The 57671-nt window shown below is 59.5% G+C and carries 51 protein-coding genes (1 of these 51 running past the window's edge); 25 read left to right on the top strand and 26 right to left on the bottom strand.

The window, feature by feature from the left end:
• The 4 genes from EIY72_RS04655 to rpsU form a co-directional block, all read right to left on the bottom strand.
• Positions 1–3685, bottom strand: partial view of a bifunctional diguanylate cyclase/phosphodiesterase gene (locus tag EIY72_RS04655; protein ID WP_093229520.1) — the 5' portion only. The gene continues 62 nt to the left of window position 1, outside the view; 3685 of the gene's 3747 nt are visible here — the first part of the coding sequence; it begins with the start codon at positions 3683–3685; the stop codon falls past the left edge of the window.
• Positions 3686–3808: 123 nt separating this feature from the next.
• Entirely contained in the window at positions 3809–5656 is a 1848-nt protein-coding gene (gene rpoD, locus EIY72_RS04650) for an RNA polymerase sigma factor RpoD (RefSeq protein ID WP_093229523.1), read from the bottom strand.
• Between the two features lie 67 nt (positions 5657–5723).
• Positions 5724–7691 carry a DNA primase gene (dnaG, locus tag EIY72_RS04645; RefSeq protein WP_093229526.1) on the bottom strand — a complete coding sequence of 656 codons (1968 nt, stop codon included), beginning with the start codon at positions 7689–7691 and terminating at the stop codon, positions 5724–5726.
• A 481-nt stretch (positions 7692–8172) separates the two neighbouring features.
• A complete protein-coding gene (gene rpsU / locus EIY72_RS04640; RefSeq protein ID WP_002551877.1) occupies positions 8173–8388 on the bottom strand; it encodes a 30S ribosomal protein S21 in 216 nt (71 codons plus the stop codon).
• Positions 8389–8587: 199 nt separating this feature from the next.
• Here rpsU and tsaD point away from each other — a divergent pair, with 199 nt between their 5' ends.
• Positions 8588–9613 (top strand): tRNA (adenosine(37)-N6)-threonylcarbamoyltransferase complex transferase subunit TsaD, encoded by a 1026-nt coding sequence (tsaD, locus tag EIY72_RS04635; protein WP_093229529.1) that lies wholly within the window; start codon positions 8588–8590, stop codon positions 9611–9613.
• 23 nt (positions 9614–9636) lie between these two features.
• Here the strand turns inward: tsaD and plsY are convergent, their stop codons facing one another.
• Complete coding sequence (gene plsY, locus EIY72_RS04630) at positions 9637–10206, bottom strand: glycerol-3-phosphate 1-O-acyltransferase PlsY (protein WP_093229532.1); 570 nt, start codon at positions 10204–10206, stop codon at positions 9637–9639.
• Positions 10207–10280: 74 nt separating this feature from the next.
• Here plsY and folB point away from each other — a divergent pair, with 74 nt between their 5' ends.
• Together folB and folK are read left to right on the top strand one after the other, a co-directional pair.
• Entirely contained in the window at positions 10281–10637 is a 357-nt protein-coding gene (gene folB, locus EIY72_RS04625; protein WP_093229536.1) for a dihydroneopterin aldolase, read from the top strand.
• Complete coding sequence (gene folK, locus EIY72_RS04620) at positions 10628–11149, top strand: 2-amino-4-hydroxy-6-hydroxymethyldihydropteridine diphosphokinase (RefSeq protein WP_093229540.1); 522 nt, start codon at positions 10628–10630, stop codon at positions 11147–11149. Before folB ends, folK begins: the two co-directional genes overlap by 10 nt.
• Before the next feature lie 78 nt (positions 11150–11227).
• Here folK and EIY72_RS04615 read toward each other — a convergent pair whose 3' ends face one another.
• The 11 genes from EIY72_RS04615 to EIY72_RS04565 all read right to left on the bottom strand — a co-directional run bounded on the left by EIY72_RS04615 (position 11228) and on the right by EIY72_RS04565 (position 25438).
• A complete protein-coding gene (locus tag EIY72_RS04615; protein ID WP_093229544.1) occupies positions 11228–12457 on the bottom strand; it encodes a multifunctional CCA addition/repair protein in 1230 nt (409 codons plus the stop codon).
• 63 nt (positions 12458–12520) lie between these two features.
• Entirely contained in the window at positions 12521–14083 is a 1563-nt protein-coding gene (locus EIY72_RS04610; protein ID WP_093229548.1) for a SpoVR family protein, read from the bottom strand.
• Positions 14080–15351, bottom strand: a complete 1272-nt coding sequence (locus EIY72_RS04605; protein ID WP_093229555.1) for a YeaH/YhbH family protein — start codon at positions 15349–15351, stop codon at positions 14080–14082. The genes EIY72_RS04610 and EIY72_RS04605 overlap by 4 nt, the downstream gene beginning before the upstream one ends.
• Positions 15352–15558: 207 nt before the next feature.
• The gene (locus tag EIY72_RS04600) at positions 15559–17481 is read right to left on the bottom strand and encodes a PrkA family serine protein kinase (protein WP_007980217.1); all 1923 of its coding nucleotides are present in this window, start codon (positions 17479–17481) and stop codon (positions 15559–15561) included.
• A gap of 297 nt (positions 17482–17778) precedes the next feature.
• A complete protein-coding gene (glpE, locus tag EIY72_RS04595) occupies positions 17779–18108 on the bottom strand; it encodes a thiosulfate sulfurtransferase GlpE (protein ID WP_093229558.1) in 330 nt (109 codons plus the stop codon).
• 33 nt (positions 18109–18141) lie between these two features.
• A complete protein-coding gene (locus tag EIY72_RS04590) occupies positions 18142–19023 on the bottom strand; it encodes a symmetrical bis(5'-nucleosyl)-tetraphosphatase (protein WP_093229562.1) in 882 nt (293 codons plus the stop codon).
• Positions 19023–19403, bottom strand: a complete 381-nt coding sequence (gene apaG / locus EIY72_RS04585) for a Co2+/Mg2+ efflux protein ApaG (protein ID WP_093229565.1) — start codon at positions 19401–19403, stop codon at positions 19023–19025. The genes EIY72_RS04590 and apaG overlap by 1 nt, the downstream gene beginning before the upstream one ends.
• A gap of 114 nt (positions 19404–19517) precedes the next feature.
• Positions 19518–20336 (bottom strand): 16S rRNA (adenine(1518)-N(6)/adenine(1519)-N(6))-dimethyltransferase RsmA, encoded by an 819-nt coding sequence (gene rsmA, locus EIY72_RS04580; protein WP_093229567.1) that lies wholly within the window; start codon positions 20334–20336, stop codon positions 19518–19520.
• Complete coding sequence (pdxA, locus tag EIY72_RS04575; RefSeq protein WP_093229570.1) at positions 20333–21322, bottom strand: 4-hydroxythreonine-4-phosphate dehydrogenase PdxA; 990 nt, start codon at positions 21320–21322, stop codon at positions 20333–20335. The genes rsmA and pdxA overlap by 4 nt, the downstream gene beginning before the upstream one ends.
• Positions 21319–22635 carry a peptidylprolyl isomerase SurA gene (surA, locus tag EIY72_RS04570; protein WP_151098658.1) on the bottom strand — a complete coding sequence of 439 codons (1317 nt, stop codon included), beginning with the start codon at positions 22633–22635 and terminating at the stop codon, positions 21319–21321. The genes pdxA and surA overlap by 4 nt, the downstream gene beginning before the upstream one ends.
• Entirely contained in the window at positions 22616–25438 is a 2823-nt protein-coding gene (locus tag EIY72_RS04565) for an LPS-assembly protein LptD (RefSeq protein ID WP_093229573.1), read from the bottom strand. Before EIY72_RS04565 ends, surA begins: the two co-directional genes overlap by 20 nt.
• Positions 25439–25568: 130 nt before the next feature.
• Here EIY72_RS04565 and EIY72_RS04560 point away from each other — a divergent pair, with 130 nt between their 5' ends.
• Genes EIY72_RS04560 through EIY72_RS04550 form a run of 3 tightly spaced genes read left to right on the top strand, consistent with a single transcriptional unit; the run spans position 25569 to position 28025 of the window.
• Positions 25569–26588, top strand: coding sequence for an aminoglycoside phosphotransferase family protein (locus EIY72_RS04560; RefSeq protein ID WP_093229576.1), 1020 nt, complete (start codon positions 25569–25571; stop codon positions 26586–26588).
• Complete coding sequence (gene murU, locus EIY72_RS04555) at positions 26585–27256, top strand: N-acetylmuramate alpha-1-phosphate uridylyltransferase MurU (protein ID WP_093229579.1); 672 nt, start codon at positions 26585–26587, stop codon at positions 27254–27256. The genes EIY72_RS04560 and murU overlap by 4 nt, the downstream gene beginning before the upstream one ends.
• A 1-nt stretch (position 27257) precedes the next feature.
• Entirely contained in the window at positions 27258–28025 is a 768-nt protein-coding gene (locus EIY72_RS04550; protein WP_093229582.1) for a TerB family tellurite resistance protein, read from the top strand.
• A gap of 59 nt (positions 28026–28084) precedes the next feature.
• Here the strand turns inward: EIY72_RS04550 and EIY72_RS04545 are convergent, their stop codons facing one another.
• Positions 28085–29077: an alpha/beta hydrolase family protein gene (locus tag EIY72_RS04545; protein ID WP_093229585.1), complete on the bottom strand. Its 993-nt coding sequence runs from the start codon at positions 29075–29077 to the stop codon at positions 28085–28087.
• Positions 29078–29153: 76 nt separating this feature from the next.
• Here EIY72_RS04545 and EIY72_RS04540 point away from each other — a divergent pair, with 76 nt between their 5' ends.
• From EIY72_RS04540 to EIY72_RS04475, 14 genes are all read left to right on the top strand, one after another.
• Positions 29154–31556 carry a PAS domain-containing sensor histidine kinase gene (locus EIY72_RS04540; RefSeq protein ID WP_093229588.1) on the top strand — a complete coding sequence of 801 codons (2403 nt, stop codon included), beginning with the start codon at positions 29154–29156 and terminating at the stop codon, positions 31554–31556.
• A gap of 17 nt (positions 31557–31573) precedes the next feature.
• A complete protein-coding gene (locus EIY72_RS04535; RefSeq protein WP_093230804.1) occupies positions 31574–32203 on the top strand; it encodes a response regulator in 630 nt (209 codons plus the stop codon).
• A gap of 291 nt (positions 32204–32494) precedes the next feature.
• The gene (locus EIY72_RS04530; RefSeq protein ID WP_093229591.1) at positions 32495–33619 is read left to right on the top strand and encodes an ABC transporter ATP-binding protein; all 1125 of its coding nucleotides are present in this window, start codon (positions 32495–32497) and stop codon (positions 33617–33619) included.
• Positions 33620–33667: 48 nt separating this feature from the next.
• Positions 33668–34711 (top strand): ABC transporter substrate-binding protein, encoded by a 1044-nt coding sequence (locus EIY72_RS04525; RefSeq protein WP_093229594.1) that lies wholly within the window; start codon positions 33668–33670, stop codon positions 34709–34711.
• A 154-nt stretch (positions 34712–34865) separates the two neighbouring features.
• Positions 34866–36113: an ABC transporter permease gene (locus EIY72_RS04520; RefSeq protein WP_093229597.1), complete on the top strand. Its 1248-nt coding sequence runs from the start codon at positions 34866–34868 to the stop codon at positions 36111–36113.
• Between the two features lie 12 nt (positions 36114–36125).
• A complete protein-coding gene (locus EIY72_RS04515) occupies positions 36126–36950 on the top strand; it encodes an ABC transporter permease (RefSeq protein ID WP_093229600.1) in 825 nt (274 codons plus the stop codon).
• 156 nt (positions 36951–37106) lie between these two features.
• Positions 37107–38255 carry an iron-containing alcohol dehydrogenase gene (locus EIY72_RS04510; protein ID WP_093229603.1) on the top strand — a complete coding sequence of 383 codons (1149 nt, stop codon included), beginning with the start codon at positions 37107–37109 and terminating at the stop codon, positions 38253–38255.
• A gap of 115 nt (positions 38256–38370) precedes the next feature.
• A complete protein-coding gene (rpe, locus tag EIY72_RS04505) occupies positions 38371–39045 on the top strand; it encodes a ribulose-phosphate 3-epimerase (RefSeq protein ID WP_077048203.1) in 675 nt (224 codons plus the stop codon).
• A complete protein-coding gene (locus EIY72_RS04500) occupies positions 39042–39860 on the top strand; it encodes a phosphoglycolate phosphatase (protein ID WP_093229606.1) in 819 nt (272 codons plus the stop codon). The genes rpe and EIY72_RS04500 overlap by 4 nt, the downstream gene beginning before the upstream one ends.
• A 70-nt stretch (positions 39861–39930) precedes the next feature.
• Positions 39931–41412 carry an anthranilate synthase component I gene (trpE, locus tag EIY72_RS04495; protein ID WP_093229609.1) on the top strand — a complete coding sequence of 494 codons (1482 nt, stop codon included), beginning with the start codon at positions 39931–39933 and terminating at the stop codon, positions 41410–41412.
• A 113-nt stretch (positions 41413–41525) separates the two neighbouring features.
• Complete coding sequence (locus EIY72_RS04490; RefSeq protein WP_093229612.1) at positions 41526–42119, top strand: aminodeoxychorismate/anthranilate synthase component II; 594 nt, start codon at positions 41526–41528, stop codon at positions 42117–42119.
• Between the two features lie 9 nt (positions 42120–42128).
• A complete protein-coding gene (gene trpD, locus EIY72_RS04485; RefSeq protein ID WP_093229615.1) occupies positions 42129–43178 on the top strand; it encodes an anthranilate phosphoribosyltransferase in 1050 nt (349 codons plus the stop codon).
• Positions 43175–44011: an indole-3-glycerol phosphate synthase TrpC gene (gene trpC / locus EIY72_RS04480; RefSeq protein WP_093229618.1), complete on the top strand. Its 837-nt coding sequence runs from the start codon at positions 43175–43177 to the stop codon at positions 44009–44011. Before trpD ends, trpC begins: the two co-directional genes overlap by 4 nt.
• Before the next feature lie 107 nt (positions 44012–44118).
• Positions 44119–44820, top strand: coding sequence for a lipoate--protein ligase family protein (locus EIY72_RS04475; RefSeq protein ID WP_093229621.1), 702 nt, complete (start codon positions 44119–44121; stop codon positions 44818–44820).
• Here the strand turns inward: EIY72_RS04475 and crp are convergent.
• Positions 44817–45461, bottom strand: a complete 645-nt coding sequence (gene crp, locus EIY72_RS04470) for a cAMP-activated global transcriptional regulator CRP (protein WP_093229624.1) — start codon at positions 45459–45461, stop codon at positions 44817–44819. The two genes, EIY72_RS04475 and crp, sit on opposite strands and share 4 nt — an antisense overlap.
• A 220-nt stretch (positions 45462–45681) precedes the next feature.
• Between crp and EIY72_RS04465 the strand changes: the two genes are divergently transcribed.
• Positions 45682–46104, top strand: a complete 423-nt coding sequence (locus EIY72_RS04465) for an OsmC family protein (RefSeq protein ID WP_008061600.1) — start codon at positions 45682–45684, stop codon at positions 46102–46104.
• A gap of 239 nt (positions 46105–46343) precedes the next feature.
• A complete protein-coding gene (speD, locus tag EIY72_RS04460) occupies positions 46344–47135 on the top strand; it encodes an adenosylmethionine decarboxylase (RefSeq protein ID WP_093229627.1) in 792 nt (263 codons plus the stop codon).
• Positions 47136–47228: 93 nt separating this feature from the next.
• Here the strand turns inward: speD and coq7 are convergent, their stop codons facing one another.
• The 6 genes from coq7 to hemJ all read right to left on the bottom strand — a co-directional run bounded on the left by coq7 (position 47229) and on the right by hemJ (position 51750).
• On the bottom strand, positions 47229–47876 hold the full coding sequence (gene coq7 / locus EIY72_RS04455) for a 2-polyprenyl-3-methyl-6-methoxy-1,4-benzoquinone monooxygenase (RefSeq protein WP_093230807.1): 648 nt from the start codon (positions 47874–47876) through the stop codon (positions 47229–47231).
• 117 nt (positions 47877–47993) lie between these two features.
• Positions 47994–48332 (bottom strand): histidine triad nucleotide-binding protein, encoded by a 339-nt coding sequence (locus tag EIY72_RS04450; RefSeq protein ID WP_008027110.1) that lies wholly within the window; start codon positions 48330–48332, stop codon positions 47994–47996.
• A gap of 79 nt (positions 48333–48411) precedes the next feature.
• Positions 48412–49200, bottom strand: coding sequence for an SDR family NAD(P)-dependent oxidoreductase (locus EIY72_RS04445; protein ID WP_093229630.1), 789 nt, complete (start codon positions 49198–49200; stop codon positions 48412–48414).
• Between the two features lie 61 nt (positions 49201–49261).
• Positions 49262–50221 (bottom strand): DUF805 domain-containing protein, encoded by a 960-nt coding sequence (locus tag EIY72_RS04440; protein WP_093229635.1) that lies wholly within the window; start codon positions 50219–50221, stop codon positions 49262–49264.
• A gap of 94 nt (positions 50222–50315) precedes the next feature.
• Positions 50316–51284: an NAD(P)H-dependent flavin oxidoreductase gene (locus tag EIY72_RS04435; RefSeq protein WP_093229637.1), complete on the bottom strand. Its 969-nt coding sequence runs from the start codon at positions 51282–51284 to the stop codon at positions 50316–50318.
• A 34-nt stretch (positions 51285–51318) separates the two neighbouring features.
• Positions 51319–51750, bottom strand: a complete 432-nt coding sequence (gene hemJ / locus EIY72_RS04430; protein WP_093229640.1) for a protoporphyrinogen oxidase HemJ — start codon at positions 51748–51750, stop codon at positions 51319–51321.
• Between the two features lie 135 nt (positions 51751–51885).
• Between hemJ and argC the strand changes: the two genes are divergently transcribed.
• Together argC and erpA are read left to right on the top strand one after the other, a co-directional pair.
• Positions 51886–52920, top strand: coding sequence for an N-acetyl-gamma-glutamyl-phosphate reductase (gene argC, locus EIY72_RS04425; protein ID WP_093229643.1), 1035 nt, complete (start codon positions 51886–51888; stop codon positions 52918–52920).
• A 167-nt stretch (positions 52921–53087) separates the two neighbouring features.
• Complete coding sequence (gene erpA / locus EIY72_RS04420) at positions 53088–53438, top strand: iron-sulfur cluster insertion protein ErpA (RefSeq protein WP_007906865.1); 351 nt, start codon at positions 53088–53090, stop codon at positions 53436–53438.
• Between the two features lie 66 nt (positions 53439–53504).
• Here the strand turns inward: erpA and EIY72_RS04415 are convergent, their stop codons facing one another.
• Complete coding sequence (locus tag EIY72_RS04415; RefSeq protein ID WP_093229646.1) at positions 53505–54596, bottom strand: anhydro-N-acetylmuramic acid kinase; 1092 nt, start codon at positions 54594–54596, stop codon at positions 53505–53507.
• 3 nt (positions 54597–54599) lie between these two features.
• Positions 54600–56018, bottom strand: coding sequence for a peptidoglycan DD-metalloendopeptidase family protein (locus EIY72_RS04410; RefSeq protein ID WP_093229649.1), 1419 nt, complete (start codon positions 56016–56018; stop codon positions 54600–54602).
• Between the two features lie 212 nt (positions 56019–56230).
• On the opposite strand from EIY72_RS04410, the gene tyrS reads away from it, so the two are divergent.
• Entirely contained in the window at positions 56231–57430 is a 1200-nt protein-coding gene (gene tyrS / locus EIY72_RS04400) for a tyrosine--tRNA ligase (protein WP_093229651.1), read from the top strand.
• The last annotated feature ends 241 nt before the right edge of the window (positions 57431–57671 follow it).

Below are 57671 nucleotides of genomic sequence, written 5' to 3'. Positions count from 1 at the left end.
TCGCGGCGAATTCGTCGGGGGGCAGGGGCAGGCTGACGATGTAGCCCTGGATTTGTTCACAACCCTCGTATGCGAGGAATTGCTGCTGCGCCTGGGTCTCGACGCCTTCGGCAATCACGGTGAATTGCATGCTGCGCCCCAGCGCGATGATGGCGCGCACGATCGCGGCATCGTGAGGGTCGTCGGGCAGGCCGCGGACGAAAGACTGGTCGATCTTGAGGATGTCCAGTGGCAGGCGCTTGAGGTAGCTCAGGGACGAGTAACCGGTGCCGAAGTCGTCGATGGCCAGTTGCACGCCCAGTTGCTTGAGTTGGTGCAGCACTGCCAGCGCTTCTTCGGCCTGGCTCATGATGAAGTTTTCGGTGATTTCCAGTTGCAGGAAGCCGGGGTTGAGGCGGTTGTCCTTGAGCAGTTGTTCGATGCGTCCGAGCAGGTTCGGCTGGCGCAGTTGTGCGCCGGCGAGGTTGACCGACAGCGGGCCGAGGCCTTCGTACAGCTGGTTCCACTCGAACATCTGGCGGCAGGCGGTCTCCAGGACCCAGTCGCCGATTTGCAGGATCATGCCGTTTTCTTCGGCCAGCGGGATGAAGTGTTCCGGCGGCACGTCGCCAAAGGTCGGGTGACGCCAGCGGATCAGGGCTTCGGCGCCGACCAGGCTGTAGTCCTCGAGACTGATTTTCGGCTGGTAATACAAATGCAGTTCGTTGCGCTCGATGGCGCGACGCAGTTCGTGCTCAAGGGCCACGCGTTCGCTGGCCTGGGCGGTGAGGTCGCGGGTGTAGCTTTCCACGCGGTTGCGGCCCTTGGCCTTGGAGCGGTACATCGCGGCGTCGGCGTTCTTGATCAGGGTGGCGACGTCGCTGCCATCCTTGGGATAGAGGCTGGTGCCGATGCTCGCGCTAATGAAGAACTCATGCTCGCCAGCCTGGAACGGCGCGCCGAAACAGTTGAGCAGCTTGCTGGCGATGTGGTCGGCATCACTGGACTGCTGCAGGCCAGGCAGGAGGATGATGAACTCGTCACCACCCAGACGCGCGACGGTGTCGATATCACGCAGTTGCTCCTTGAGACGCACCGCAATGCCTTTGAGCAGCAGGTCGCCGACCGGGTGGCCGAGGCTGTCGTTGATGTGCTTGAAGCGGTCGAGGTCGAGAAACAGCACGGCGCCTTGGCCGCCATGTTCCTGCTGGCTGTTGAGAGCCGTCAGGAGGCGGCTTTCGAACAGGGTGCGGTTCGGCAGGCCGGTCAGTGGATCGTGGTGGGCCTGGTAGTCGAGCTTGGCCTGGGCATGTTTGAGGCTGGAGATGTCGGCAAACACCGCAACAAAGTGGGTGATGAATTTGTCGCGGTTGCGCACGGCGCTGATGGTCAGCCAGCTGGGATAAAGCTCGCCGTTTTTGCGGCGGTTGGAGATCTCGCCCTGCCAGTGCCCCTCGGCTGTCAGTTGATGCCACATGGCGGCGTAGAAGGCGCTGTCGTGCAGGCCGGAAGCGAGCAGGCGCGGCGTGTGACCGAGGGCTTCGCTTTCGCTGTAGCCGGTGATTTCCGTGAACGCGCGGTTGACCGCGCTGATGTGTTGTTGGGTATCGGTGATCAACACGCCTTCGGCGGTGCTTTCGAACACGGTAGCGGCCTGTTGCAGTTTTTCCTGCATCAGGTGGCGTTCGGTGATGTCCCGGGCGATGGTCAGCATGCAGTCTTCGTCGCCGATCGGCAGCGGACGCGTCGATACTTCGCACAGGCGAATCTGCCCGTCACTGCGGCGAATGTGGCAGCTGAAGTCGCGGACGAAGCCGTCGCGGTGCAGCAGGTCGAGCATCTGCTTGCGTTCGTTGAGGTTGACCCAGATCCCCAGGTCCAGCGCCGAACGATCCACCGACATCGCACTGTTGAACCCGGTGATGCGGCTGAAGCCTTCGTTGACTTCGATCAGCAGGCCATCGCTTTGTCGGGACAGCAGCAAGCCGTCAGGCGAGGCGTGGAAGGCCTTGGCGAATTTCTCTTCGGAGGTTTGCAGTTGTTGCTGGGTTTCCTTGAGCTGGGTGATATCACGCACCACGACCACCAGAGCCGGCGTCATGTCCAGGTCGAAGGGCTCGGCGGAAATCAGGCCGGTGAACACCTGGCCGTTGCTGCGGCGAAAGGGCATCTCCAGGTTACGGATGCTGCCGGCCTGCAAGCGCTGCAACAAACCCGGTCCCACCCCCGGGATGCCCCAGATATTGAGGTCGGTGGCGGTTTGGCCAATGACGTCTTCGGCCTTGAGGCCGATCTGCTCTTCGAAGGCTTCGTTCACTTCCAGCAGGCAGCCGTCGGAAAGCCGCGCGATCACCAGGATGTCCGGACATTGCTGGAACACCGAGGCGAATTTCTGCTCGGACAGGCGCAAGGCCTCTTCCGTGCGCTTGGCATCGGTAATGTCGATCATCAGCCCGCGCATGATCGGCTCATGACCGTGTTCGATCAGGCTGACAATGTCACGCACCCACAGGCAGCGGCCGTCGGCGGTAATCACCCGGTAATCGAGGCGATGATCGCGCCCGGCCAGCACTTCGTGATCGCAGTAGGTCTGCGCCCGGGTCAGGTCGGCGGGGTGAATGATGTTGCGCCAGAAGCCCGGGATCAGCCAATGGGACAGGGGATAACCCAGCAGGTCTTCGGCATGGGGCGAGACGTAGCTGTAGGTGAAATCGTTGACCTTGGCTTCCCAGGCGATGGCCGACAGGCTCTCCACCAGACCGCGGTAGTGGTACTCGCTGCTGCGCAGCTCCTGCTCAAGGTCGATGCGCCGGGCGATCTCTGAACTCAGCCGGCGGTTGATGCGGATGACCACACCCAGCACGATGGTCAGCAGCAGCAAGCCTGGCAAGCCATAGATCAGCACGTCGTTCCAGAGCGTACGATGATCAAGGACGTTGCCGACCCAGTGTTCCTGAATGGCACTGATCTCGGCGGGGCTCATGTCTGCCAGCACTTTATCGAGAATGCCGATCAGCACTTTGTCGTCTTTCGGTACGCCCATGGCAAGTTGGTAGCGATAGGGCGTTTCGCCGCTGACATACAGCCCTTCGAGCTTGAGTTGACGCAGACTCCAGACGCTGGAGGCCAGATCGCCGACCACGGCATCCACCTCGTCAGTGGCCAGCGCCTGCAACGCTGAACTGACATTGGGCATCGCCACCAGATTCAGGTCAGGATTGTGAATGCGCAGCAGTTCGTGCGGGGCGTAGTTTTCCACCACTGCGATCTTCAAGCCGTACAGGTCTTCGATCTTGCGTGGCTGTTTGCCGCCCACGTGAGCCAGGATGACGATCGGGAAGTCCAGGTATGGGCGGGTAAATGACAGGAACTGCTGGCGCTCCGGGGTCGACATGACACCGGGCAGCAAATCCAGTTTGCCTTGTTTGGCTTGTTCGAGCACGGCGGTCCAGCTCACCGGCTCAATGGGCGTGAGCTTGATGTTCAGACGCTGGCGTACCAGGTTGATGTAGTCAGCCGCCAGGCCCTGGTAGGTGCCCTCTTCGTCACGAAACTCGAAGGGCGGCCATGAGGCATCCACACCCAGGCGCAAGTCGGGGTGTGCCGTCAGCCAGCTACGTTCATCATCAGTCAGAGTCAGCGCGCCAGCCGTTGCGGTCCAGGTCATCAGCGACAGCAAAAAAAGCACGGTCGGCAGTCTGGGCATAACGGTCTCGTTATGGCTCGGGGGAATGTTTCGAGTGTAGACGGGCTATACGACGGAAGGAGTGATGCGAGGGATTTAATGTTTATGAAACAAAACCCCCGGCCTGGGCCGGGGGTTCTGGTATTACTCGTCGAGGAAGGAGCGCAGATGCTCGCTTCGCGTCGGGTGGCGCAGCTTGCGCAACGCCTTGGCTTCGATCTGACGAATCCGCTCACGGGTTACGTCGAACTGCTTACCCACCTCTTCAAGCGTGTGGTCGGTATTCATGTCGATGCCGAAACGCATGCGCAGGACCTTGGCTTCACGGGCAGTGAGGCCGGACAGTACTTCGCGAGTCGCTTCTTTCAGGCTCTCAACGGTGGCGACATCGATTGGCGACTGCATGGTCGAGTCTTCGATGAAGTCACCCAGATGGGAGTCTTCGTCATCACCGATCGGGGTTTCCATGGAGATCGGCTCTTTAGCGATCTTCAATACCTTGCGGATCTTGTCCTCAGGCATTTCCATGCGTTCGCCCAGCTCTTCGGGGGTCGGTTCGCGACCCATTTCCTGCAACATCTGCCGGGAAATACGGTTGAGCTTGTTGATCGTCTCGATCATGTGCACCGGAATACGGATGGTGCGGGCCTGGTCGGCGATCGAGCGAGTGATCGCCTGACGGATCCACCAGGTGGCATAAGTCGAGAACTTGTAGCCGCGACGGTATTCGAACTTGTCTACCGCTTTCATCAAGCCGATGTTGCCTTCCTGGATCAGGTCGAGGAATTGCAGGCCGCGGTTGGTGTACTTCTTGGCGATCGAGATCACCAGACGCAAGTTCGCTTCAACCATCTCTTTCTTCGCACGGCGGGCCTTGGCCTCACCGATCGACATGCGACGGTTGATGTCCTTGATTTCTGCAATGGTCAAACCGGTTTCGGTTTCCAGTGCGGTCAGCTTTTGCTGGCAACGGATGATGTCCGGCTGCAGGCGACCAATGGCTTCAGCGTATTTGCTTTTGCCTTTGGCCAGGCCTTCGCTCCAGCTTTCGTCGATTTCGTTGCCCGGGAACTGGCGCAGGAAGTCGGCACGCGGCATGCGTGCATCACGAACGCACAGTTGCATGATCGCGCGTTCTTGCTGACGCAGACGGTCCAGGGCACTGCGCACACGCTCAACCAGGGCTTCGAATTGCTTCGGCACCAGTTTGATCGGCATGAACAGGTCAGCCAGGGCCAACAGCTCGGCAACCGCTGCCTTGTTGTGGCGACCGTGCTTTTTCAGGGCCTTGCGGGTGATTTCCATCTGATCAGCCACGGCGCCAAAGCGCTGTGCGGCAATGATCGGGTCCGGACCGCTTTCGGCTTCTTCTTCGTCATCCGAAGCTTCACCGTCTTCGTCGTCGTCGGCGTCATCCGCTTTCACGGTTTTTGCGTCGATCGGCGGCGGCACTTCTGCCGCTGGCGGCGCAATGCCGTCGTCCGGGTCGATATAACCGCTCAGAACGTCGGACAGGCGACCACCTTCGGTGGTGACGCGGGTGTATTCGGAGAGAATATGATCAACCGTGCCAGGGAAGTGCGCGATTGCGCTCATCACTTCACGGATGCCCTCTTCAATACGCTTGGCGATTTCGATTTCGCCTTCACGCGTGAGGAGTTCCACCGTACCCATTTCGCGCATGTACATGCGCACCGGGTCGGTAGTACGACCAATGTCGGTCTCGACCGCAGCCAACGCAGCAGCTGCCTCTTCGGCCGCGGCTTCGTCGGTATCGGCGTCGGCCAGCATAAGGGAATCCTTATCTGGCGCAACCTCGAATACGTTGATCCCCATGTCATTGATCATGCGGATGATGTCTTCCACCTGTTCCGGATCTGAAATATCCTCCGGCAGGTGGTCGTTGACCTCCGCGTAAGTCAGGTAGCCCTGCTCACGACCAAGTGTGATCAACTCTTTGATACGAGACTGCTGTTGCGCTTTTCCGGACATAACACCCTATCCACTGAAGGTCTTGGCGGGCAAAAAACAAGCCGAGGATTATACCTGAGCTATGACCTCACGCGCCAGTTGAGGTCGGGTTTGATGCGGAAACATTGCGACTTAAAAGGTCGCGCAGTTGATTTTTCTCTTCGGCACTCAATTCGCTTTGACGTGCTTTTCTGAGAAGTTGTTCCAGGTTTCGCTCGCGTTGGCGGGCTGACAAGCTAGTAATGGTGTCGAAAAACTGTTGTTCAAGGTTGTCTCCTTCAATCAGCCATTCCTTTTCCGCCAAGGCCTTGAGCAAACGGCCTTGCTCGGTGCCGTGCCAACGCGCGATCAACTGAATTGAGTTTAGCTTGGGATTCTTCTGCACGGCTTCGAGCAGGGCGACCAGCAATTGCGTATTGGTGTGGTCTTCGGCGGCGAAGTGCCCGGCATCCTCGACCTTCTCGGCCAATTGCGGGTGATGCAGCAATGTGCGCAAGGCGGCCAGGGTCGGCGGTTCTACGGCGGCGGGCACGCGTGGGGCGCGGGGTTGATCACGGTCGCCGCCACGCTTGCCGTTCTTGTCCCAAGGCTTCTTGTCCCATTTCTTGCCTCCTGCACCGGGCTTCTTCGGCGTCCATTCCTGCTGCGGCACATACATGTCCTGTGCCTGCGGCTGATGATAGTCGCTGTAATCGGGCATCGCGTCGTAATCGATGCCCGGATCGTAGGCCGGTGGCGCTTCCGGCGGGGCGCTTTGCGCCAGCTGACTGACCGCTTCGCCGCTCAGGCCGGTGATTTCACTCAGGCGCTGACGCATCAGGATGCGCAGGTTGGCACCGGGCACTTTGTCGATCAACGGCGCGGCAAGCGTGGCCATGTGGGCCTTGCCTTCCAGTGAGCGCGGATCGGCTTCTTCGGTCAATTGCTGGAAGAAGTAATCCGCCAGCGGCTGTGCGTGCTGGTTGATGCGGGCGCGGAAGGCGTCTGTGCCTTCGGAGCGGACCAGGGTGTCCGGGTCTTCGCCTTCGGGCAGGAACAGAAAGCGTGCACGGCGGCCATCCTGCAGGCTCGAAAGGGTCGCCTCCAGTGCGCGCCACGCGGCGTTGCGCCCGGCCTGGTCGCCGTCGAAACAGAACAGTACGTTAGGCACCACACGAAACAGACGCTTGAGGTGTTCTTCGCTGGTGGCGGTGCCGAGCGTCGCAACGGCATTGCGCAGGCCTTGCTGGGCGAGGGCAATGACGTCCATGTAGCCCTCGACGACGATGATTTCGTCGAGGTTGCGATTGTTCTTGCGGGCTTCGTAGAGGCCGTAGAGTTCCTGGCCTTTATGGAAGACCGGGGTTTCCGGTGAGTTCAGGTACTTCGGTTTGTCATCGCCCAGCACCCGGCCACCAAAGGCAATGACGCGCCCGCGGCTGTCGCGGATCGGAAACATCACGCGGTCGCGGAAACGGTCGTAACGCTTGCCGGTCTCGGCGTTCTCGATCAGCAGGCCGGCATCGATCATCGCCTTTTGCTGCAAGGTGTCGCTGCTCAAGTGCTTGAACAGGTTGTCCCAGCCGGGCGGGGCGAAGCCAAGACCGAAGTCGCGTGCGATTTCACCGGTCAGCCCGCGGCCTTTCAAATAGTCCACAGCAGCTTTGCGCGACGGATGGCTTTTCAGGGCCTGGCGATAGAAATCGGCGGCGGCAGTGAGCAGCGGGTATAACGGCGAATCGGTCGGCTGGCGTGGTTTGTGCGCCCGGCCGCTTTCTTCCCGGGGGATTTCCATGCCTGCGGCTTTGGCCAGTTCTTCGACGGCCTGGACGAAATCCAGGTTGTCGTGGTCCATGATGAAGCCAAGGGCGTTACCGCCGGCGCCGCAGCCGAAGCAGTAGTAGAACTGCTTGTCCGGGCTGACGCTGAAGGACGGTGTTTTTTCCTTGTGGAACGGGCAGCAGGCGGTGTGGTTCTTGCCGGCTTTTTTCAGTTGCAGGCGCGAGCTGACCACGTCGACGATGTCGGTGCGGTTCAGAAGGTCGTCAATGAAGCTCTGGGGAATCAGCCCGGCCATGGCGTTCTCGTCATCTGCGCTGTGTGGAGCCCGAAACGAAGGGCAATCAAACGCGGGTCGTTGTGTGAGGCACGCAAAATGTGCGGCTCGACCAGTGTTGTCTGCTTGATCATTGTCGGGAAGTGTATCTGCCGAAAATCCACTGACGTTAATGCTTGTCAGTATTCGACCGTTTGAAAGTGTTGCGCTGAATCCGGCTACGACCTGTCAGGGCCTCGGATAGCTCATCATGTGGCACGCATGCAGGTGCCTTGGGCTGATCGTCGTGAGAGGAATCAGTGGGTGTGCTCGTCAGCAGCCTTGAAAGGCTCGTCAGAAAAGACGTGCACCGCTGGCAAAAGAGCCAGGTCTGACGCGGTGAAGCAGATTTGTCTCGGTCGCGTCTGCGGCTTTGACAGTGAAGCATCAAGCGTTTTACGCAAATGCCATAAGCCCGGCTGAGGGCCGGGCTTGGCAGAAGCTTGCTACGATCGTCTGTGTATTAGTACAGACGAACGGCGCGGCGCTGTTCGCGCTGAACTTTCTTGGCGTGACGCTTAACAGCAGCAGCTGCCTTGCGCTTACGCTCAGAAGTTGGCTTCTCGTAAAATTCGCGGCTACGAACTTCAGCCAGTACACCGGCTTTTTCGCAGGAGCGCTTGAAACGACGCAGAGCTACGTCGAAGGGTTCGTTCTCTTTTACTTTGACGGCTGGCATCCAGAGCTACCTTCATTCATTACCGGGGTCAACATCCTCGCGGCAAAAGAGCACTTGAAGACGTCGGTTTTTAAGGGTTGCGGATGTTAACCCCTCAACGCTCGGAATGCAAAGCCTCTGATCGAAAACCGCTGGTCGGGGCATCACGTGGCGACTATTATGCGCGCCTTCGAATTCAGCCTAAACAAGGCGCAAACCCATGCTAGTACTGGGATTAGAAACCTCCTGCGACGAAACCGGCGTCGCACTTTACGACAGTGAACGTGGCCTGCTGGCCGACGCGCTGTTCAGTCAGATCGACCTGCATCGCGCCTATGGCGGTGTGGTGCCGGAGCTGGCCTCGCGCGATCACGTAAAGCGCATGCTGCCCTTGATTCGTCAGGTGTTGGCCGAAGCTGACTGTGTGCCGACAGAGATCGATGCGATCGCCTACACCGCGGGTCCCGGCCTGGTCGGCGCGTTGCTGGTCGGTGCTTCCTGCGCTCAGGCGCTGGCCTTCGCCTGGGGCATTCCGGCCCTCGGTGTGCACCACATGGAAGGTCACTTGCTGGCACCAATGCTGGAGGCTCAGCCGCCGGAATTTCCGTTCGTCGCTTTGTTGGTGTCCGGTGGTCACACACAGCTGGTTCAGGTGGATGGCATCGGTCAATACAGCTTGCTCGGCGAGACACTCGATGACGCCGCCGGCGAAGCGTTCGACAAGACCGCGAAGATGATGGGGCTCAATTATCCGGGCGGACCGGAAATCGCCAAGCTGGCGGAGAAGGGCACTGAAGGACGTTTTACCTTCCCGCGCCCGATGTGCGATCGCCCGGGGCTGGATTTCAGCTTCAGTGGCCTGAAAACCTTCGCGCTGAATACCTGGCAGCAGTGTGTAAGCGCCGGGGACGACAGCGAGCAAGCCCGTTGCGACATCGCGCTGGCGTTCCAGCAGGCCGTGGTGGAGACTTTGACCATCAAGTGCAAGCGTGCCCTGAAAGCGGCCGGCATGAAGCGTCTGGTGATCGCCGGTGGTGTCAGTGCCAACAAGGCATTGCGCACGTCGCTGGAGAAGATGCTCGGCGACATGAAGGGAGACGTGTTTTATGCCCGTCCACAGTTCTGCACCGATAACGGCGCCATGATTGCCTTTGCCGGATGCCAGCGATTGCAGGCGGGCCAGCAGGAAAGCCTGGCGATCAGCGTGCAGGCGCGTTGGCCGATGGAGCAATTGACGGCGTTGTGATGAGTAACGCTCATGTCCGGCATCTAAAAATGCCGTTCGCGCCCGGCAAACAGGTCGCGTAGATTGCCGCGGTGGCGCCAGACGATCAGTCCGGTGAGCGCGCTCATCGGCAACAAGGCGGCCGGTTCCTGCCAGGCCAAAAGCGGTAGGGTCAACGGCGTGGCGATCAGTGCCGCCAGCGAGCTGGTGCGGGTCAGGTAGAACGTCAGCAGCCAGGCGCAGACAGCGAGCAAGGCTGCCGGAGCGTAGAGTCCCAACAGCATGCCGGCAGCGGTGGCGACACCCTTGCCCCCGCGGAAGCGGAAGTACAAGGGGTACAGGTGACCGATCACGGCGCAGACGCCGATCCAGGCCTGTTCCTGCGGTAAAAGGCCGGCAAGACGCGCAATCAAAACCGGTAACAGGCCTTTGCAAAGGTCGCCGAGCAAGGTGAGGATGGCGAGTTTTTTACCGGCAAGGCGCAACATGTTGGTGGCGCCGGCATTACCCGAGCCGCCCATTCGCGGATCGGGGTTACCCGTCAGGCGGCTGAGCAAAATGGCGAAGGACAGCGAGCCGAGCAGGTAGGCGAGAATCGCCAGTAACCAAAACATGCTAACTATTCCGGGCGAGGACGCCCTGATTCTAACGGCGCATTGCGCCCTTGTCGTGCAGCGGAGAGAAGTGCTTGGACAGAGTGTTTATCGAGGGCCTGGAAGTCGACACTGTCATTGGTGCCTACGACTGGGAGCGAGGCATCCGACAGTGCTTGCGTCTTGATCTGAGCTTTGCCTGGGATAATCGCCCGGCTGCTGCCGGTGATGACCTGACCCTGGCGCTTGACTACGCCAGTGTTTCCTCGCGTATCCAGGTCTTTGCCGAGCAGGCCCAGTACCAGCTGGTGGAAACCTTCGCCGAGCGTCTGGTTGAAGTGCTCATGAGCGAATTCAAGATCACCTGGGTACGCCTCAAGCTGACCAAGCCAGGCGCCGTCCCGGCGGCCATTGGCGGTGTGGGTGTGGAGATAGAGCGCGGATGTCGCTGACTCAGGTGTACCTCGGGCTCGGTAGCAATATCGAGCGTGAAACCCATTTGCGTGCAGGCCTCGATGCCTTGGCTGAGTTTCTGGTGGATATCCGCTGCTCGGCGGTATTCGAGAGCCAGCCGGTGGGCATCAAGAGTGGGCCATTCTTCAATTTCGTGGTGTCGGCGTTCACCGATTTGCCGTTGATGGAGTTGGATCGTCGCTTGAAGTTTATCGAGGCGGATAACGGTCGTTATGCACCGGATCGCCGAGGTTTGCCCCTGGATATCGACGTTTTGTTGTTCGGTGATCTGGTGGGGAATTTCGATGGCTTGATCCTGCCTCGGGCGGAGATCCTTAAAAACGCGTTTGTGTTGTGGCCGTTGTCGCTGATTGCACCGGACAGGGTGCATCCGGGTGTGGGCAAAAGCTTTGCCGCGTTGTGGGCCGAGTCGCAGATCGATCAGGTGCTGGCGCCGGTGGGGTTTGAGTGGCGGGGTGAGCAGCTCACTCCTACAGATTTGTTGGGATAGCGAAATAGCTATCGCGAGCAGGCTCGCTCCTACAGGTGCGATGCAAGTCCTGTAGGAGCGAGCTTGCTCGCGATTCTTTCAAGCTGACGCCGCCTCTTTGTAAGCCTTCAGCGCCTTTAGTCGCTCACGTTTGATCGCCTCGCCGAGCTCCGGGCCTTTGAATCCCTGCTCCAACAACGGCTGAACGGCCACGTTACGGGCAGCGGTTGCCGCGCCTCGCAAATAATCGGCCTGTGGATAACTTCGCTGCTCGAACCCTGTACGTCCGCGTGCGTCCATTTCGCACGCGGCGATGAACTCCTCGAAGCGCTGCGGGCGACGGTAGACATCAAAGCTCTGCAGCAGCTCCAACAACGTCGAAGGTTTCAGTTCCAGGGCGCGATGGCCGTGGGTGTGATATTCACCCACCAACAGGGCCAGTTCCGCACAGTCTCGCGGCACCTTGAAACGCTCATTAACGGCTTTGATGAGTTTCAGGCCCTTGAATTCGTGGGCAATGTGCCGTGGCCATTCTGCTTCGGGTGTCAGACCTTTTCCCAGGTCATGCAGCAGGCAGGCCCAGCGCACGGTCAGCGGCTGCTTGTGCAGGGCCGCTTGTTGCAAAACGCTCAGCGTATGTGCGCCGGTATCGATTTCCGGGTGATGGGCCGGCGGTTGCGGCACGCCGAACAGTGCGTCCACTTCCGGCATCAGCACCTTCAGTGCGCCGCACGCGCGCAATACTTCGATGAACACCTGTGGCTGGTCTTCCATAAGGGCGCGGGAAATCTCCTTCCAGCTGCGCTCTGGTGTCAGTGCTTGCAGCTCGCCGGAGTCGCTGAGCTGACGCATCAACTCAAGGGTTTCCGGGGCGACGGTAAATCCCAGCCCGGCATAGCGCGCTGCGAAACGGGCAACACGCAGCACCCGGAGGGGATCTTCGGCAAACGCGGGGGAAACGTGACGCAACAGGCGATCTTTCAGGTCGCGCTGCCCATGGTAAGGGTCGGTCAGGTTTTGCTGGTCATCTTCGGCCATTGCATTAATGGTCAGGTCGCGACGAATCAGATCTTCTTCGAGGGTGACTTCTGGGCTCGCGTGAAAGGTGAATCCGCCGTAGCCGCGGCCGCTTTTGCGTTCAGTGCGGGCAAGGGCGTACTCCTCACCGCTTTTGGGATGCAGAAACACTGGAAAATCCGCCCCTACCGGACGAAAACCCTTGGCGAGCATTTCTTCAGTAGTGGCACCGACCACCACCCAATCGATGTCGGTGACCGGTTTACCCAGCAGGCGGTCACGTACGGCACCACCAACTTTATAAATACGCATAAAAAACCTCCGTTAGCTCGACAGGATACCCCTTGCATCGAGCTTTCGGAGGCGCAAACCGGATCAAAGATGAATGACGGCCAGGTCCAGCCGACCGTAATCGCCTTCGGCGTGTTCGCTTCTGGGTGGCACATGGTGGGTTTTCATCACTTGGTCGCCTTGCAGGGTTTCCAGATGAATGTCGAAGCCCCACAGGCGGTGCAGGTGTTTAAGGACCTCGTCGGTGGAGTCTCCCAGCGGTTTTCTGTCGTGCTGCTGATGACGCAGGGTCAGCGAGCGATCACCGCGTCGGTCGATGCTGTAGATCTGCACGTTGGGCTCGCGATTGCCCAGGTTGTACTGCGCCGCCAGGGTTTCGCGGATGATGCGATAACCGCCTTCGTCGTGAATGGCGGGTACCAGCAGGTCGTCTTTCTGGTCGTCATCGAGAATGCTGAACAACTTCAGGTCGCGAATCACTTTGGGTGACAGATACTGCAGGATGAAACTCTCATCCTTGAAGCTGCTCATGGCGAACTTGATGGTCGACAACCAGTCGGTGCCAGCGATTTCAGGGAACCAGCGGCGGTCTTCTTCCGTCGGCTCTTCGCACATGCGCCGGATGTCGCGATACATGGCAAAACCCAACGCATACGGGTTGATGCCGCTGTAGTAAGGGCTGTCGAAGCCTGGCTGGAACACCACGCTGGTGTGGGACGTGAGGAACTCCATCATGAAGCCGTCGGTGACCAGGCCTTCGTCATACAGGTCATTCATCAGGGTGTAGTGCCAGAATGTGGCCCAGCCCTCGTTCATCACCTGGGTCTGGCGTTGTGGATAAAAGTACTGGGCGATCTTGCGTACGATGCGCACGATCTCCCGCTGCCAGGGTTCGAGCAGTGGCGCATGTTTCTCGATGAAATACAGGATGTTTTCCTGAGGCTCGGCGGGGAAGCGTGCATTGTCCTTGTCGCTGAATTTGTCCGCGCCTTTGGGAATGGTGCGCCACAGATCGTTGATCTGCTTCTGCATGTGCTCTTCACGATCCTTCTGCCGACGGCGTTCTTCTTCCGCGGAAATCGGATAAGGGCGTTTGTAGCGATCGACCCCGTAGTTCATCAGGGCGTGGCAGGAGTCGAGCAGATCCTCGACGGCGTCGATACCGTGGCGCTCTTCGCATTGCATGATGTACTGCTTGGCGAAGACCAGGTAGTCGATGATCGAGCTGGCGTCGGTCCAGGTGCGAAACAGGTAATTACCTTTGAAGAAGCTGTTGTGCCCGTAGCAAGCGTGAGCCACGACCAGCGCCTGCATGCAGATGGTGTTCTCTTCCATCAGGTAGGCGATGCACGGATCGGAGTTGATCACGATTTCATAAGCCAGGCCCATCTGGCCGCGGCTGTAGGATTTTTCAGTGCTGAGGAAATGTTTACCGTAGGACCAGTGGTGATAGCCCAACGGCATGCCGACGGAGGCGTACGCATCCATCATTTGCTCGGCAGTAATGACTTCAATCTGGTTGGGGTAGGTGTCGAGGGCGTAACCGGCCGCAATGCGGCTGATTTCGCGGTCGTAGGCCTGGATCAGCTCGAATGTCCATTCGGAGCCGGTGGAAATGGGTTGGCGCTTCTGCTCTTTGGCGGTCATGTCACTAACCTGCGCTGGAAGAGTTCACGGAAGACCGGATAGATATCCCCGGCCGAGACCAGCTGTTGCTGGGCAAAAGTGTCGGAAAAGGCTTCGGCGATGCGCTCGTACTCGTACCACAGGGCCTGGTGCTCGCGCGGGGTGATCTCAACGTAAGTGTAGTACTGCACAAACGGCATGATCTGGTTGATCAGGATGTCGCGGCAGATGGGCGAGTCGTCGTTCCAGTTGTCACCGTCGGAGGCTTGGGCGGCGTAGATGTTCCACTCATTGCTCGGATAGCGTTCAGCCATGATCTCCTGCATCAGTTTCAAGGCGCTGGAAACGATGGTGCCGCCGGTTTCCCGAGAGTAGAAAAACTCCTCTTCGTCCACTTCGCGGGCGCTGGTGTGGTGGCGAATGAACACGACGTCGATCTTGTCGTAATTCCGCTTGAGAAACAGGTAGAGCAGGATGAAGAAACGCTTGGCGATGTCCTTGGTCGCCTGGGTCATCGAGCCGGAAACATCCATCAGGCAGAACATCACCGCCTTGGAGCTGGGGTTCGGTTGTTTGATGAGCAAGTTGTACTTGAGGTCGAAGGTGTCGAGAAACGGCACGCGATGAATACGTGCGCTTAGCCGTTCGATTTCTGCTTCGATTTCCTGAATATCGCCGAAATTGTCCGGTTCTTCCTGCTTGAGTCGCAGAAGTTCTTCCTTGGCTTCACGCAGCTTCGCCCGACTGCTGCCGGACAGCGCGATACGCCGTGCATGGGCGGAGCGCAGGGTGCGGATGATGTTGATCCGCGAAGGGTTGCCTTCGTTGCTGATGCCGGCGCGCACGGTCTTGAAGGTGTCAGTGCCGGTCAGGTTACGCTTGACCAGGTTCGGCAACTCAAGGTCTTCGAACATGAATTCAAGGAATTCTTCCTGGGTGATCTGGAAGACGAACTCGTCCATGCCTTCGCCGGAGTTACCGGCCTTGCCCGGGCCACGGCCACCACCGCCTCCCGGTGGGCGGGCGATATGCTCGCCGCTGGTGAATTCCTTATTGCCAGGGTGCACGACCGTCTGTTTGCCGCCGCGACCGTGGTGAAGCACCGGCTCGTCGATGTCGCGGCCGGGGATGCTGATTTGCTCGCCGTGTTCCATGTCGGTAATGGAGCGCCGGCTGACCGCCTCTTCGACAGCCTTTTTGATGTGATCACGGTAACGCCGCAGAAACCGCTGACGGTTCACCGTGCTTTTGTTCTTGCCATTGAGGCGTCGGTCGATCACATAGCTCATGACTGCTCCTTAGAAGCTGTCCTGAAAGGGGCGAGCGGTGACGCAGCATCGAACCGGGAGCCGCCGAGGGAATGTCTACGCTCCCCCAAGCGCTGTGGATGCTGCCTGAACTCGCTACCGACTTTCGAACACCTTCCAGAGGCCTGTGTAACAGAAAAAGCGCACACAGGTCTCTGGCTGACGACAACCGGTCTGACCGGCAGCGGGTTATTGTGATTTTCTGACCCGCAGGTACCACTCGGAGAGCAGTCGCACCTGTTTGTCGGTGTAGCCCCGTTCGACCATCCGTGTGACGAAGTCGTTGTGTTTTTGCTGGTCCTCCTTGCTGGCCTTGGCGTTGAAGCTGATGACCGGGAGCAGGTCTTCGGTGTTGGAGAACATTTTCTTCTCGATGACCACGCGCAGTTTTTCGTAACTGAGCCAGGTCGGGTTCTTGCCGTTGTTGTTGGCCCGGGCGCGCAGGACGAAGTTGACGATTTCGTTGCGGAAGTCCTTCGGATTGCTGATGCCCGCCGGTTTCTCGATTTTCTCCAGTTCTTCGTTCAGTGCGACACGATTGAGGATCTCGCCGGTTTCCGGATCGCGGTATTCCTGGTCCTGAATCCAGAAGTCGGCGTACAGCACATAACGATCGAAGATGTTCTGGCCGTATTCGCTGTAGGACTCGAGGTAGGCGGTCTGGATCTCCTTGCCGATGAACTCGATGTAACGTGGTGCCAGGTATTCCTTGAGGAAGCGCAGGTAGCGTTCGCGGGTTTCGGCCTGGAACTGTTCCTGTTCAATCTGCTGTTCCAGCACATACAGCAGGTGTACCGGGTTGGCCGCAATTTCATGCGGGTCGAAGTTGAACACCTTCGACAGGATCTTGAACGCGAAACGAGTGGAAAGACCGTTCATGCCTTCGTCGACGCCGGCATTGTCGCGGTATTCCTGAATCGATTTGGCCTTTGGATCGGTGTCCTTGAGGTTTTCGCCGTCGTACACCCGCATCTTCGAGTAGATGTTGGAGTTTTCCGGCTCCTTGAGGCGCGAGAGCACGGTGAACTGGGCGAGCATCTTCAGGGTGTCAGGCGCGCAGTGAGCCTTGGCCAGCGAACTGTTGAACAGAAGCTTGTCGTAGATCTTCACTTCGTCACTGACCCGCAGGCAGTACGGCACTTTGACAATGTAGATCCGGTCGATGAAGGCTTCGTTGTTCTTGTTGTTGCGGAAGGTATGCCATTCCGATTCGTTGGAGTGGGCGAGCAGGATGCCGGTGAACGGAATCGCGCCGAGGCCTTCGGTACTGTTGTAGTTGCCTTCCTGGGTGGCGGTAAGCAGTGGGTGCAGCACCTTGATCGGTGCCTTGAACATTTCGACGAATTCCATCAGGCCCTGGTTGGCCCGGCACAGTGCGCCCGAGTAGCTGTAGGCGTCGGCGTCGTTCTGTGGGAATTCTTCGAGTTTGCGGATATCGACTTTGCCCACGAGGGCCGAGATGTCCTGGTTGTTCTCATCGCCAGGCTCGGTCTTGGCCACGGCGATCTGGTTGAGAATCGAAGGGTAGAGTTTAACCACGCGGAACTGGCTGATGTCGCCGCCGAATTCGGCCAGGCGCTTGGTCGCCCATGGCGACATGATGGTGTTGAGGTAGCGCCGGGGAATGCCGAAGTCCTCTTCGAGGATCGCTCCATCTTCAGTGGAGTTGAATAGACCCAGAGGGGATTCGAAAACCGGCGAGCCCTTGATCGCATAGAAGGGCACTTTTTCCATCAGTTGTTTCAACTTCTCGGCCAGGGACGATTTACCGCCACCGACGGGGCCGAGCAGGTAAAGGATCTGTTTCTTCTCTTCCAGGCCCTGAGCGGCGTGGCGGAAGTACGAGACGATCTGGTCGATGCATTCTTCCATCCCGTGGAAGTCTTCAAAGGCCGGGTAGCGGCGGATCACCTTGTTGGAGAAGATGCGCGACAGTCTCGAGTTGGTCGAGGTGTCGAGCAGTTCCGGTTCACCGATGGCCAACAGCAGACGCTCGGCGGCAGAAACGTAGGCGCTGCGGTCTTTTTTGCACAGCTCCAGGTACTCTTGCAGAGAGAGTTCTTCCTGGCGTGTGGACTCGAAGCGTTGTTGGAAGTGGCTAAAGATACTCATGACGTCACCTCGCTCGATACGTGGAGCCGACGCCGGATCACTCAGTCGATGCTGGCAGCAACCGAACAGGCGATTGCTGTTTACCCCCCAGAATTCTCCCGGAACGGACCGCTCCGAAAGCTACTCCCGATGACCCGTGCGCCGGTGTACCGGCTCTCCCCTGTTTTGGATGGCCTGGGCTTAAGGATAGTTGGGAATTCGGCAGGTAAAGGCTGGATACGTAATTAGTTGTGGCAGACCGTTCGTCTGCCACGGCGCGAGCCCGCGAGGGCCGGGGCTTGCAAGGTTACAAAAAAATTATTCGGACGTACCTTGCGCCGTTTCCGAAGGATAGGTCGTACGCCACAGCTCGAAACCACCGTCCATGCTGTAGACGTCGGAGAATCCCTGGCTGACCAGATAGGCAGCCGCACCCTGGCTGGAATTGCCGTGGTAGCAGACCACTACGGTCGGTGCATCGAGATCGGCACCCTGGATGAAAGCGTGCAGGGAGTGGTTGTCCAGATGCTTCGACCCCGCAATGTGCAACGCGGAAAAAGTCGCCGGGTCACGCACGTCGACGACCACTGCACCTTGTTCGCGCAGGGCTTGAGCCTGCTCTGGGGGGATACGTTTGAATTCGCTCATGGCGGGCTCCTGTGGCTCGGCAGAATGGGCAGTTTAGCGCGGGGCGCTGGCTGGCGATGGGGTGGGAACAGGGGAGGCGACTGGCGGTGTCGGGTGACCGTGCTCGTCGCACTTGCAGGACAGGCGTTCACCGCTGTCGACGTTCATCAGGGTCATGGCGCCGCCCCACACACAGCCGGTGTCGAGGGCGGAAATGCCTGGCTCGTCGCACTTGCCTTCCAGCGCCGCCCAGTGACCGAAAATGATTTTAAGGTCCTTGGTCTTGCGGTCGTGATACTTGAACCACGGCTTGTAGCCGGGTGGCGCCGAGTCGAGGCCTTCCTTGCTCTTGAGGTCGAGTTTGCCGTCGGCAGTGCAGAAACGCATGCGCGTGAAATAGTTGGTGATGACCCGCAGGCGCGTGACGCCTTTGAGGTCGCTGTCCCATTTCGCCGGATCATTGCCGTACATCCCGTCGAGGTAGAGCGGGAACAGATTGTCGTCGCGTAAGGCTGCTTCGACTTCAGCGGCGTACTTCAGGGCTTTGCGCAGTGACCACTGGGGTGGAATGCCGGCATGGACCAAGGCAACGTCGCGCTTTTCGTCGTAATGCATGAGCTTTTGCTGGCGCAGCCATTCGAGCAATTCGGCGCAATCGGGGGCCTCGAAGATCTCGCGCAAGGTATCGGACTTTTTCAGGCGTTCGACATTGCGCCAGGCGGCCAGCAAGTGCAGGTCATGGTTGCCGAGTACGCAAACCAGCGAGTCGCGAATGCCGTGGAGGAAACGCAGGGTTTCCAGCGACTGCGGGCCGCGGTTGACCAGGTCACCCACCAGCCACAGTCGATCCTGTTGCGGGTCGAAAGCCACCTGCTTGAGCAGGCATTGCAGCGCACCCAGGCAGCCTTGCAGATCGCCGACAGCGTACGTCGCCATCAGTGCAAGGACCCCGGCACCGCCAAACGGAACGGCTTGATGATGGCGTCGAAATGTTTGCCGTCATCGGACAGCATCTGATAGGTGCCTTGCATGGTCCCCACTTTGGTGGTCATGACCGTGCCGCTGCTGTAGGTGTGGCTCTGGCCCGGATCGATCAACGGTTGCTGACCGACTACGCCTGCGCCTCGTACTTCCTCGACATGCCCGTCACCGTCGGTGATCACCCAGTGCCGTGACAGCAGCTTGGCGGGTACCAGGCCATTGTTCTGCACGGTGATGGTATAGGCGAAGGCAAAGCGTTCGTGCTCGGGTTGCGATTGTTCTGCCAGATAGCGGGTGACGACGCTGACGTCGACCTGATAACGAGGATCGGACATGCAAGAGGCCTTAAAAGCGAAGCGGGACGCGGGGCGTAGCTGATTGAGTCAGTCTAGGCCAAGTACCGGGTAGTAGACCAGAGTGGCGTCCTACCCGATAGCGGTCATCGCCTGTCAGTCAGCAACAGGCGCCTTGGGTGCTTGCTCGCTGAGTTTGTCGGCCAGACGCACGAATGCCGCCAGGTCGAGTTGCTCGGGACGCAAGCCACCGTCTACACCGGCGGCTTCGATTTCAGCGTTGCTCAGCAGCAGCTTGAGGGTGTTGCGCAGGGTTTTGCGGCGCTGGTTGAAGGCTTCGCGAACGACGCGCTCCAGCAAACGGTGATCCTTGGCCGGGTGCGGCAATACGGCATGTGGTACCAGGCGCACGATGGCCGAATCGACTTTCGGTGGCGGATTGAACGCCCCCGGGCCAACGTTGAACAGGTGTTCGACGCGGCAGTGGTACTGGACCATGATCGACAGCCGGCCCCAATCGCCACCGCCAGGCCCTGCCGCCAGACGTTCGACCACTTCCTTTTGCAGCATGAAGTGCATGTCGCGGATCAGGTGCGAGTTGTGCAGCAGGTGGAAAATCAGCGGCGTGGAGATGTTGTACGGCAGGTTGCCGACCACGCGCAGGCTGCCGGGTGCGGCGTTGAGGCTGTTGAAGTCGAACTTCAGCGCGTCACCCTGATGCAGGTTGAAGTTGCTCTTGTCGGCAAACTGCTGGTTGAGGATCGGGATCAGGTCCTTGTCCAGTTCCACCACGTCCAGTTGCGCGCCGCTGCCGAGCAGGCCTTGGGTCAGTGCGCCCTGGCCTGGGCCGATTTCCAGCAGGCGGTCGTCCGGCTTGGCATGGATGGAGCGCAGGATGCGGTCGATAACGCCGGCATCGTGGAGGAAGTTCTGGCCAAAGCGTTTGCGCGCCTTGTGTTGGTATTGCTCGGTCATAAACGGGTCTCGGCCATCTGGTAAGCGGTTTCCAGGGCGACTTGCAGGCTGCCGGTGTCGATCTTGCCGCTGCCGGCCAGATCCAGGGCAGTGCCGTGGTCGACCGAGGTGCGGATGATCGGCAGGCCGAGGGTCACATTGACCGCCGCGCCGAAGCCTTTGTACTTCAGCACCGGGAGGCCCTGGTCGTGGTACATCGCCAGCACTGCGTCGCAGTGCTCCAGATATTTGGGGGTAAACAAGGTGTCGGCGGGCAGTGGACCGCGCAGGTCCATGCCTTCGCCGCGCAGGCGCTCAAGAGCGGGTTCGATGATGTCTATTTCTTCATGGCCCAGGTGACCGCCTTCGCCGGCGTGCGGGTTGAGCCCGCAGACCAGGATGCGCGGTTGGGCGATTCCGAATTTGTTTCTCAGGTCGGCATGCAGGATCCGGGTGACCCGCTCCAGCCGCTCCGGCGTGATCGCATCGGCAATCTCGCGCAGGGGCAGGTGGGTGGTGACCAGGGCCACACGCAGTCCACGGGTCGCCAGCATCATCACCACTTGTGCGGTGTGGGTCAGGTCGGCGAGGAATTCGGTGTGCCCGGAAAAGGCGATACCGGACTCGTTGATCACACCCTTGTGCACGGGTGCGGTGATCATGCCGGCAAAGTGACCGTCGAGGCAGCCCTGGCCGGCCCGGGTCAGGGTTTCGAGAACGAAGGCGGCATTTGCCTTGTCCAGTTGCCCGGCGATCACTTTGGCGTTGAGTGGCGTATCCCACACATACAGACTATTGGCCGGTGCAGGAGAGTCCGGCCAACTGTCCGGCGTGACCAGCAGAAAATCGACAGCCACGCCCAGCTGCGCGGCCCGCTCTTCGAGCAGGTCACGGCTGGTAATGGCAATCAGGGGATGTGGCTGGGCTTGCGCCGCGAGCAGCAGGCACAGGTCGGGACCTATGCCGGCTGGTTCGCCGGGTGTCAGCGCGAAACGTTGGGGTTTCACTGCGCTGCCTGGTCTGCACCAGGGAGTTTGATTTCTACGTACGCTTCGTCACGGATCTGACGCAGCCAGGTTTGCAACTCTTCGTCGTACTTGCGGTTGCGCAGTACGGTCATCGCCTGTTGCTCGCGAGCCTGGGCAGTGCTGTCGGTGGCGCGACGGCCAAGGACTTCAAGCACGTGCCAGCCGTACTGGGTCTGGAATGGCTTGGACAGCTGACCTTGCGGGGTCTTGGCCATCACTTCGCGGAATTCCGGTACCAGGGCATTCGGGTCGATCCAGTTCAGGTCACCGCCGTTGAGGGCGGAACCCGGGTCTTCCGAGTAGCTTTTCGCCAGTTCGGCGAAATCTTCGCCTGCCTGGATACGGGTATAGAGCGATTGAGCCAGCGCCTTGGTTTTCGCTTCGTCACGGATCGGACTTGGCTTGACCAGGATATGACGCACATGCACTTCATCGCGCATCTGGGTTTCGCCGCCACGCTTGTCGAGGATCTTCAGGATGATGAAGCCACCCGGTGTGCGCATTGGCTGAGTGATGTCGCCCACGGCCATGGTGCTGAGCATGCGATCGAATGGAGGTGGCAGTTGAGCGGCTTTACGCCAGCCCATGTCGCCGCCTTCCAGTGCGGTTTCGCTGGCGGATTTGGCAATTGCCAACTGACCGAAGTCAGCGCCTTGCTTGAGCTGCTGGTAGACCGCGTCGGCCTGCTTGGCGGCATTCTGGATCGCGTCGGAGCTTGCGCTTTCCGGTGTCGGGATCAGGATGTTGGCCAGGCGGAACTCTTCGGACAGCTGCATTTTGCCGAGGTCGGAGGCGAGGAAGTTCTTCACTTCCTGTTCCGACACCTGGATGCGTTCGGCGACACGACGCTGACGCACACGGCTGATGACCATTTCGCGACGGATCTGCTCACGCGCGTCGTCGTAAGACAGGCCATCGTGAGTCAGGGCCGCACGGAATTGCTCGAGCGACATGTTGTTGCGCTGGGCGATGGTGCCGACAGCCTGGTTCAGTTCTTCATCGGTGATGCGGATACCGGAACGCTCGCCGATCTGCAGTTGCAGGTTCTCGACGATCAGGCGCTCAAGCACCTGTTGCTCCAGCACGCTGGCCGGTGGAACCGCAGAACCTCGCTTGGCGATGGTTTGCTGAACTTCATGGACACGCTGGTCCAGCTGGCTCTGCATGACCACGTCGTTGTCAACGATGGCCACCACTTTATCGATGGACTGTACGGCGGCGCTGGCCGCCGTACTCAGGAACAACGCGCCCAGCATCAGCGGGCGCAGACAATCAGAAAGCTTGGTCTTCACGTTCACGATAACCTTGAATGCCTTTGTCGAGGAAACTCTCTACCTTGGCGCCGGTGACGCCGCCGAGTCCCTTCAGAACAATTTGGAGGAAGACGCCATGGTCGCCTTTTTCGTTTTCCGGAGCGTTTTGACTGAACTCGTCATAATCAACGAAGTAACGGTTGATCAGGCGCAGTTTCCAGCAGCAGTTGTCGTACTCGAAACCACCGAAGGCTTCCAGGGTACGGTTGCGGTTGTAGTCATACTGCCAACGGCTGATGGCGTTCCATTGCGGCACGATCGGCCAGATCACCGAGAAGTCGTGCTGTTCGATCTTGTAGTAGTCCTTCACGTAGCCAGGCTGACCCGGTACGCCATAGTCACCACCGCCCACGGTCCATTTACCGGTGTTCTGGTCGTAGCGGATCTGGTCATTGCGATAGCGATAGCCGGCGTTGATGACCTTGTTCGGGTTGTCCTCGGGCTGGTAGTGGAACATCGCGCTGCCCGAGCGAGGGCTGCGGCTGTCCGGGTCCCAGTTGTAGTCGGCAGTGGTGCGCCAGTCACGGTTCCAGCGGTATTCGTATTCCAGCGCGTATGGCGAAACGTTGGCACTGGCATCGGCGCGGGTTTTCGCATCGATACCCGGCAGCTGTACTTCACGATCCTTGAAGTACAAGGCTTGGCCGACACTGATGCGTTGACGCTCAAAACCGTTGTCTTCAATCCAGCGGCTGGTCACGCCCAGGGACAGTTTGTTCTCGTCACCGACACGGTCGGAGCCGGAGAAGCGGTTGTCACGGAACAGCGAGGCATAGTTGAAGGTGTACTCACCCGTGTCGAATACCGGGATGTCTTCCTGGTCGACTTCCGGGACGTACAGGTAAAACAGGCGCGGTTCGAGGGTCTGGCGGTAGTTCTTGCCAAACCACTGGGTATTGCGGTCGAAGTACAGGCCACTGTCGATGCTGGCGATCGGCACACCACGGTTCTGGTTGCTGTCGAAGGTACCGTTCAGCTTGTCCTGTTCTGCGGTTTGCGCTGCGACCTGAGATTTACCGGTGTTGTCCAGGTCCAGTTGGTACTGGGTGTACTGATACTTCAACGTTGGTTTCAGGAAGCCATAAGTCCAATTCAACGGCAGGCTGACGGCTGGCGCGAGGTTCAGACGGTCGCCGTTGGCGCGTGCCAGGCCTTGGACGTTGGTGTCGAGTCGAGGTGTCCCGACCGTGCCGTCCGCATTAAACGGCCCACCGTCCTCGTTAATGAAATTGCCGGTTTTCAAATCCCGGTCAAACCGCACGAGTTCAGTGTTGTACGAGAAATTCAGACCTTCCGGATGATACGGCAGCATTCCGTCGAAGGTGATTTGCGGCAAGCGATCATACGGCGTGATATTGGACACGGTTGCCAGCTGGTAAGCCTGAGCGTTCACACGGGCGGTGTAGCTGTCGCCGCGATAGCTGACGGAACCTTGCTGGTTCACGTAGTCCGCACTTTTCACACCAATCTGGTCGGTCTGCAGATCCTGGAAGTAGTACGGATCGCTGATCTTGGTGTAGTCGACCTGCGTGAACACACGCGAATCCAGACCACCCTTGTGTTGCCAGTTGTACATGTAGCGGGTTTTTTCGTAGTCCGTCTGCAACTTGCGATCGGTGTCCTCGTCATTGAGGTACGCCGCACCGAACTGACCTTCGCTGGATTTGGTCAGGTAGCGGAATTCGCCTTCCATCAACAGGCCGCGCTTGGCCATGTAGCGTGGGTACAACGTGGCATCGTAGTTCGGTGCCAGGTTGAAGTAGTACGGGGTGACCAGCATGAAGCCGGTATCGCTGCCGGTGCCAATGGTCGGCGGCAGGAAGCCGGACTGGCGACGGTCGTCGATCGGGAAGTAGATGTACGGCGTGTACAGGACCGGAATGTCCTTGACCCGCAGTGTTACGTTGGTCGCGGTACCGAAGCCGGTGGCCGGGTTCAGGGTGATGTTGTTGCCCTTGAGCTGCCAGGCGTTGCTGTTCGGTTCGCACGAGGTGTACGTACCGTCCTTGAGTCGGATGATCGCGTTTTCCGCGCGCTTGGCGTACAGCGCGCTGCCGCGGATGCGCGATTTGTGCAGTACATACTCGGCGTTATCGACCTTGGCTTCACCCGTGTCGAGTTGTACGTCGGCGTGGTCGCCAACGATCAGCGCACCGTTATCGCGGATACGCACGTCACCATTGAGCTCGGCGCGGCTTTCGGCCTGGTACAGGCTGGCTTCCTCGGACTCCACCTGCATGCTGCCCTGGCGCAGGACAACATCACCGGCCAGCGTGCCGACCTGGTCTTCGGTGTTGTAGCGCGAAGCTTTCGCGCCGATAAAGGTCGGGGCGTCACTTTTATTCGTCTTGTCATTCATGCCAGGACGAATCGGTTCGATATAGGAACCAGAGCAATAAGGACCGGTTTCGGCCAATTGCGCAGCGGTGAGCTGTTCACGCGGAACCCAGTCGAGGTGACTGTAGTCTGCGCTACGGGACTTCAGGCCGCGGCCCTTGGCTTCGGTGACCAGTGCAGGCTTGGCGCCGGTGTCGTCACTGGTGCCACTCTCGGCCGGGGTTTCTCCGGTCGCGGAGACTGCGCTGCCGTCATGGACGGGACGCGGAGGCAATGCCGCCGCCGGCGTTTTTGGCGCACAGTCCCAGGAGCCGGTCGCGGAGACGGAACAGTCAAACTGCTCGGCGGCAACCACGTACGAACTGGCGAGGGGTTGCAGGGCCAGCAAACTGCCGGTAACCAACAACGGAAATTTTTTACGAAACGCGGGGGATTTCAATGCCATCTTATTAGTCCGGGCTTCCTGCGTGCCATCTGCCCGCGGTGTGGGCCGCACGCCTCTCGATGGTCTGAAAAAGATGCTGGATAATAAAGCATGACCCGCTTGACGGCTAGCGCCGTCGGAGACCCTTGCAATGCCTGACCAAGATCTACGTTTGCAACACCTGAAAGTTTGGCTCGATGAGCAATTGCCGCTCCTTTTTACCGAGCAAGGCTGGGGTGCAGTACCCCCGGCCACATTGACCGCGGCCAGCAGCGACGCGAGTTTCCGGCGATATTTCCGTTGGGAGGGCGCGGGTAGAAGTTTCATCGTCATGGACGCGCCACCGCCCCAGGAAAACTGCAAACCCTTTGTGGATATCGCCTTTTTGCTGGCGAAATCCGGAATAAATGTGCCGAAAATTTATGCCGAGGATCTCGAACGCGGGTTTCTTTTACTCAATGACCTGGGCAACAAGACCTATCTGGACGTGATCGACAGCGAAAACGCCGACAATTTATTCAAGGATGCCCTGCAAGCATTGCTGGCTTTCCAGCAACTGCCGATGGTTGCACCGTTGCCCAGTTACGACGTGGCCCTGCTGCGCCGAGAGCTGGAACTGTTCCCCGAGTGGTATGTAAAACATGAATTGGGCATCGAGTTCGATTCGGCTCAGCAAGCTCAGTGGCAACAAGTCAGCGAACTGCTGATCGACAGCGCCCTGGCCCAGCCAAAAGTATTGGTGCATCGCGATTACATGCCGCGCAACCTGATGCTCAGCGAACCCAATCCCGGTGTGCTGGACTTTCAGGATGCCGTGTACGGCCCGGTGACCTATGACGTGACGTGCCTGTTCAAGGATGCCTTCCTCAGTTGGCCTGAGGAGCGCGTGCGCAACTGGCTGGAATCCTACTGGCAGCAAGCGGTGGCGCTCGATATTCCGGTTCAGCCGGACTTCGAAGACTTCCTGCGCGCCAGCGACCTGATGGGCGTGCAGCGTCACCTGAAGGTTATCGGTATCTTTGCCCGTATCTGCCATCGCGACGGCAAGCCGCGGTACCTCACCGACGTGCCGCGCTTCTTTGCCTATATAGAGGCGGTACTGGCCCGTCGTCCGGAATTGGCCGGCCTGGGCGAACTGCTGACGAGTCTGCGTGCCGGAGCGAATGCATGAAGGCAATGATTCTGGCCGCAGGCAAAGGCGAGCGCATGCGCCCGCTGACCCTGACTACACCCAAACCGCTGGTGCGAGCCGGTGGCGTACCTTTGATCGAGTACCACCTGCGTGCGCTGGCCGCTGCCGGGTTTTCCGAGATTGTCATCAACCATGCCTGGCTTGGCCAGCAGATTGAAGACTATCTGGGCGATGGCTCGCGCTATGGCGTGAGCATTCAGTACTCGGCCGAAGGTGAGCCGCTGGAAACTGGCGGAGGAATTTTCCGTGCCTTGCCGTTGCTGGGTGACGATGCGTTTCTGGTGGTCAACGGCGATATCTGGACCGATTACGACTTCAGCGTATTGCATCAACCCATCAATGGCCTGGCGCACCTGGTGCTGGCCAGTAATCCGGCTCATCACCCAGCCGGGGATTTCAGCCTGAACGGCGTACAGGTGCGTGATGGTCAGCCCAATGAGCCAACCCTGACCTACAGCGGCATCGCGGTTTTGCATCCGCAGTTGTTCGACGGCTGCGCGGATGGCGCGTTCAAACTTGCACCGCTGTTGCGCAAAGCGATGGCTGAGGGGCAAGTAACCGGCGAACAGTTGAAGGGGCACTGGGTCGATGTCGGCACTCACGAGCGTCTGGCTGAAGCCGAAACGCTCATAGAAGCGAGTCGCTGAGATGCTGTGGCCAGGGACTCTGATTGGAGCCGGAGCGGGTTTTGCCATCGCCAGCATTCCGGGGGCCTTGCTTGGCGCATTGTTGGGGCAGGCGCTGGACCGGCGCTTGCACCTGCAAAGCTGGGGGCACCTGCTGGAGAAACTCGGCGGTCGCCCGGTGCTACGCAACGATGAACTGCTGTTTGTGTTGTTGGGTCGTCTGGCCAAGTGCGACGGCCGAGTGATGGCCGGTCACATTGAGCAGGCTCGCGCGGAAATGCGCTCACTGGAAATGTCCGCGTCAGCGCAGCGCCGTGCCATTGCCGCGTTCAATCGCGGCAAGACCGGCCGTGACCGCTTGCGTGGTTACCTGCGGCGCTTGAGTGCGCAACCCCACGCCGCCGAAGGCGTATTGCGTGCGTGCTGGCGAATGGTCTGGGCGGACGGTCGCGCCGGTAGCAGTGAGCGCGAACTGCTCGATCAATGGGGCAAGTGGCTGGGATGGACGACACAGCAGGTGCACGCGCTGGCCCACGACTACGAGCCGCAAAAGCGCTCGTTGAGCAACAGTGTGATCAGCTATCAGGATGCTTTGCGTTTGTTGGGCGTATCGGCAACCACTGAACCGGCGCAGATCAAGCGAGCTTATCGGCGCCTGCTCAGCCGTCATCATCCGGACAAGATTGCCGGCAGCGGCGCGACAGCGATGCAGGTGCGCGAGGCGACCGACAAGACGCGGGAACTGCACAGTGCCTATACGTTGATTCGCGAGCGGCGGGATTTTCGCTGACCTGAAACCATGTGGAGGCTCTGATGCCGTCATCGCTGGCTTGCCAGCGATGCGATAGGTCAGTCCGCCGGGTTACTTGGGTTCAACCAACCCCGCACCCGTCGATACAACTGCTCTTGCTCGGCCTTGGTGTTGCCGGGCAATGCCTTGAGCGACACTTGAGTGAAGAGCGACGTCTTCAGGCGTTTACTGGCTTGCAGGCGCTCCAGTGCGGCTTTGCGATCCAGTGGTTTGTCCTGGTAGTAGATGTCAGCGGTTGGCAACTTCAGGGTCGGTGTCAGTTCGGCCAGTTCAGGTTTGGTCGTCGCGGGTGTCTGCGCCGCAACCATCAGCAGTTTTGCAACCTGCGACGGCTGCTTTTCGCTCAGGTAGCGCGCGGCCCAATAGGCACCGGTGCCATGCCCCAGTACCACGATGTTGCGGGCACTTTGTTGTTCGGCGAAGGCAATGGCGGCATCGATGCGGGCGAAAATGCGTTCAGCGTCAGCCTTGGATTGTTCCTCGGCGGATTCGGCGACAACCTTGTCGGCCACGTCCGCCTCGCCGCCAGCCACCTGTTCGATAGGTGCGGCGGTAGTCGAGTCCTTGGTGCCGCTCTCGACTGTCTTCGGCGTCGGTGCTGGCTTGGCAACACGTGGCGCAATGGCATCGCTTTGCAGGTCCGGCAAGGTGATACTGAGGCTGCCCCATTCGGCATCCGGCAATTTGCGCCGCAATGGACCGATTGCTTGCGGCCAGTCAACGGTTTCGCCGGCACCGGGGATGATAATCACCGCGCCTTTGGGGTCAGCGGTGTTAGCCGGCTTCCACAGGGCCAGGAAGGTATCGCTGCCGGCTTGCAGCTGCTGTTGTTCCTGGGTCGGGATAATTCGTTCAAGGGCAGCGGCTTCTTCCTGACTACGCTCAGGCAGGGGCTGACGCTCGACGGGTTTCTGTTCGGCCGGTTTTTCCGCGGCGGCGGGAGCCGGGTCGGCGGCCTCGACGGAAGTCACACAAGGCAGGATCAGCGACAGGCACAATGCTGGCAGTGCCAGGCGGTAGACAGGGGGCATCGGATATTCCAGGCCAGAAGTGATTCCGGCAGCCTAATGGGTTGGTCAGTATTTGTCAGTGTGTGAGAGTTCGAAGATGCGATTTCGCTGCCTGTGGGTTATCGGCTGGTTGTGGTTTCCCTTGATGGGCTGGGCGGCGGCCGCACCGCCGATGCATGTCGCGACCCTGTCGCCAAAACAGCAACAGTGGCTGGCGCAGCAGGGTGAGTTGCGCGTCGGGCTGGTGTTGCAGGCACCCTATGCGCAATACGATCGTCGATTGCAACGGCTGTCAGGGGTTAACGTCGACCTGATGAAATGGTTGGCCAAGTCCCTCAATGTCGAGCTGACCTGGCGCAACTTTCCTGACCTTGAACAGCTGGAGGCGGCAGCTCGTGAAGGCGAAGTCGACATTGCCCCGGGGCTGAGCCAAACCCCGGGCGGCCTGCGCCTGTGGCAGTTTTCCGATCCGTACATGCGGGTTCCCCAGTTGGTGGTCAGTGACCAGAAAAGCACAAGCGCAGTGGAGCTGGAAAAACTCGACAGCCAGACCCGCGTCGCCGTGCGCATGCCCGGTGCGACCGCCGACTACCTACGGGGCAATTATCCTCACCTGAACCTGCAGGGCGTGCCCGCCGAGCGCCAGGCCCTGCAGTTGCTGACCAGTCAGCAGGCCAGTTACGCGGTCATTGATGAGGTGCAACTGGGGCGACTGTCCGTCGAACCGGAGTTCGCCGGACTGGTCGTGGTCGGCGATATCGGTCTGCCGCAATTGCTGCGTGTGGCGACCCGACGTGACGAGCCCGAACTGGCGGGCATCATCGCAAACGCGTTGCGGGCCATCCCGGCCAAGGATCTGGAGCGACTGCACGATCAGTGGCTGCAACCCAGGTATCCACGGCTGACCGACTCGCCGGGGTTCTGGCAGAACCTTTGCGCACTGCTGGCGGTGCTGACCCTGAGTTGCATGGCCATCGCCTATTGGCAGCGTCGCCAGCAACGCAGCCTGGAACACCGGCTGGCGGCAGCGCAGGAGGACATTGCCTTGCGCGCCGCGAGTGAAGAGGCGCTGCGGCTGACCCAGTTTTCCATCGAGCAGAGCACCGTCGGCATCCTTTGGGTCAATTGGGACAGCCATGTGCGTTATGCCAATCGCGCTGCGGAAAACATGCTCGGCTATGCGCCGGGTGGGATCATCGACCGGCCGTTGATAGAGTTCGAGCCTGGTCTGCACATGGACCGCTGGCTGAACCTGTGGAAGCGTGCCCGCGCCAGCGAGGACGGTCCGCAAAGCTTCGAAACCAACTGCGTGCGCGCCGATGGCAGTATCCTGCCGGCGGATGTCTCGTTGAGTTTTCTGCGCTTTCGCGATGGCGAATACCTGGTGGTTTACCTCAACGATGTCACCGAGCGTCGCCGGGCGCTGGCGGCGTTGCGGGAAAGCGAAGCACGGCTGCAAGGCATCGCCGCCAACGTCCCGGGGCTGGTGTTCAGGCTGGAGCGGGCGCCGGTGACCGGGCAGATCGACTTTGCCTACATCAGTGAGGGCAGCGAGAGCCTGGTCGGCTATTCGCCGGCCACCCTGGCCCATCGCGACAAAGGCCTGCGCAGTCTGGTGCACCCCGACGACAAGGCCAGCTATCACCAGACTCAGGATCATGCGCTGGACACCGACAGCGACTGGTCATGGCAAGGGCGAATCCTGACGCGCCACGGCGAGCAGCGCTGGGCGGAAATCAAAGCCATTACCCGTCAGCTTGAAGACGGCGCCTATGTCTGGGACGGGATTGTCTGGGACATCAGCGAAAGCAAGCGTATTGAACTGGAACTGGCCAGTTCCCGGGAGCAACTGCGTGAATTGTCGGCGCACCTTGAAAGCGTGCGAGAAGAGGAAAAGGCGCGCATTGCCCGCGAGGTTCACGACGAACTGGGACAGATGCTGACGGTACTCAAACTGGAAACCTCCATGTGTGAACTGGCTTACGCACAGCTTGACCCGGGATTGAATGAGCGCCTGATCAGCATGAAGCGCCTGATCGCCCAACTGTTCCAGCTGGTTCGTGATGTGGCGACGGCATTGCGTCCACCGATTCTCGACGCCGGTATTGCTTCGGCCATCGAGTGGCAGGCCCGGCGCTTCGAGGCACGTACGCAGATTCCATGCCTGGTACAGGTGCCGGACAACTTGCCGGTGCTCAGCGATGCCAAGGCCATTGGCCTGTTCCGTATCCTTCAGGAGGCGCTGACCAATGTCATGCGGCATGCCCAGGCGCATACTGTCGAATTGACGCTAACGCGCGAAGGCGACGAACTGTGTCTGACGGTGAGTGACGATGGCGTAGGATTTGTCGCTGCATCTGGCAGGGCAACGTCCTTCGGGATTGTCGGCATGCGTGAGCGTGTGTTGATCATGGGTGGGGCAATGTCCCTTGAGAGTGAGCCGGGCGAGGGTACGACCTTGAGTGTGCGCGTTCCGGCGAATGATCCTGTCACTGAATAAGAAGAATGGAGAAATACGTGATCCGTGTACTGGTAGCCGAAGACCACACCATCGTCCGCGAAGGCATCAAGCAATTGATCGGCCTGGCCAAGGACTTGCTGGTGGTAGGGGAGGCGAGCAACGGTGAGCAATTGCTCGAAACCCTGCGCCATGTGCCCTGCGAGGTGGTGCTGCTGGACATCTCCATGCCTGGGGTCAACGGTCTGGAGGCCATCCCACGGATTCGCGCCTTGAACAATCCGCCAGCGATTCTGGTGTTGTCGATGCACGACGAAGCACAAATGGCGGCCCGGGCGCTGAAGGTCGGCGCGGCAGGTTACGCGACCAAGGACAGTGACCCGTCATTGTTGCTGATGGCGATTCGCAAGGTGGCGTCGGGCGGGCGTTACATCGATCCGGAGCTGGCAGACCGGATGGTCTTCGAAGTCGGTCTGACCGATTCGCGACCGCTGCATTCGTTGCTTTCCGAGCGTGAGTTTTCGGTGTTCGAGCGCCTCGCCCAAGGCGCCAACGTCAACGACATCGCCCAGCAGCTGGCACTGAGCAGCAAGACCATCAGCACCCACAAGGCGCGGTTGATGCAGAAGCTCAACATCACCTCGCTGGCGGAACTGGTGAAGTATGCGATGGAGCATAAGCTCCTCTGAACGACACCGCTGTTCCTGTGGGACCAAGCTCCCACAGGAATCCGCATAGGCTCGTTATGGGTGCGCATATCCAATAACGACGTGACTCATGAGCGCCTTTTGCCTTCGCTTGTGGCCTGCAGCTGGCCGCTCGCCACTGCACTTGCCCAAACACGCCATCCTTGTAGGGCAATCCCTACCCCCAGCCTTCCATCCGGCTGAGGCGATTCTCTCGTGCCCCCCGATTTGCGTGCCTCCCAGCGTCCACTAGGCTTAATCCACACAGCAGTCATCAATAACAAAGGTGTGGGTATGAGCCAGGTCGATTCAAGCGCAGGGGCCAATGATGTTCTGGTCAGCTTCCGTGGAGTGCAGAAGAGCTACGACGGCGAGAACCTGATCGTCAAAGACCTCAACCTGGACATTCGCAAAGGCGAATTCCTCACCCTGCTCGGACCGTCCGGTTCCGGCAAGACCACCAGCCTGATGATGCTCGCCGGTTTCGAAACGCCGACCGCCGGCGAAATCCTCCTGGCCGGCCGTGCCATCAACAACGTGCCGCCGCACAAGCGCGACATCGGCATGGTGTTCCAGAACTACGCACTGTTCCCGCACATGACCGTGGCCGAAAACCTGGCCTTTCCGCTGACCGTGCGCGGCATGAACAAAAGCGACGTCAGTGCCCGGGTCAAGCGTGTGTTGAGCATGGTCCAGCTCGACAAGTTCGCCCAACGCTATCCGGCGCAGCTGTCCGGTGGTCAGCAGCAGCGTGTGGCGTTGGCCCGGGCGCTGGTGTTCGAACCGCAACTGGTGCTGATGGACGAACCGCTTGGCGCACTCGACAAACAACTGCGTGAACACATGCAGATGGAAATCAAACACCTGCACCAGCGCCTGGGCGTGACCGTGGTCTATGTGACCCACGACCAGGGCGAAGCCCTGACCATGTCCGACCGGGTAGCAGTGTTCCATCAAGGCGAAATCCAGCAGATCGCGCCACCGCGCACGCTCTACGAAGAACCGAAAAATACCTTCGTTGCCAATTTCATCGGCGAAAACAACCGCCTCAATGGCCGGTTGCTCAGCCAGAGCGGCGATCGCTGCGTGGTCGAGCTCGGCCGTGGTGAAAAAGTCGAGGCGCTGGCGGTCAACATCGGCCAGACCGGCGAGCCGGTGACCCTGTCCATTCGTCCGGAGCGAGTGAGCCTCAATGGCTCCAGCGACCAGTGCGTCAATCGCTTCTCCGGTCGCGTCGAGGAATTCATCTATCTGGGCGACCACGTCCGGGTGCGCATGGAAGTCTGCGGCAAGACCGACTTCTTCGTGAAACAACCGATTGCCGAGCTTGATCCCTCGCTGGCAGTCGGCGACGTGGTACCGCTTGGCTGGCAGGTCGAGCACGTTCGCGCACTCGACCCGATTCTAGAGGCGAACTGATCGCCCCAGCTTCAACAACACCAACCCTGCACGTGGAGAGAACAATAAATGTTGAGATCCCTGAAATTCACCGCTCTGGCACTGGGCATGATGGGCGCGGCACACGCAATGGCCGCCGGTCCCGACCTGACCGTGGTGTCCTTTGGCGGCGCGAACAAGGCAGCTCAGGTCAAAGCCTTCTACGCACCGTGGGAAGCGGCAGGTAACGGCAAGATCGTGGCGGGCGAGTACAACGGCGAAATGGCCAAGGTCAAGGCCATGGTCGACACCAAGAGCGTCTCCTGGGACCTGGTAGAGGTTGAATCGCCAGAGCTCTCCCGCGGCTGCGACGAAGACATGTTCGAGCAGCTGGATCCGAAGCTGTTCGGCAAGACCGAAGACTACGTCAAGGGTGCTATCCAGCCATGCGGCGTGGGCTTCTTCGTATGGTCGACCGTGTTGGCCTACAACGCCGACAAACTGAATGCGGCACCGACCAGCTGGGCGGATTTCTGGGACACCAAGAAATTCCCGGGCAAACGTGGCCTGCGTAAAGGCGCCAAGTACACCCTGGAATTCGCTCTGATGGCCGACGGCGTTGCGCCGAAAGACGTCTACAAAGTGTTGGCCGGCAAAGACGGTCAGGACCGCGCGTTCAAGAAACTGGACGAACTCAAGCCGAACATCCAGTGGTGGGAAGCTGGCGCACAGCCGCCGCAGTACCTCGCTTCCGGTGACGTGGTCATGAGCTCGGCCTACAACGGTCGCATCGCTGCCGTGCAGAAAGAAAGCAACCTGAAAGTGGTGTGGAACGGCGGCATCTACGACTTCGACGCCTGGGCCATCCCGAAAGGTCTGGACAAGGCACGTGCCGATGCCGCGAAGAAGTTCATCGCGTTCTCGGTCATGCCACAGCAGCAGAAGACCTACTCGGAAAACATCGCCTATGGCCCGGCCAACACCCAGGCCGTGCCGTTGCTGGCCAAGGATGTCCTGAAAGACATGCCGACCACCCCGGAAAACATCGCCAACCAGGTGCAGATCGACGTCAGCTTCTGGGCTGACAACGGCGAGCAACTGGAGCAGCGCTTCAATTCCTGGGCTGCGAAGTAAGCAGGACCTGTGATGGTGGGCTTGCTCACCCTGTGGGAGCGAGCTTGCTCGCGATAGCATTTTCACATTCGACATGAATGCTGACAGACACACTGCAATCGCGAGCAGGCTCGCTCCCACATCAACGATCGATCAAAGATTTCCGGAGTACGCCATGGCTATCGCCGTTCCCGTGAACGCGGGCACTGACCCCACCTTGAAGCAACGGCTCAAGCACGCCGAGCGGGTCAACCGCTGGAAAGCTCAGGCGTTGATTGCGCCGCTGGTGCTGTTCCTGTTGCTGGTGTTCCTGGTGCCGATCGTGGCGCTGCTCTACAAAAGCGTTGGCAACCCGGAAGTGGTCGGCGGCATGCCGCGCACCGTGACCGCCATCGCCAGCTGGGATGGCCGCGGCCTGCCCGCTGAACCGGTTTACAAGGCGGCGGCAGAAGACCTGGCCGACGCACGCAAGAATCAGACCCTGGGCGACTTGTCCAAACGCCTGAACATGGAGCTGGCCGGCTACCGCAGTTTGCTGACCAAAACCGCCCGCGCCTTGCCGCTGGCCTCCGAACCCGCCTCCTATAAAGAAGCGCTGGAAGGCCTCGATGAGCGTTGGGGCGACCCGGCCTACTGGCAAGCGGTGCGCCGTAACACCAGCAGCATCACCCCGTATTACCTGCTGGCGGCTGTCGATCATCGCATCGACGACCTCGGTGAAATCGCCCCGGCAACACCGGACCAGGCGATCTACCTCGACATCTTCGCCCGCACGTTCTGGATGGGCCTGATCATCACCGCGATCTGCCTGGTGCTGGCGTATCCACTGGCGTACCTGTTGGCCAACCTGCCGTCGCGGCAGAGCAACCTGCTGATGATCCTGGTGCTGCTGCCGTTCTGGACCTCGATCCTGGTGCGGGTCGCAGCGTGGATCGTCCTGCTGCAGTCGGGCGGTCTGATCAACAGTGGCCTGATGGCCATGGGCATCATCGACAAGCCGATCGAGCTGGTGTTCAACCGCATCGGTGTCTACATCTCGATGGTGCACATCCTGCTGCCGTTCATGATCCTGCCGATCTACAGCGTGATGAAAGGCATCTCGCCGACCTACATGCGTGCGGCGATCTCCCTGGGCTGCCATCCATTCGCCAGTTTCTGGCGGGTGTACTTCCCGCAGACCTATGCCGGTGTCGGCGCCGGTTGCCTGTTGGTGTTCATCCTTGCCATCGGCTACTACATCACCCCGGCCTTGCTGGGCAGTCCGAACGATCAGATGGTCAGCTACTTCGTCGCCTTCTACACCAACACCAGCATCAACTGGGGCATGGCGACCGCACTGGGTGGGCTGCTGCTGTTGGCGACCGTTGTGCTTTATCTGATTTACAGCTGGCTGGTGGGCGCCAGTCGCCTGCGCCTGAGCTAAGGGGAAAAAGAAATGCTGAGTCCTTACATGTCGCCCATCGAACGGGTGTGGTTCTACAGCTTGCGGATTCTCTGCGGCTTGATTCTGTTGTTCCTGATCCTGCCCGTGCTGGTGATCATCCCGCTGTCGTTCAATTCCGGCAGCTTCCTGGTGTACCCGCTGCAAGGTTTCTCCCTGCACTGGTACCAGGACTTTTTCGGCTCGGCCGAGTGGATGCGCGCCCTGAAGAACAGCATCATCGTCGCCCCGGCGGCTACTGTGCTGGCGATGGTCTTCGGTACGCTGGCGGCGATCGGCCTGACCCGCGGTGACTTCCCCGGCAAGGCGCTGGTGATGGCGCTGGTGATTTCACCGATGGTGGTGCCGGTGGTGATCATCGGTGTGGCCAGTTACCTGTTCTTTGCGCCACTGGGCCTGGGTAACAGCTTCTTCTCGCTGATCGTGGTGCACGCGGTGCTCGGTGTGCCGTTTGTGATCATCACCGTGTCGGCGACCTTGCAGGGTTTCAATCACAATCTGGTGCGGGCGGCTGCGAGCCTGGGTGCTTCGCCCCTGGTGACTTTCCGCCGCGTGACCTTGCCGTTGATCGCACCGGGGGTAATTTCGGGCGCGCTGTTTGCCTTCGCGACCTCGTTCGATGAGGTGGTGGTGACCTTGTTCCTCGCCGGCCCGGAGCAGGCAACCTTGCCTCGGCAGATGTTCAGCGGGATTCGCGAGAACCTCAGCCCGACCATTGCTGCCGCTGCGACGCTGCTGATTGCCTTCTCGGTGTTCCTGCTGCTGACCCTGGAGTGGTTGCGTGGGCGCAGCGAGAAGTTGCGCACTGCCCAGGTCTGACGACTCACTCCAAAACCTGTGGGAGCCAGCTTGCTCGCTCCCACAGTGTTTTCGGGTGTTTCAGGGATTGTGGTCATTCACCACCTGAATACCGGCCAACCCAAAATCCCCAGCTACTATTGTGCCCAGCTCCCCTACCTATAAGAGGCTGCGCACATGAGTCTTTCCTCATTCAAGATCGCCCACAAACTGATCACCGGCGCCGGTGCCATCGAGCAACTGTCGGCCGAGCTGACGCGCCTGGACATCGACAACCCGCTGATCGTCACCGACGCCGCCCTGGTCAAGTCGGGCACGGTGGCGTTGGCGCTGGCCCAGCTGGGTGAGCGAACCTACGAGATTTTCGACCGTGTGTTGCCGGACCCGGAAATCGCCATCGTCGAAGATTGCATGCAGGTGTATCGCGACGGCGGCCATGACGGCTTGATCGGCCTCGGCGGCGGCAGTGCGATTGATATCGCCAAGAGCGTGGCCGCCTATGCCGGTTACCACGGTGCGCTGGAGGATCTGTTCGGCATCGATCAGGTCCCGCGCAAAGGACCGCCATTGATTGCCATCCCGACCACCGCCGGCACCGGCTCGGAAGTGACCAATGTCGCGATTCTTTCCGACAAGATGGCGCAACTGAAGAAGGGCATCGTCAGCGATTACCTGTTGCCGGACGTGGCGTTGGTCAGCCCGCAAATGACCCTGACCTGCCCGCGCAGTGTCACGGCGGCCAGCGGCGTCGATGCACTGGTGCATGCCATCGAATCCTATCTGTCGGTCAATGCCTCGCCCATCACTGATGCGCTGGCGATTGGCGCCATCAAGTTGATCGCCAGGGCGTTGCCCAAGGCATACGCCAACCCCTCCAACCTGCAAGCCCGGGAAGACATGGCCACTGCCAGCCTGATGGCCGGCATGGCGTTCGGCAACGCCGGGGTCGGCGCGGTGCATGCGCTGGCGTACCCGCTGGGCGGGCGCTTCAACATCGCCCACGGTGTCAGCAACGCGTTATTACTGCCCCATGTCATGACCTGGAACAAGATGGCCTGTGTCGAACGGATGCAGGATATAGCCGAAGCCATGGGCGTGAAGACCGCTCATCTGAGCGTCAATGAAGCGGCTGATAAAGCCGTCGAGGCAATGGCCGGGCTTTGCGCTGCCGTGGAGATTCCCAGCGGCCTGCGCAGCTTCGGCGTGCCCGAAGAGGCCATTGCCAGCATGGCCACGGAAGCGGCGGGGATAGAGCGCCTGATGCGCAACAATCCGCGCAAATTGAGTGCCGCCGATATCGAAAAGATCTATCGAGCGGCGTACTAGAGCCTTCGCTGTTATTGGATGATGGCAAGGTCCAATCATCGCGCTCACGGTGCGCGCGTCAAAGCATGAGGTATACAATGCGCGCCATCGTGATTCTGCTCAGAAAAGGTGCGTCATGCAGCCCTTCGTAATTGCTCCGTCGATTCTCTCCGCCGACTTCGCCCGCTTGGGTGAAGAAGTGGACAACGTCCTGGCCGCTGGCGCCGATTTCGTGCACTTCGATGTCATGGACAATCACTACGTGCCCAACCTGACCATCGGCCCGATGGTCTGTGCAGCACTGCGCAAGTACGGCGTGACTGCGCCGATCGACGCGCACCTGATGGTCAGCCCGGTGGACCGCATCGTTGGCGACTTCATCGAAGCTGGTGCGACCTACATCACCTTCCACCCGGAAGCCACGCAGCATATCGACCGTTCCCTGCAACTGATCCGCGAAGGCGGCTGCAAGTCGGGCCTGGTGTTCAACCCGGCAACGCCGCTGGACGTGCTCAAGTACGTGATGGACAAGGTCGACATGATCCTGCTGATGAGCGTCAACCCGGGCTTTGGCGGGCAGAAGTTCATTCCTGGCACCCTCGACAAGCTGCGTGAAGCACGAGCGCTGATCGATGCTTCGGGCCGTGACATCCGCCTGGAGATCGACGGTGGCGTCAACGTGAACAATATTCGCGAAATCGCTGCAGCGGGTGCCGATACCTTCGTCGCCGGCTCGGCCATCTTCAATGCGCCGAACTATCAGGAAGTCATCGACAAGATGCGTTCCGAACTGGCGCTGGCTCGCCCATGAGCGGCTTTGAGCAGTTGTTCCCGGGGCGTTTGCCACGGCTGGTGATGTTCGATCTGGACGGCACGCTGATCGATTCGGTTCCGGACCTGGCAGTGGCCGTGGACAAAATGCTGCTCAAACTCGGTCGCAAGCCTGCCGGCCTGGAAGCGGTACGTGAATGGGTCGGCAACGGTGCGCCGGTGTTGGTGCGTCGTGCGTTGGCGGGCGGCATAGATCACGGGGCGGTCGACAACGACGAAGCCGAACGGGCGCTGGAGTATTTCATGCAGGCTTATGGCGAAAGCCATGAGCTGACCGTGGTCTACCCCGGCGTGCGCGACACCCTGAAATGGCTGCAAAAACAGGGTGTCGAGATGGCGCTGATCACCAACAAGCCGGAGCGCTTCGTCGCGCCGTTGCTGGATCAGATGAAAATCGGCCGGTATTTCCGCTGGATCATCGGCGGTGACACCTTGCCACAGAAAAAACCGGACCCGGCCGCGCTGTTTTTCGTGATGAAGATGGCCAACATCCCGGCTTCGCAATCGTTATTCGTCGGCGATTCGCGCAGCGATGTGCTGGCGGCGAAAGCGGCAGGGGTGCAGTGCGTGGCGCTGAGCTATGGCTATAACCACGGCCGGCCGATTGCCGAAGAGTCGCCTTCGCTGGTGATCGACGACCTGCGCAAGCTAATTCCCGGTTGCCTGGATCCGGCCGCTGAGATAACGTTGGCCGACGTTGTTAAACCCCCTTCTGGAAACGCCATCGTGGTGGTCACTCGCAAACTCTGGATGAAAGTCATCAAGGCCCTGGCCCGTTGGCGTTGGCGCGCCTGACTTGAATCTGGCCGGCTATCCGGCGCGTTTGCATACCTGACTGTTTGACCCTCAAGCCACGAGGCACCTCATGATCCGCGAAGAATTCCTGCGTTTGGCCGCTGCCGGCTACAACCGCATTCCGCTTGCCTGCGAAACCCTGGCCGACTTCGACACGCCGCTGTCGATCTACCTGAAACTGGCCGACGAGCCCAATTCCTACTTGCTGGAGTCCGTTCAGGGTGGCGAGAAATGGGGCCGTTATTCGATCATCGGTCTGCCGTGCCGTACCGTGATGCGCGTTCACGATCATCACGTCAGCGTGACCGTCGATGGCATTGAGACCGAAAGCCACGACGTGGAAGACCCGCTGGCCTTCGTTGAAGCCTTCAAGGCCCGATACAACGTACCGACCATCGCCGGTCTGCCACGCTTCAACGGCGGCCTGGTGGGTTACTTCGGCTACGACTGCGTGCGTTATGTCGAGAAGCGCCTGGGCAAATGCCCGAACCCGGATCCTCTGGGTGTGCCAGACATTCTGCTGATGGTTTCCGATGCCGTTGTCGTCTTCGACAACCTGGCCGGCAAGATGCACGCGATCGTGCTGGCTGACCCATCGCAGGAAGATGCTTTCGAGCAAGGGCGCGCGCGCCTCGAAGAGCTGCTGGAAAAACTGCGCCAGCCGATCACCCCGCGCCGTGGCCTGGATTTCAGCAAGCAACAAGCGGCTGACCCGGTGTTCCGCTCCAGCTTCACCCAGGACGACTACGAAAAAGCCGTCGACACCATCAAGGAATACATCCTGGCCGGCGACTGCATGCAGGTCGTGCCGTCCCAGCGCATGTCGATCGACTTCAAGGCGGCGCCAATTGACCTGTACCGTGCGCTGCGCTGCTTCAACCCGACGCCTTACATGTACTTCTTCAACTTCGGCGACTTCCACGTCGTCGGCAGTTCGCCGGAAGTACTGGTGCGGGTCGAAGACAACCTGATCACCGTGCGCCCGATTGCCGGCACTCGTCCACGCGGCGCGAGTGAAGAGGCTGATCTGGCGCTGGAAAAAGACTTGCTGTCGGACGACAAGGAAATTGCCGAGCACCTGATGTTGATTGACCTCGGGCGTAATGACACCGGTCGTGTCTCGGAAATCGGTTCGGTGAAACTCACCGAGAAAATGGTCATCGAGCGTTACTCCAACGTGATGCACATCGTGTCCAACGTCACCGGGCAGCTGAAGGCCGGGCTGACCGCGATGGACGCATTGCGGGCGATCCTGCCGGCGGGAACCCTGTCCGGCGCGCCGAAAATTCGTGCGATGGAAATTATCGACGAGCTCGAGCCGGTCAAACGTGGCGTCTACGGCGGTGCGGTCGGTTACTTCGCCTGGAACGGCAACATGGACACCGCCATCGCCATTCGCACGGCGGTGATCAAGAACGGCGAACTGCACGTGCAGGCTGGTGGCGGCATCGTCGCCGACTCGGTGCCCGCGCTGGAATGGGAAGAAACCCTGAACAAGCGCCGCGCGATGTTCCGCGCCGTGGCGCTGGCTGAACAAACTCCGCAAGGCTGATGGATGAGCGTTGCCCGCATGCCGGCCGCCTTGAGCGATCAAGCGCTGGACGCTGCGGGCCCTCCTTCGAAGGCCGTATCTGTAGTCAGTGAATTCAAGAGGTTCTTAACGCCATGTTGTTGATGATCGATAACTACGACTCGTTTACCTATAACGTTGTGCAGTATCTGGGTGAGCTGGGCGCCGAGGTCAAAGTCGTGCGCAACGACGAGCTCACCATTGCCGAAATCGAAGCCCTCAAGCCTGAGCGCATCGTTGTTTCCCCAGGACCCTGCACACCGACAGAAGCCGGTGTTTCCATCGAGGCGATCAAGCATTTCGCCGGTAAATTGCCAATTCTCGGCGTCTGCCTGGGTCACCAGTCCATCGGCCAGGCATTTGGCGGCGATGTGGTCCGTGCCCGTCAGGTCATGCACGGCAAGACCAGTCCGGTATTTCACGAAGACAAAGGCGTGTTCGCGGGCCTGAATCATCCGCTGACGGTTACCCGCTATCATTCCCTTATCGTCAAGCGCGAAACTCTTCCCGACTGCCTGGAGCTGACGGCCTGGACCCAGCTTGAAGACGGTTCGGTCGACGAGATCATGGGCCTGCGTCACAAAACCCTGAACATTGAAGGCGTGCAATTTCACCCGGAGTCGATTCTGACCGAGCAGGGTCATGAACTGTTCGCCAACTTCCTCAAACAAACCGGCGGCACGCGCTAAGGACGTTTCATGAATATCAAGACAGCCCTGAGCCGTATCGTCGATCACCTCGACCTCAGCACCGAAGAAATGCGCGACGTGATGCGCGAAATCATGACCGGCCAATGCAGCGATGCGCAGATCGGCGCGTTCATGATGGCCATGCGCATGAAGAGCGAAAGCATCGACGAAATCGTCGGCGCCGTCTCGGTCATGCGCGAGCTGGCTGACAAGGTCGAGCTCAAGACTCTGCACGGTGTGGTCGATGTGGTGGGCACCGGTGGTGATGGCGCGAACATTTTCAACGTGTCGACCGCCGCGGCATTCGTCGTGTCGGCGGCCGGTTGCACGGTGGCCAAACACGGCAACCGCGCGGTGTCGGGCAAGAGCGGCAGCGCCGACTTGCTGGAAGCGGCCGGTATCTACCTGAACCTCAATCCGACCCAGGTGGCGCGTTGCATCGATAACGTCGGCATCGGCTTCATGTTTGCCCAGACCCATCACAGTGCAATGAAGTTCGCCGCCGGTCCGCGCAAGGATCTTGGCCTGCGTACCTTGTTCAACATGCTCGGCCCGCTTACGAATCCGGCCGGTGTGAAGCACCAGGTGGTGGGCGTGTTCACCCAGGCGTTGTGCCGGCCGCTGGCCGAAGTGTTGCAGCGTTTGGGCAGCAAGCACGTGTTGGTGGTGCACTCCAAGGACGGCCTGGACGAGTTCAGCCTCGCCGCACCGACCTACGTTGCCGAACTCAAGGACGACCAGATCAGTGAGTATTGGGTCGAACCGGAAGACCTGGGCATGAAGAGCCAGAGTCTGCACGGCCTGGCGGTCGATAGCCCGGCTGCTTCCCTTGAGCTGATTCGTGATGCCCTGGGCAAGCGCAAGACTGAAAACGGTCAGAAAGCCGCCGAAATGATCATGCTCAACGCGGGTGCCGCGTTGTACGCGGCCGACCATGCCAGCAGCCTCAAGGAAGGCGTGGCCCTGGCGCACGATGCGCTGCACACAGGCCTTGCCCGAGAAAAACTCGAGGAGTTGGGCGCCTTTACCGCGGTATTCAAAGTGGAGAATGAAGGATGAGTGTACCGACGGTTCTGGAAAAGATTCTGGCGCGCAAAGTCGAGGAGGTTGCCGAGCGCAGCGCTCGTGTCAGTCTCGCCGAGCTGGAAAACCTGGCCAAGGCGGCCGATGCACCCCGTGGTTTTGCCCAGGCATTGCTGGCACAAGCCAAGCTGAAGCAGCCGGCGGTCATTGCCGAAATCAAGAAGGCTTCGCCAAGCAAAGGCGTGATCCGCGAGAACTTCGTGCCGGCCGACATCGCCAAAAGCTACGAGAAGGGCGGCGCAACCTGCCTCTCGGTGCTCACCGATATCGATTACTTCCAGGGTGCCGATGCTTACCTGCAGCAAGCCCGCGCGGCGTGCAAGCTGCCGGTGATCCGCAAGGACTTCATGATCGATCCGTACCAGATCGTTGAAGCCCGTGCCTTGGGTGCCGATTGCGTGCTGTTGATCGTTTCCGCTCTGGACGACGTGAAGATGGCTGAACTGGCGTCGGTAGCGAAAGGCGTCGGCCTGGATGTACTGGTGGAAGTCCATGACGGCGACGAGCTGGAGCGGGCCTTGAAAACCCTCGACACCCCGTTGGTCGGCGTGAATAACCGCAACCTGCACACCTTTGACGTCAGCCTGGAAACCACGCTGGATCTGTTGCCGCGTATCCCTCGCGATCGCCTGGTGATCACCGAAAGCGGCATCCTTAACCGTGCCGACGTCGAGCTGATGGAAATCAGCAACGTGTATTCGTTCCTGGTCGGTGAGGCGTTCATGCGCGCCGAAAACCCGGGCAACGAATTGCAGCGCCTGTTCTTCCCGGAGCGCGGCGTACCTGTCAGCGGCTCGACCCTCGACTGAAAAGTATCGCGATCAGGCTCGTTCCCACATCAAACCCTGTGGGAGCGAGCTTGCTCGCGATAGCGGCATAAGAAACACCACAGACTTTGTGCCTGACGGATTCCCTTATGACCTCACCTGTCTCCCTGACCATCGAAGCCGGCCTGCAAGCCGAACAGGATTTGCTCGCGTCGGTCTGTGCCGGCGCTGCCGAGTTTGGCCTGTTGTTCTGGCAACCCAGTGATCAGGCATTGGTGATGCCGCGTCGCCTCAATCGCCTGCCAGGTTTCGAGGCGGCCTGTGAGGTGTCGGCAGAGGCGGGCTGGCCTGTGTTGCTGCGTGATACCGGTGGCGAACCGGTTCCACAATCGGCGACCACGATCAATATCGCGCTGGTTTACGCGCCGCCTCGCAGCGAGGGTGACCTGAACCGTATCGAGTCCGGTTATCGTCGTCTGTGCGACCCCATCTGCGAATTGCTGGATGAGTTGGGCGGGACATCATCCCTTGGTGAAATTGACGGCGCATTTTGTGATGGCCGCTTCAACGTCAACCTCGACGGTCGAAAAATGGTCGGCACCGCCCAACGCTGGCGCCAGAGTCAGGGTGGTCAACGTCCGGTAGGATTGGTCCATGGTGCGATGCTGGTGGATAACGATCGCGAGTCGATGGTTGCAGCGGTCAACCGTTTCAACCAAGCCTGCGGTCTGGAGCAACGGGTACGAGCCGAAAGCCATATCGCGCTGCACGAAAAGTTCGCCGCCCCCGATGCGCTGGCGCGCCTCGACGAACTCTATCGTTTGATGTTGGCGCAAATGTTCAACGCTTAACGCGTGCCGAAGACCACCATTGTCTTGCCTTTGACGTCCACCAGGTTGCGCTCTTCCAGGTCCTTGAGTACGCGGCCGACCATCTCTCGGGAACAGCCGACAATCCGCCCGATTTCCTGACGGGTAACCTTGATCTGCATGCCGTCGGGGTGGGTCATGGCGTCTGGCTGCTTGCACAGTTCCAGCAAACAACGCGCGACTCGCCCGGTTACGTCGAAGAACGCGAGGTCACCGACCTTGCGGGTGGTGTTGCGCAGCCGTTGTGCGATTTGTCCGCTGAGTGCGTAAAGAATGTCCGGATCTTGCTGCGACAACTCGCGGAACTTCGCGTAGCTGATTTCCGCCACTTCGCATTCGACCTTGGCCCGCACCCAGGCACTGCGCTCCTGTTCCAGGCCGGCCTGTTCAAACAGTCCCAGCTCGCCAAAAAAGTCCCCGGCGTTCAGGTACGCAATGATCATTTCCCGGCCATCATCGTCCTCGATCAGGATGGTGACTGAGCCCTTGATGATGAAAAACAATGTTTCCGAGCGGTCGCCAGCGCAAATGATATTGCTCTTGGCCTGATGGCGACGGCGCTGACAATGCATCAACAGCTTGTCGAGGTTCTTGATCTTGGGTGTGGGGGCAATAGCAACCATGGTTGTATCCCGAAAAGACTGCACGGTGTAGTTGGTTTTATTTTTGAAAGACGAGAACTGGCTAAGCGCCATCGAATTGGCGCCAGCATAACAGACACTTTCTGTAAGATTCGAGAATTTACCTACAGGGCTGGAGGTTATGTCTTAGGACGTTGCTCACTGTCAATCCCGGGGCCTGTGCTAAGCTGGCGACCCTTTTTTAAACAGTGGAGTCTTGGCGATGAAGGCACGCATCCAATGGGCTGGCGAAGCCATGTTCCTCGGCGAATCCGGTAGCGGTCATGTCGTGGTCATGGACGGTCCGCCCGATGCCGGCGGTCGTAACCTGGGTGTTCGGCCGATGGAAATGCTCCTGCTGGGTGTTGGCGGTTGCAGCAATTTCGACGTGGTCAGCATCCTCAAGAAATCGCGTCAGGCCGTGGAAAGCTGCGAAGCCTTCCTGGAAGCCGAACGTGCGACCGAAGACCCGAAGGTGTTCACCAAGATCCACATGCATTTCGTGGTCAAGGGCCGTGGCCTGAAAGAAGCGCAGGTCAAGCGCGCGATCGAGTTGTCCGCTGAGAAGTATTGCTCGGCGTCGATCATGCTCGGCGCCGCCGGGGTCGAGATCACCCACGACTACGAGATCATCGAACTCGGTTGAGTCGACATTCAACTATCATAAAAGCAGTGCAGACTCTGGCGAACCCAAGCTGACGTCTGCATAATGCGCCACTTTTTTCAGGGTCGTGGCCCGTCAGCCGACGGGTCGCGCATCCGAACAAACAACCAAAATCGCCATCGCGAAGAGGTGTTAACCGTCCTACGCAGGTGCGTCGTTCGCATCTGACGGGCATGCTTGATCACGCGGCCGGGCCGCAAACACATAGAGAGTTTTTAACGGTGAAAAGCAAACTCAAGCTCCACGGGTTCAATAACCTGACAAAGACCTTGAGCTTCAACATCTATGACATCTGCTACGCGGAAACTCCGCAAGACCAGCAGGCCTACGTCGAGTACATCAATCAAGAGTACAACGCGAAACGCCTGACGCAGATCCTCACGGAAGTTGTCGATATCATTGGTGCCAATATCCTGAACATTGCCAGCCAGGACTATGAACCACAGGGCGCCAGCGTCACGATCCTGATCTCCGAAGAGCCGGTGACCCCGACCGAGAGTCAGATCGAAGAGTCTCCGGGCCCGCTGCCCGAAATCATCCTGGCCCACCTCGACAAGAGTCACATCACGGTGCACACCTACCCGGAAATCCATCCGGTCAGCGGTATTGCAACCTTCCGTGTGGATATCGACGTGTCGACCTGCGGGGTCATTTCACCGCTCAAAGCACTCAACTTCCTGATTCACCAGTTCGATTCGGACATCGTGACAGTGGACTATCGTGTGCGCGGCTTCACCCGTGACGTTGAAGGCAAAAAGCATTTCATCGACCACGAGATCAACTCGATCCAGAATTACCTCTCCGAAGACACCCGCGACGCGTACCAGATGACCGACGTGAACGTGTACCAGGAAAACCTGTTCCACACCAAAATGCTGCTGAAGAACTTCGAACTGGATAACTACCTGTTCGGTGATGCCACCAGCAACCTGTCCCCTGAGCAACGTGCCAAGGTGACGGACCGGGTGAAACACGAGATGCTCGAAATCTTCTACGCACGCAACATGGCGTAAGATTCTCGAACACAAAAAAGGCGACTTCCTCACGGTAGTCGCCTTTTTTATTACTATCTGCTCGCGATCAGACTGTCGCTGACGCGGCAAGAATCAGATCCGATACGTACTCTTGGTCATCACCTTGGCCAACAGACTCATCCCGAATTTCACCGGAGCCGGGAACCGGAAGCCACCGGCGTCCAATGCGCTTTCGGCATGCTGCTCTTCATCAACGCGCATCTGCTCAAGAATCGCCCGGGACTTTTCATCTTCGGCCGGCAGCTGTTGCAGGTGTTCATTCAGATGTTTGCACACCTGATCTTCGGTGGCCGCGACGAAGCCGAGGCTGACTTTATCGCTGATCAGACCGGCGACTGCGCCAATGCCGAACGACATGCCATAAAACAATGGATTGAGAATGCTGGTGTGGCTGCCCAGCTGATGGATGCGTTGTTCGCACCAGACCAGGTGATCGATTTCTTCCTCGGCGGCATGTTCCATGGCGGCGCGGACTTGCGGCAGCTTGGCGGTCAGGGCCTGGCCTTGATACAGCGCCTGGGCGCAGACTTCACCGGTATGGTTGATGCGCATCAGGCCGGCAACGTGGCGGGTGTCCTCGTCGCTCATCTTTGCGTCCGGCTGCACAATGGCTGGCGACGGACGGTAAGGTTGGCCACTGAAAGGCAGCAGGGTGCGCATTGCCGCGTCGGCTTGCAGCAGAAGGCGATCAATTGGCGAATAGTGACGTTGGGTAGTCATGCTGACCTCCGGGGGAATCTCGGTGGCCAGTTTAACCCAATCGGCCGGGGAAGGTTTGCGCTGGGTCATTGCGACGCAGGAGCCAGCAAGCCGGCTCCTGGCAGGGCGAGGGATAAATCAGCCCGGTGGCCAATGCATCTGGCGCTGACCCAGCACATGCATATGGATGTGGTAGACAGTCTGCCCACCTTCTTCATTGCAGTTCATGACAACGCGAAAACCTTTTTCACAGCCCAGCTCCAGCGCCAGGCGCTGCGCCGTGAACAGGATGTGCCCTGCCAGCGCCTTGTCGTCCTCGGTGAGGTCGTTCAAGGTGCGCACCGGTTTCTTCGGGATCACCAGGAAATGCACCGGTGCCTGTGGGGCGATATCGTGGAAGGCCAGTACCTGGTCGTCCTCGTAGATGATCTTCGCCGGGATCTCCCGGTTGATGATCTTGGTGAACAGAGTATCCACAGCTGTTTCTCCGTTGTTTAGGCTGGGCTGAGTGTACTCATGGGTCATGTCAGCGCCCAGCTTTTTGCCTTGAAGTCGATCAGCGCGGGCAATACGCCTTGTTGACCATGCCGGCGATTGTCCGGGTCAGCCAGCGCGAACCGAGTCGCGGCAGGAAGGCGAACCAGCGGTTGCGTCGCCCCGGAATGATGATTGCGCGATTTTTTTCCAGGGCGCGCACGGTATAGAGCGCGACTTCTTCCGGGCTCATCAGCAATTTGCTGTTGGCCAGTTTGTCCGTGTTCAGTTGTGCGGTGCTGAAAAACGCCGTGCGGGTCGGGCCGGGGCAGAGTACCGACACCTTGACCGCGCATTTTTTCAGCTCGACCCGCAGCCCTTCGGAGAAATGCAGCACGTAGGCCTTGCTGGCGTAATAGGTGCTCATCCACGGTCCGGGCTGGAATGCTGCTACCGAAGCCACGTTCAGAATCTGTCCGCCGCCCTGCAGCGCCATGCTGTTGCCGATGGCGTGGCACAGGCGTGTGAGGGCGAGGATGTTCACTTCGATCAGGTCTTGCTCGGTCATCCAGTCCTGAGCCAGGAACGGGCCGCAAGTACCGATGCCGGCGCAGTTGACCAACAGGTCGATCTGCCGGTCACCCTCTTCGAGTTCCAGCAGGAAACCGGACAGGCGCAACGGCTCGCCGAGGTCGCAGGCACGGAACAACACTTCCACGCCGAAGCGTTGGGTCAGTTCAATCGCAATGCTTTCCAGCTGATCACGTTGTCGAGCCACCAGTATCAAGCTGCGGCCGCGCCGAGCCAACGCCTCGGCCATTGCCAGGCCGATGCCGCTGGAGGCGCCAGTGATCAGTGCGTAACGGGTCATTCAATTCTCCATCGCAACAGCTCCACGCCGCGACGCAGGTGTCACGGGGCAGGAGCGTTGTTTATTCTTTCGCAGAGTCTACAGGTCGCTGGGGCTCTTCGGCTGCATCACCGGTGGAATTTGGCGCCGGTTCTGTTTCGACATCGATTTCATCGGTGGTGACTGAACTGGTTTCGTAGCTGCTTTGCGCGGCGCTTTCGTACTCTTGCTGGATCGCCGTGATGCCACCTTTGAGCATTGCGATCAGCATCAAGGCGATAAACACGATCCACAGCGAAGACAGCACTTTCACCGCGGTACTGTTGGGCGGCGGTGGCGGTCCATAACGATTGCCCGCCTTGTTGCCGGGCATGATCATGGTGACAAAGGGGAAGATGCTGCCGACGAAGGGCACCAGGTTGAGCAGCCACAACCAGCCGGACCAGCCAATGTCGTGCAGGCGCTGCACCGTGATCTGAATACTGACAAAAGCGAATGCGACGAACAGGATCAAGGCAAGCAGGCCGCCGAGAATCAGGCCGGCGGTGGAGTCGGCACTGATGAGGCCCAGCGCAATCAGCGCGAAGGTGCTGCAGACTGCCAGCAAAATCAGGGTCAGGACCATGGTCCAGGCCAGGTAGCGCAGACGACCGATGCGCCCCTCGAAACTGAATGGTTTGAGCGTGGCGAACTCTGCCACGGCTTCGCCAACGCTAGCGCGAGGCGGTGCGTAAGGGGAGGTCGGTTCGCTTGAGTTCGCCGGGGCATGGGAATGATCTTGCACGTCCGCAAGGTTCAGCTCAATCGGCGTTTCGGCTTCGATGCGTGCCTCGACCCCGGTTTTGCTCAGCGCTTGCAGATAGGTCTGGGCGTCTGCCTGGGACAGGTCCCGTTTCAGTGCGACCGGGCGTCCGGTGAACAGGCGCTCGATGGATACGACATCGGTTTTGAACAGTGCGGCAAGATTGAGCTTGGCCGTGTTGATGTCGACGCCGGGCAGCAAGGCGCCCTCGAATACGATCTTGAAACGGTGTTCGCCCATGTTCCTGGCATCCTTGTCATGCGATGTTGAGAGGAGAGTGTTGCATCGGGGCGAACGAAAGGCCAGCCGAGGGATGGCTGGCCAGTTTTGACCTTCAGCGCGGCCAGCGCTTGGGCAGCTGTGCGGCATGCTCCAGCGCCTGACGATATTCCCCGTCGAGGCGTGCGACCAGTTCTGCGACGCTCGGCAAATCATCGATTTCACCCACGCCCTGGCCTGCGGACCACACGGTTTTCCAGGCCTTGGCTTCATCGCTGACCGGCTTGAGCTTGGAGCCGAAGTTGATCTCGGCCTTGCCTTGCAGCGCCGCCATGTCAAACCCTGCCGCTTCCAGGCTCTGGCGCATGAAACTTGCTGGAACGCCGGATACCGCCGGGGTATGGACGATGTCGGCAGCCTTGGCGTTCAGCAGCATTTCCTTATAGGCGTCGGGAGCATGGCTTTCGGTGGTGCCGATAAATCGGGTACCGAAATAGGCGAGGTCCGCGCCGAGCAGCTGCGCGGCGAGAATCTCGTGGCCGTGATTCAGGCAACCGGCGAGCAGCAAGGTCTTGTCGAAAAACTGGCGAATCTCGGCAATCAATGAAAACGGGCTCCAGGTCCCGGCGTGCCCACCGGCGCCGGCGGCCACGGCGATCAAGCCATCCACACCAGCTTCGGCTGCCTTCTCGGCATGACGACGGGTCGTGACGTCATGAAACACCAGGCCGCCATAGCTGTGCACCGCGTCGACCACTTCCTTCACGGCACCGAGGCTGGTGATCACGATCGGCACTTTGTGTTCGACGCAGATAGCCAGATCCGCCTGCAGCCGTGGATTGCTGTTGTGGACGATGAGGTTTACCGCGTAAGGCGCGGGGTTGTCCAAGGTCGCCAGCCCTGCTTCGATTTCTTCCAGCCAGGCCTTGAAGCCGCTGCTTTCACGCTGGTTGAGCGCTGGAAAGCTGCCGACCACGCCATTGCGGCAGCAGGCAAGCACCAGTTGCGGGTTGGAGATCAGGAACATGGGCGCTGCCACTACGGGCAAGCGCAGACTTTGTTCGAGCAGAGCGGGCAGCGACATTGGAAGTACCCCGAAATTGGATGATCAGCAGGATTTAGAACGGCCGAACCACGACCAGAATTACGATGGCCAGCAATATCAGAACCGGAACTTCATTGAACCAGCGAAAAAAGACATGGCTGCGGGTGTTTTCGCCACGGGCAAAACGTTTTACCTGGGCGCCGCACATGTGGTGGTAGCCGATCAGCAACACGACCAGGGTCAGCTTGGCGTGCATCCAGCCACCCTGAGTGAAGTAGGCACTCGGATTGAGGCTGATCAGCCAGCCGCCGAAGATCAGCGTGGCGATCATCGCCGGGCCCATGATGCCCCGGTACAGCTTGCGCTCCATGACGCTGAAGCGTTCCTGACTGACGGCATCTTCGCTCTGGGCGTGATAAACGAACAGGCGCGGCAGGTAAAACAGGCCGGCAAACCAGCAAACGATACTGACGATGTGAAAAGCTTTGAGCCACAGATAGAGCATTTTTGGTTATTCCCTCATTCACGGTAAGCCGGATAGTAGAGGCTTGAGCGTCCGCACGTCACCTTGACAGTTGTCGCAGGGGCTTGCGGCCCCTATTATCGACGGCTTTCCAGTGGGTTCGTTGAGGGCAGGTTTATGGTCAAGGTCGGTATCGTCGGCGGCACGGGTTACACCGGTGTCGAACTGCTGCGTCTGTTGGCACAGCATCCGCAAGCTGAAGTGGTTGTCATCACTTCCCGATCCGAGGCTGGCCTGGCCGTGGCCGACATGTACCCGAACTTGCGCGGGCATTACGACGGCCTGGCGTTCAGCGTTCCGGACATCAAGACCCTGGGCGCCTGCGACGTGGTGTTCTTCGCCACGCCGCACGGTGTTGCCCATGCCCTGGCCGGCGAACTGCTGGCGGCCGGGACCAAAGTCATCGACCTGTCGGCGGATTTCCGTCTGCAAGACGCGGATGAATGGGCCAAATGGTACGGCCAGCCGCACGGTGCTCCGGAGTTGCTCGACGAGGCGGTTTACGGCTTGCCGGAAGTCAATCGCGAGCAGATCAAAAAAGCCCGCCTGATTGCTGTGCCGGGCTGCTATCCGACCGCCACGCAACTGGGTTTCCTGCCATTGCTCGAAGCCGGTCTGGCGGACACCAAAAACCTGATCGCTGACTGCAAATCCGGAGTCAGTGGCGCGGGTCGTGGCGCCTCTGTTGGCTCCCTGTACTCCGAAACCTCGGAAAGCATGAAGGCCTATGCCGTGAAAGGTCACCGTCACTTGCCGGAAATCCGCCAGGGCCTGCGCCGTGCCGCGGGTAAAGATGTCGGATTGACCTTCGTGCCGCACCTGACGCCGATGATTCGCGGTATTCACTCGACACTCTATGCAACGTTGGTCGATCGTTCGGTGGATTTGCAGGCATTGTTCGAAAAGCGTTATGCCAATGAGCCGTTCGTCGACGTCATGCCGGCCGGAAGCCATCCGGAAACCCGTAGCGTGCGCGGTGCCAACGTATGTCGAATCGCCGTGCATCGTCCACAGGACGGCGACCTGGTCGTCGTGTTGTCGGTAATCGATAACCTGGTCAAAGGTGCGTCGGGTCAGGCGGTGCAGAACATGAACATCCTGTTTGGCCTGGACGAGCGTCTGGGGTTGTCCCACGCCGGTATGCTGCCGTAACAGTTTACGGCGCGCAGCAAAAGGCCCGTCTGACGGGCCTTTTTGCATTCTGGACCGAGGCCATGTTTGGTTGATATACCATAACAATAGTTGACCGCTTTTCTAGGAGAAGCGGATAATGCGCGTCATCACGCAATATGACGGCGTAACGCCGGGAGATAGTCAGCATGAGCGTCGAATCCTTCACCCCCACGGCTTTGCAATTCACCCACGGTGCCGCGCACAAGGTGAAGAGCCTGGTCGATGAAGAGGGGAATGATCGCTTGAAGCTGCGCGTATTCGTTACGGGCGGCGGTTGTTCAGGTTTTCAGTACGGCTTCACCTTCGATGAAGAAGTGGCCGATGATGACACCATCGTTGAGCGCGAAGGCGTGAGCCTGGTGGTTGACCCAATGAGTTTCCAGTATCTGGCAGGCGCCGAAGTGGACTATCAGGAAGGTCTGGAAGGTTCGCGTTTCGTCATCAAGAACCCGAACGCTACCACCACCTGTGGCTGTGGCTCTTCGTTCTCGATCTGATCAGCGTATCTGTATTACAAAACGCCGCATGGCCCTCGGGCTCTGCGGCGTTTTGCTGTCTGGAGATTAGGCGGGGTAGATGGCGCCGAGAACGCGCAGACCGCGGGCGCCAGTGACGCTTGGCCGGTTGGCGGCGATGCCCTCGAGGCAGCAATGGGCGAGCCAGGCGAAGGCCATGGCTTCCACCCAGTCAGGGTCTACGCCATAAGCGGCGGTGCTGCTGACGGTTGCATCGGGTAGCAGGGTGGCCAGGCGATTCATCAACGTGGTGTTGTGTGCGCCACCCCCACAGACCAATAGCTCCCGGGTGGCCGATTGAGCGCTTTGCAGCGACTCAATGATGGTGAGCGCGGTCAACTCGAGCAACGTTGCCTGGACATCCTCGGTAGCAAAAGCAGGCAACTGTGTTAGGTGCCGGGTCAGCCAAGGCAGGTTGAAGACTTCACGACCGGTGCTCTTCGGGCCTTTGGTGACAAAAAACGGATCGCTGAGTAGTGCGCTCAGGAGCGCAGATTGCACTTTGCCGCTCGCAGCCCACTGGCCGTCACGATCAAAATGCTCGCCACGCTGCTGGTGAATCCATGCATCGAGCAGCACATTCCCCGGACCGCAATCGAACCCTGCAACAGGCTTACCCGGTTCGATCAGGCTGAGATTGCTGAAACCGCCGACGTTCAACACTGCACGGTTGCCCGCGCGCTCGTCAAACAGGGCTTCGTGAAAGGCAGGCACCAGCGGGGCGCCTTGACCGCCGGCAGCAACGTCGCGGCTGCGGAAATCGCTGACGACGGTGATACCGGTCAGCTCGGTGAGCAGGGCAGGGTTACCGATCTGCACGGTAAAACCGCGCGCCGGTTCGTGGCGAATGGTCTGGCCGTGGCTGCCAATCGCACGAATGTCTTCGGGCTTGAGCTCGTATTGCGTCAAGAGGGCGTGAATGCCTTGCGCCGCCAGTTGCACCCAGTGTTGTTGAGCGATGGCGGAACGGGCGATTTCATCCGGGCCGCTGGCGCACAGGCCAAGCAGCTCGGCGCGCAGCGAATCGGGCATCGGAATGTAATGGGTGGCGATCAGTCTGATCGCCGGGGCTTGCTCGATCAGCGCAATGTCCAGTCCATCGAGGCTGGTGCCGGACATCACGCCTATATAGAGCGCCATGACTTAACGCTTGCTCGAAGCCAGCAGCGTGGCCTTTTCCTGGTCCATGCGCGCCATCAACGGCTGGCTCTGCGCCAGGAAGCGCGCGCGCTCGGCCTTGGCGATCGGATCGGCCATCGGCAGCTTCTGGCCCAGCGGGTCGACGTGCACGCCATTGACCTGGAATTCATAGTGCAGATGTGGACCGGTGGAGAGGCCGGTGGTGCCGATGTAGCCAATCACCTGGCCTTGCTTCACGGTACCGCCAGTCTTCACGCCTTTGGCGAAGCCCTGCATGTGGCCGTAAAGCGTCGTGTAGGTATTGCCGTGCTGAAGGATCACGGTGTTGCCATAGCCGCCGCGACGGCCGGCGAGCAAGACCTTGCCATCACCGGCTGCCTTGATCGGGGTACCACGTGGCGCAGCGTAATCGACGCCTTTGTGCGCGCGGATCTTGTTCAGGATCGGGTGTTTGCGACCCATGGAGAACTTCGAGCTGATGCGGGCGAAGTCTACCGGGGTGCGGATAAACGCCTTGCGCATGCTGTTGCCGTCAGCAGTGTAGTAGCTGCTGTTGCCTTGTTTGTTGGTGTAACGCACCGCCGTATAGGTCTTGCCACGGTTAGTGAAGCGTGCCGACAGGATCGGGCCATTGCCGACGGCCTTGCCATTGACCACTTTCTGCTCGTAGATCACATCGAACTCGTCACCCTGGCGAATATCCTGGGCGAAGTCGACGTCATAGCCAAACACGCTGGCCATGTCCATGGTCAGGCTGTGGGACAGGCCTGCACGGGCGGCGGACTGCGACAACGAACTGTTGATCACGCCATGCACATAGGCAGAGCGCACCGTCGGTTTGGCGGTAATGCGGTTGAAGGTGTAGCCCTTGTCGTTGCGGGTCAGGCTGATGCTCTCAAGGTCGCTGATCTTGCTGTGCAAGTTGCTCAGTTGACCATCCGGGCTCAGTTCGAACTCGAGCTTTTGCCCGTGTTTGAGCTGGCTGAACTGCTTGGCCTGCTTGTCGCTGGCCAGCACCTCATGTACCGATGCGGCTGGCAATCCAACCTTTTCGAACAGGGTAGAAAGCGTATCGCCTTTGGCTACGATCACTTCCCTGTGGTTTGCCGGCTTCTTTTCTTCGACGACCGGGGCTGGCTCTACTTGAGCGGTTTCCTGGGTATCCTCGGCGCTGTTGTCGATCTGCGCGAAAGGTGAGGCTGCTGGTTCATTTGTGGCTTGAACGGCGTCAGCAGCGTCTTGATCTTGTGTCAGTTGTTCAGCGGGGCTTTCCAGTTCAAGACTCAGGGTCGTCTTTTTGGCTTCAACATCGCTGGAGGGGAACACCAATAGTGCCAGGCTCAGCAGGGCAGCAATGCCACTGGCGGCCAGCAGGTGTGTTTTCGGGTAAAGCGGTGGCGCTTTAGACGGTTCAGTGGTCATAAGTGATTTTGACTTTGAAAAAAGATGAATTGGAAAAGATGAATGACATGATGAAGATGAAATAACTGTATAAAATATAACCAAATCATCTCTGAAGCAAGTCTACGGACGCCCTGTCTGTGGATTGGCCTCCGTGCGCCGGGCAAACCTTGTATTTGACGCCCGATCTTGTATGGTTGGTTCCCTTTGAATTCGAGCCTTGCGGGTCTGTTATGAAGTCGGTTGAAGAGCAGCTAGCGCTGATCAAACGTGGTGCGGAAGAACTGTTGGTCGAGTCCGAGCTGGTCGAAAAGCTCAAGCGCGGCCAGCCGCTGCGTATTAAGGCAGGCTTCGATCCGACCGCGCCGGATTTGCACCTGGGTCACACCGTGCTTATTAATAAGCTGCGCCAGTTCCAGGAGCTGGGGCATCAGGTGATCTTCCTGATTGGCGACTTCACCGGGATGATCGGTGATCCGAGCGGCAAGAGTGCCACGCGCCCACCGCTGACCCGTGAGCAGGTTCTCGAGAACGCCGAGACCTACAAGACGCAGGTCTTCAAAATTCTTGATCCGGCGAAAACCGAGGTGGCGTTTAACTCCACCTGGATGGATCAGATGGGTCCGGCTGACTTCATTCGCCTGACTTCGCAGTACACCGTCGCTCGCATGCTCGAGCGTGATGACTTCGACAAACGCTACACCACCAACCAGCCCATCGCCATTCACGAGTTCCTCTATCCGCTGGTTCAGGGGTATGACTCGGTTGCGCTGCGCGCGGACGTCGAGCTGGGTGGTACCGACCAGAAGTTCAACCTGTTGATGGGGCGTGAGCTGCAGCGTGGTTACGATCAGGAACCTCAGTGCATTTTGACCATGCCGTTGCTGGAAGGTCTGGATGGCGTGAAGAAGATGTCCAAGTCCCTGGGCAACTACGTCGGTATCCAGGAAGCGCCGGGTGTGATGTACGGCAAGCTGGTCTCGATTCCGGATGCGCTGATGTGGCGGTACTTCGAGCTGTTGAGCTTCCGTTCCATGGATGAGATCAATGCGTTCCGTGCTGAAGTAGAGGCGGGTGCCAATCCGCGTGATATCAAGATCAGGCTGGCGGAAGAGATTGTTGCCCGGTTCCATGGTGAGGAGGCTGCGGCCACCGCTCACCGTGCGGCGGGTAATCGCATGAAGGAAGGTGAGCTGCCAGATGATCTGCCGGAAATCGAGTTGACCGCCGCAGAGGATATGCCGATTGCTGCTGTCCTTAATAAGGCTGGGCTGGTGAAGAACTCGGCTGTTGCTCGTGATCTGCTCGGTTCTGGCGGCGTGCGCATTGATGGTGAGGTTGTCGACCGCACCTTTATATATGCACTGGGTGCGACCCACGTTTGCCAGGCAGGCAAGAAGGCATTTGCGCGCATTACGCTCAAATCCGAATAAAGTTGAAATTAAGGGTTGACGGCGAATTCTAGAAGTCTATAATTCGCCCCACTTCCGGCGCAGTCGAAACGGAAAACTCCTTGGTAAACAAAGAGTTACGCAGTTTTCGGCAGCAGGTTGCTTCAGTTCATCGAAGCCTGGAAGGAGTTGAAAGAGTGGTGTTGTAAGGCTCTTTTAACGGTTCGGTCTTCTCGATCGAAAGCGGAGAAAAAGAGGTGTTGACAGCAGCGTGTAACGCTGT

Source organism: Pseudomonas vancouverensis (assembly GCF_004348895.1).
Classification (GTDB): domain Bacteria; phylum Pseudomonadota; class Gammaproteobacteria; order Pseudomonadales; family Pseudomonadaceae; genus Aquipseudomonas; species Aquipseudomonas vancouverensis.
Note: the sequence above shows the minus strand (reverse complement) of the source record. Positions and strands in the feature narration are given on the sequence as shown.

Bases quoted from the DNA above. Each gene is read 5' to 3' on its own strand.
- rpoD (WP_093229523.1), bottom strand. From the start codon at position 5,656: ATGTCCGGAAAAGCGCAACAGCAGTCTCGTATCAAAGAGTTGATCACA.
- dnaG (WP_093229526.1), bottom strand. From the start codon at position 7,691: ATGGCCGGGCTGATTCCCCAGAGCTTCATTGACGACCTTCTGAACCGC.
- rpsU (WP_002551877.1), bottom strand. From the start codon at position 8,388: ATGCCAGCCGTCAAAGTAAAAGAGAACGAACCCTTCGACGTAGCTCTG.
- tsaD (WP_093229529.1), top strand. From the start codon at position 8,588: ATGCTAGTACTGGGATTAGAAACCTCCTGCGACGAAACCGGCGTCGCA.
- plsY (WP_093229532.1), bottom strand. From the start codon at position 10,206: ATGTTTTGGTTACTGGCGATTCTCGCCTACCTGCTCGGCTCGCTGTCC.
- folK (WP_093229540.1), top strand. From the start codon at position 10,628: ATGTCGCTGACTCAGGTGTACCTCGGGCTCGGTAGCAATATCGAGCGT.
- EIY72_RS04615 (WP_093229544.1), bottom strand. From the start codon at position 12,457: ATGCGTATTTATAAAGTTGGTGGTGCCGTACGTGACCGCCTGCTGGGT.
- EIY72_RS04610 (WP_093229548.1), bottom strand. From the start codon at position 14,083: ATGACCGCCAAAGAGCAGAAGCGCCAACCCATTTCCACCGGCTCCGAA.
- EIY72_RS04605 (WP_093229555.1), bottom strand. From the start codon at position 15,351: ATGAGCTATGTGATCGACCGACGCCTCAATGGCAAGAACAAAAGCACG.
- EIY72_RS04600 (WP_007980217.1), bottom strand. From the start codon at position 17,481: ATGAGTATCTTTAGCCACTTCCAACAACGCTTCGAGTCCACACGCCAG.
- glpE (WP_093229558.1), bottom strand. From the start codon at position 18,108: ATGAGCGAATTCAAACGTATCCCCCCAGAGCAGGCTCAAGCCCTGCGC.
- EIY72_RS04590 (WP_093229562.1), bottom strand. From the start codon at position 19,023: ATGGCGACGTACGCTGTCGGCGATCTGCAAGGCTGCCTGGGTGCGCTG.
- apaG (WP_093229565.1), bottom strand. From the start codon at position 19,403: ATGTCCGATCCTCGTTATCAGGTCGACGTCAGCGTCGTCACCCGCTAT.
- rsmA (WP_093229567.1), bottom strand. From the start codon at position 20,336: ATGACCGAGCAATACCAACACAAGGCGCGCAAACGCTTTGGCCAGAAC.
- EIY72_RS04565 (WP_093229573.1), bottom strand. From the start codon at position 25,438: ATGGCATTGAAATCCCCCGCGTTTCGTAAAAAATTTCCGTTGTTGGTT.
- EIY72_RS04560 (WP_093229576.1), top strand. From the start codon at position 25,569: ATGCCTGACCAAGATCTACGTTTGCAACACCTGAAAGTTTGGCTCGAT.
- murU (WP_093229579.1), top strand. From the start codon at position 26,585: ATGAAGGCAATGATTCTGGCCGCAGGCAAAGGCGAGCGCATGCGCCCG.
- EIY72_RS04550 (WP_093229582.1), top strand. From the start codon at position 27,258: ATGCTGTGGCCAGGGACTCTGATTGGAGCCGGAGCGGGTTTTGCCATC.
- EIY72_RS04545 (WP_093229585.1), bottom strand. From the start codon at position 29,077: ATGCCCCCTGTCTACCGCCTGGCACTGCCAGCATTGTGCCTGTCGCTG.
- EIY72_RS04540 (WP_093229588.1), top strand. From the start codon at position 29,154: ATGCGATTTCGCTGCCTGTGGGTTATCGGCTGGTTGTGGTTTCCCTTG.
- EIY72_RS04530 (WP_093229591.1), top strand. From the start codon at position 32,495: ATGAGCCAGGTCGATTCAAGCGCAGGGGCCAATGATGTTCTGGTCAGC.
- EIY72_RS04525 (WP_093229594.1), top strand. From the start codon at position 33,668: ATGTTGAGATCCCTGAAATTCACCGCTCTGGCACTGGGCATGATGGGC.
- EIY72_RS04520 (WP_093229597.1), top strand. From the start codon at position 34,866: ATGGCTATCGCCGTTCCCGTGAACGCGGGCACTGACCCCACCTTGAAG.
- EIY72_RS04515 (WP_093229600.1), top strand. From the start codon at position 36,126: ATGCTGAGTCCTTACATGTCGCCCATCGAACGGGTGTGGTTCTACAGC.
- EIY72_RS04510 (WP_093229603.1), top strand. From the start codon at position 37,107: ATGAGTCTTTCCTCATTCAAGATCGCCCACAAACTGATCACCGGCGCC.
- rpe (WP_077048203.1), top strand. From the start codon at position 38,371: ATGCAGCCCTTCGTAATTGCTCCGTCGATTCTCTCCGCCGACTTCGCC.
- EIY72_RS04500 (WP_093229606.1), top strand. From the start codon at position 39,042: ATGAGCGGCTTTGAGCAGTTGTTCCCGGGGCGTTTGCCACGGCTGGTG.
- trpE (WP_093229609.1), top strand. From the start codon at position 39,931: ATGATCCGCGAAGAATTCCTGCGTTTGGCCGCTGCCGGCTACAACCGC.
- EIY72_RS04490 (WP_093229612.1), top strand. From the start codon at position 41,526: ATGTTGTTGATGATCGATAACTACGACTCGTTTACCTATAACGTTGTG.
- trpD (WP_093229615.1), top strand. From the start codon at position 42,129: ATGAATATCAAGACAGCCCTGAGCCGTATCGTCGATCACCTCGACCTC.
- trpC (WP_093229618.1), top strand. From the start codon at position 43,175: ATGAGTGTACCGACGGTTCTGGAAAAGATTCTGGCGCGCAAAGTCGAG.
- EIY72_RS04475 (WP_093229621.1), top strand. From the start codon at position 44,119: ATGACCTCACCTGTCTCCCTGACCATCGAAGCCGGCCTGCAAGCCGAA.
- crp (WP_093229624.1), bottom strand. From the start codon at position 45,461: ATGGTTGCTATTGCCCCCACACCCAAGATCAAGAACCTCGACAAGCTG.
- EIY72_RS04465 (WP_008061600.1), top strand. From the start codon at position 45,682: ATGAAGGCACGCATCCAATGGGCTGGCGAAGCCATGTTCCTCGGCGAA.
- coq7 (WP_093230807.1), bottom strand. From the start codon at position 47,876: ATGACTACCCAACGTCACTATTCGCCAATTGATCGCCTTCTGCTGCAA.
- EIY72_RS04445 (WP_093229630.1), bottom strand. From the start codon at position 49,200: ATGACCCGTTACGCACTGATCACTGGCGCCTCCAGCGGCATCGGCCTG.
- EIY72_RS04440 (WP_093229635.1), bottom strand. From the start codon at position 50,221: ATGGGCGAACACCGTTTCAAGATCGTATTCGAGGGCGCCTTGCTGCCC.
- EIY72_RS04435 (WP_093229637.1), bottom strand. From the start codon at position 51,284: ATGTCGCTGCCCGCTCTGCTCGAACAAAGTCTGCGCTTGCCCGTAGTG.
- hemJ (WP_093229640.1), bottom strand. From the start codon at position 51,750: ATGCTCTATCTGTGGCTCAAAGCTTTTCACATCGTCAGTATCGTTTGC.
- argC (WP_093229643.1), top strand. From the start codon at position 51,886: ATGGTCAAGGTCGGTATCGTCGGCGGCACGGGTTACACCGGTGTCGAA.
- erpA (WP_007906865.1), top strand. From the start codon at position 53,088: ATGAGCGTCGAATCCTTCACCCCCACGGCTTTGCAATTCACCCACGGT.
- EIY72_RS04415 (WP_093229646.1), bottom strand. From the start codon at position 54,596: ATGGCGCTCTATATAGGCGTGATGTCCGGCACCAGCCTCGATGGACTG.
- EIY72_RS04410 (WP_093229649.1), bottom strand. From the start codon at position 56,018: ATGACCACTGAACCGTCTAAAGCGCCACCGCTTTACCCGAAAACACAC.
- tyrS (WP_093229651.1), top strand. From the start codon at position 56,231: ATGAAGTCGGTTGAAGAGCAGCTAGCGCTGATCAAACGTGGTGCGGAA.